The 57,671-nt window shown below is 71.4% G+C and carries 45 protein-coding genes (1 of these 45 running past the window's edge); 18 read left to right on the top strand and 27 right to left on the bottom strand.

Going from position 1 to position 57,671, the window contains the following annotated elements:
* The 5 genes in view from AB0H12_RS32550 to AB0H12_RS32530 are tightly spaced (at most 23 nt apart) and all read right to left on the bottom strand, a layout consistent with a single transcriptional unit that may run on beyond the window.
* Positions 1–530, bottom strand: the 5' portion of a protein-coding gene (locus AB0H12_RS32550; RefSeq protein WP_499628222.1) for a homocysteine S-methyltransferase family protein. 445 nt of this gene lie to the left of the window's left edge; the window shows 530 of its 975 coding nt (coding positions 1–530); it begins with the start codon at positions 528–530; the stop codon falls past the left edge of the window.
* A complete protein-coding gene (locus AB0H12_RS32545; RefSeq protein ID WP_499628221.1) occupies positions 527–1,681 on the bottom strand; it encodes a trans-sulfuration enzyme family protein in 1,155 nt (384 codons plus the stop codon). The genes AB0H12_RS32550 and AB0H12_RS32545 overlap by 4 nt, the downstream gene beginning before the upstream one ends.
* A gap of 8 nt (positions 1,682–1,689) precedes the next feature.
* Positions 1,690–2,553: a class I SAM-dependent methyltransferase gene (locus tag AB0H12_RS32540; RefSeq protein ID WP_499628220.1), complete on the bottom strand. Its 864-nt coding sequence runs from the start codon at positions 2,551–2,553 to the stop codon at positions 1,690–1,692.
* A 23-nt stretch (positions 2,554–2,576) separates the two neighbouring features.
* Positions 2,577–3,839 (bottom strand): aminotransferase class V-fold PLP-dependent enzyme, encoded by a 1,263-nt coding sequence (locus AB0H12_RS32535; RefSeq protein ID WP_499628219.1) that lies wholly within the window; start codon positions 3,837–3,839, stop codon positions 2,577–2,579.
* Positions 3,836–4,552: a crotonobetainyl-CoA--carnitine CoA-transferase gene (locus AB0H12_RS32530; RefSeq protein WP_499628218.1), complete on the bottom strand. Its 717-nt coding sequence runs from the start codon at positions 4,550–4,552 to the stop codon at positions 3,836–3,838. Before AB0H12_RS32530 ends, AB0H12_RS32535 begins: the two co-directional genes overlap by 4 nt.
* A 177-nt stretch (positions 4,553–4,729) precedes the next feature.
* Here AB0H12_RS32530 and AB0H12_RS32525 point away from each other — a divergent pair, with 177 nt between their 5' ends.
* Genes AB0H12_RS32525 through AB0H12_RS32505 form a run of 5 tightly spaced genes read left to right on the top strand, consistent with a single transcriptional unit; the run spans position 4,730 to position 10,508 of the window.
* Positions 4,730–6,082, top strand: coding sequence for a DUF885 domain-containing protein (locus AB0H12_RS32525; protein WP_499628217.1), 1,353 nt, complete (start codon positions 4,730–4,732; stop codon positions 6,080–6,082).
* Positions 6,079–6,795, top strand: coding sequence for a DUF899 family protein (locus AB0H12_RS32520; RefSeq protein ID WP_499628216.1), 717 nt, complete (start codon positions 6,079–6,081; stop codon positions 6,793–6,795). Before AB0H12_RS32525 ends, AB0H12_RS32520 begins: the two co-directional genes overlap by 4 nt.
* Before the next feature lie 53 nt (positions 6,796–6,848).
* Entirely contained in the window at positions 6,849–8,141 is a 1,293-nt protein-coding gene (locus AB0H12_RS32515; protein ID WP_499628215.1) for an aminotransferase class V-fold PLP-dependent enzyme, read from the top strand.
* Between the two features lie 16 nt (positions 8,142–8,157).
* Positions 8,158–9,870, top strand: coding sequence for an ABC transporter substrate-binding protein (locus AB0H12_RS32510; protein ID WP_499628214.1), 1,713 nt, complete (start codon positions 8,158–8,160; stop codon positions 9,868–9,870).
* On the top strand, positions 9,867–10,508 hold the full coding sequence (locus AB0H12_RS32505) for an NHL repeat-containing protein (protein ID WP_499628213.1): 642 nt from the start codon (positions 9,867–9,869) through the stop codon (positions 10,506–10,508). Before AB0H12_RS32510 ends, AB0H12_RS32505 begins: the two co-directional genes overlap by 4 nt.
* Here the strand turns inward: AB0H12_RS32505 and AB0H12_RS32500 are convergent.
* From AB0H12_RS32500 to AB0H12_RS32435, 14 genes are all read right to left on the bottom strand, one after another.
* Positions 10,483–11,202, bottom strand: coding sequence for a winged helix-turn-helix transcriptional regulator (locus AB0H12_RS32500; protein ID WP_499628212.1), 720 nt, complete (start codon positions 11,200–11,202; stop codon positions 10,483–10,485). The genes AB0H12_RS32505 and AB0H12_RS32500 overlap by 26 nt on opposite strands.
* A 55-nt stretch (positions 11,203–11,257) precedes the next feature.
* A complete protein-coding gene (locus AB0H12_RS32495; protein WP_499628211.1) occupies positions 11,258–12,568 on the bottom strand; it encodes an ABC1 kinase family protein in 1,311 nt (436 codons plus the stop codon).
* Positions 12,552–13,190, bottom strand: coding sequence for an NHL repeat-containing protein (locus AB0H12_RS32490; RefSeq protein ID WP_499628253.1), 639 nt, complete (start codon positions 13,188–13,190; stop codon positions 12,552–12,554). Before AB0H12_RS32490 ends, AB0H12_RS32495 begins: the two co-directional genes overlap by 17 nt.
* A complete protein-coding gene (locus AB0H12_RS32485; protein WP_499628210.1) occupies positions 13,190–14,089 on the bottom strand; it encodes a class I SAM-dependent methyltransferase in 900 nt (299 codons plus the stop codon). Before AB0H12_RS32485 ends, AB0H12_RS32490 begins: the two co-directional genes overlap by 1 nt.
* An 80-nt stretch (positions 14,090–14,169) precedes the next feature.
* A complete protein-coding gene (locus AB0H12_RS32480) occupies positions 14,170–15,372 on the bottom strand; it encodes a DUF6004 family protein (protein WP_499628209.1) in 1,203 nt (400 codons plus the stop codon).
* Positions 15,373–15,782: 410 nt separating this feature from the next.
* Positions 15,783–16,202, bottom strand: a complete 420-nt coding sequence (locus tag AB0H12_RS32475) for an acyl-CoA thioesterase (RefSeq protein ID WP_499628208.1) — start codon at positions 16,200–16,202, stop codon at positions 15,783–15,785.
* Entirely contained in the window at positions 16,195–21,552 is a 5,358-nt protein-coding gene (locus tag AB0H12_RS32470; protein ID WP_499628207.1) for an SDR family NAD(P)-dependent oxidoreductase, read from the bottom strand. The genes AB0H12_RS32475 and AB0H12_RS32470 overlap by 8 nt, the downstream gene beginning before the upstream one ends.
* Positions 21,549–22,496, bottom strand: a complete 948-nt coding sequence (locus tag AB0H12_RS32465; RefSeq protein WP_499628206.1) for an enediyne biosynthesis protein UnbU — start codon at positions 22,494–22,496, stop codon at positions 21,549–21,551. Before AB0H12_RS32465 ends, AB0H12_RS32470 begins: the two co-directional genes overlap by 4 nt.
* Positions 22,493–24,391, bottom strand: coding sequence for a CRTAC1 family protein (locus tag AB0H12_RS32460; RefSeq protein ID WP_499628205.1), 1,899 nt, complete (start codon positions 24,389–24,391; stop codon positions 22,493–22,495). The genes AB0H12_RS32465 and AB0H12_RS32460 overlap by 4 nt, the downstream gene beginning before the upstream one ends.
* A 33-nt stretch (positions 24,392–24,424) precedes the next feature.
* The gene (locus AB0H12_RS32455) at positions 24,425–25,336 is read right to left on the bottom strand and encodes a DUF1702 family protein (protein WP_499628204.1); all 912 of its coding nucleotides are present in this window, start codon (positions 25,334–25,336) and stop codon (positions 24,425–24,427) included.
* A 170-nt stretch (positions 25,337–25,506) separates the two neighbouring features.
* Positions 25,507–27,261 carry an ABC transporter substrate-binding protein gene (locus tag AB0H12_RS32450; protein ID WP_499628203.1) on the bottom strand — a complete coding sequence of 585 codons (1,755 nt, stop codon included), beginning with the start codon at positions 27,259–27,261 and terminating at the stop codon, positions 25,507–25,509.
* A gap of 39 nt (positions 27,262–27,300) precedes the next feature.
* Positions 27,301–27,786, bottom strand: coding sequence for an SRPBCC family protein (locus tag AB0H12_RS32445; RefSeq protein WP_499628202.1), 486 nt, complete (start codon positions 27,784–27,786; stop codon positions 27,301–27,303).
* A gap of 103 nt (positions 27,787–27,889) precedes the next feature.
* Positions 27,890–29,278, bottom strand: a complete 1,389-nt coding sequence (locus AB0H12_RS32440) for a cytochrome P450 (protein ID WP_499628201.1) — start codon at positions 29,276–29,278, stop codon at positions 27,890–27,892.
* Positions 29,279–29,351: 73 nt separating this feature from the next.
* Positions 29,352–29,636: a DUF6188 family protein gene (locus AB0H12_RS32435; RefSeq protein WP_499628200.1), complete on the bottom strand. Its 285-nt coding sequence runs from the start codon at positions 29,634–29,636 to the stop codon at positions 29,352–29,354.
* A 151-nt stretch (positions 29,637–29,787) separates the two neighbouring features.
* Here AB0H12_RS32435 and AB0H12_RS32430 point away from each other — a divergent pair, with 151 nt between their 5' ends.
* The 3 genes from AB0H12_RS32430 (at position 29,788) to AB0H12_RS32420 (ending at position 33,677) form a co-directional block, all read left to right on the top strand.
* A complete protein-coding gene (locus AB0H12_RS32430; RefSeq protein ID WP_499628199.1) occupies positions 29,788–32,067 on the top strand; it encodes an RCC1 domain-containing protein in 2,280 nt (759 codons plus the stop codon).
* A gap of 450 nt (positions 32,068–32,517) precedes the next feature.
* Complete coding sequence (locus AB0H12_RS32425; protein WP_499628198.1) at positions 32,518–33,114, top strand: 8-oxoguanine DNA glycosylase OGG fold protein; 597 nt, start codon at positions 32,518–32,520, stop codon at positions 33,112–33,114.
* The gene (locus AB0H12_RS32420) at positions 33,111–33,677 is read left to right on the top strand and encodes a hypothetical protein (RefSeq protein ID WP_499628197.1); all 567 of its coding nucleotides are present in this window, start codon (positions 33,111–33,113) and stop codon (positions 33,675–33,677) included. Before AB0H12_RS32425 ends, AB0H12_RS32420 begins: the two co-directional genes overlap by 4 nt.
* A 98-nt stretch (positions 33,678–33,775) precedes the next feature.
* Here AB0H12_RS32420 and AB0H12_RS32415 read toward each other — a convergent pair whose 3' ends face one another.
* On the bottom strand, positions 33,776–34,009 hold the full coding sequence (locus AB0H12_RS32415) for a hypothetical protein (protein ID WP_499628196.1): 234 nt from the start codon (positions 34,007–34,009) through the stop codon (positions 33,776–33,778).
* A gap of 220 nt (positions 34,010–34,229) precedes the next feature.
* Between AB0H12_RS32415 and AB0H12_RS32410 the strand changes: the two genes are divergently transcribed.
* The 5 genes from AB0H12_RS32410 (at position 34,230) to AB0H12_RS32390 (ending at position 41,851) form a co-directional block, all read left to right on the top strand.
* A complete protein-coding gene (locus AB0H12_RS32410) occupies positions 34,230–35,048 on the top strand; it encodes a lipase family protein (RefSeq protein WP_499628195.1) in 819 nt (272 codons plus the stop codon).
* 713 nt (positions 35,049–35,761) lie between these two features.
* Positions 35,762–36,610 carry a hypothetical protein gene (locus tag AB0H12_RS32405; RefSeq protein WP_499628194.1) on the top strand — a complete coding sequence of 283 codons (849 nt, stop codon included), beginning with the start codon at positions 35,762–35,764 and terminating at the stop codon, positions 36,608–36,610.
* Positions 36,600–38,276, top strand: a complete 1,677-nt coding sequence (locus AB0H12_RS32400) for a polyprenyl synthetase family protein (protein ID WP_499628193.1) — start codon at positions 36,600–36,602, stop codon at positions 38,274–38,276. Before AB0H12_RS32405 ends, AB0H12_RS32400 begins: the two co-directional genes overlap by 11 nt.
* Positions 38,273–40,987 (top strand): hypothetical protein, encoded by a 2,715-nt coding sequence (locus tag AB0H12_RS32395; RefSeq protein WP_499628192.1) that lies wholly within the window; start codon positions 38,273–38,275, stop codon positions 40,985–40,987. The genes AB0H12_RS32400 and AB0H12_RS32395 overlap by 4 nt, the downstream gene beginning before the upstream one ends.
* A 291-nt stretch (positions 40,988–41,278) precedes the next feature.
* Positions 41,279–41,851, top strand: a complete 573-nt coding sequence (locus AB0H12_RS32390; RefSeq protein ID WP_499628191.1) for a hypothetical protein — start codon at positions 41,279–41,281, stop codon at positions 41,849–41,851.
* A gap of 88 nt (positions 41,852–41,939) precedes the next feature.
* On the opposite strand, the gene AB0H12_RS32385 is transcribed toward AB0H12_RS32390, so the two are convergent.
* Entirely contained in the window at positions 41,940–43,136 is a 1,197-nt protein-coding gene (locus AB0H12_RS32385) for an ABC1 kinase family protein (RefSeq protein ID WP_499628190.1), read from the bottom strand.
* Between the two features lie 1,983 nt (positions 43,137–45,119).
* Here AB0H12_RS32385 and AB0H12_RS32380 point away from each other — a divergent pair.
* Complete coding sequence (locus AB0H12_RS32380; RefSeq protein ID WP_499628189.1) at positions 45,120–45,530, top strand: MvdC/MvdD family ATP grasp protein; 411 nt, start codon at positions 45,120–45,122, stop codon at positions 45,528–45,530.
* Here AB0H12_RS32380 and AB0H12_RS32375 read toward each other — a convergent pair.
* Positions 45,484–46,218 (bottom strand): SDR family NAD(P)-dependent oxidoreductase, encoded by a 735-nt coding sequence (locus AB0H12_RS32375; protein ID WP_499628188.1) that lies wholly within the window; start codon positions 46,216–46,218, stop codon positions 45,484–45,486. The genes AB0H12_RS32380 and AB0H12_RS32375 overlap by 47 nt on opposite strands.
* A 514-nt stretch (positions 46,219–46,732) precedes the next feature.
* Here AB0H12_RS32375 and AB0H12_RS32370 point away from each other — a divergent pair.
* The gene (locus AB0H12_RS32370; protein ID WP_499628187.1) at positions 46,733–47,845 is read left to right on the top strand and encodes a DUF3103 family protein; all 1,113 of its coding nucleotides are present in this window, start codon (positions 46,733–46,735) and stop codon (positions 47,843–47,845) included.
* Positions 47,846–48,181: 336 nt separating this feature from the next.
* Positions 48,182–49,039, top strand: a complete 858-nt coding sequence (locus AB0H12_RS32365) for an alpha/beta fold hydrolase (RefSeq protein ID WP_499628186.1) — start codon at positions 48,182–48,184, stop codon at positions 49,037–49,039.
* Between the two features lie 521 nt (positions 49,040–49,560).
* On the opposite strand, the gene AB0H12_RS32360 is transcribed toward AB0H12_RS32365, so the two are convergent.
* The 3 genes from AB0H12_RS32360 to AB0H12_RS32350 form a co-directional block, all read right to left on the bottom strand.
* The gene (locus AB0H12_RS32360) at positions 49,561–50,748 is read right to left on the bottom strand and encodes an NAD(P)/FAD-dependent oxidoreductase (RefSeq protein ID WP_499628185.1); all 1,188 of its coding nucleotides are present in this window, start codon (positions 50,746–50,748) and stop codon (positions 49,561–49,563) included.
* A gap of 86 nt (positions 50,749–50,834) precedes the next feature.
* On the bottom strand, positions 50,835–51,779 hold the full coding sequence (sigJ, locus tag AB0H12_RS32355) for an RNA polymerase sigma factor SigJ (protein ID WP_499628184.1): 945 nt from the start codon (positions 51,777–51,779) through the stop codon (positions 50,835–50,837).
* Between the two features lie 9 nt (positions 51,780–51,788).
* Positions 51,789–52,232, bottom strand: coding sequence for a hypothetical protein (locus AB0H12_RS32350; RefSeq protein WP_499628183.1), 444 nt, complete (start codon positions 52,230–52,232; stop codon positions 51,789–51,791).
* Positions 52,233–52,449: 217 nt separating this feature from the next.
* Here AB0H12_RS32350 and AB0H12_RS32345 point away from each other — a divergent pair, with 217 nt between their 5' ends.
* Complete coding sequence (locus tag AB0H12_RS32345) at positions 52,450–52,905, top strand: nuclear transport factor 2 family protein (protein WP_499628182.1); 456 nt, start codon at positions 52,450–52,452, stop codon at positions 52,903–52,905.
* Between the two features lie 398 nt (positions 52,906–53,303).
* Here AB0H12_RS32345 and AB0H12_RS32340 read toward each other — a convergent pair whose 3' ends face one another.
* On the bottom strand, positions 53,304–55,160 hold the full coding sequence (locus AB0H12_RS32340) for a serine hydrolase domain-containing protein (RefSeq protein ID WP_499628181.1): 1,857 nt from the start codon (positions 55,158–55,160) through the stop codon (positions 53,304–53,306).
* Between the two features lie 93 nt (positions 55,161–55,253).
* Between AB0H12_RS32340 and AB0H12_RS32335 the strand changes: the two genes are divergently transcribed.
* Entirely contained in the window at positions 55,254–56,918 is a 1,665-nt protein-coding gene (locus AB0H12_RS32335; protein WP_499628180.1) for a sensor histidine kinase, read from the top strand.
* Here AB0H12_RS32335 and AB0H12_RS32330 read toward each other — a convergent pair.
* Positions 56,859–57,467 carry a response regulator transcription factor gene (locus tag AB0H12_RS32330; RefSeq protein WP_499628252.1) on the bottom strand — a complete coding sequence of 203 codons (609 nt, stop codon included), beginning with the start codon at positions 57,465–57,467 and terminating at the stop codon, positions 56,859–56,861. The two genes, AB0H12_RS32335 and AB0H12_RS32330, sit on opposite strands and share 60 nt — an antisense overlap.
* Positions 57,468–57,671 lie beyond the last annotated feature (204 nt).

Below are 57,671 nucleotides of genomic sequence, written 5' to 3'. Positions count from 1 at the left end.
TCCGCGCACACGAAGCTCACCCAGGCACGGGCGCCCACCGACCGCACCGCTTCCAGGGCGATCCGCGCCTCGCGCAGGGTGTTCATCGTTTCGACGAGCACGAGGTCCACCCGGGCCCGCGCCAGCTCCGTGGCCAACCAGAGGTGCTCGCGGCGCAGGTCGTCGTCCGGTGGCACCAGGTCGGGGCGGTAGCAGTCCTCGACCGGCGCCATCGACGCCCCGATCAGCGCGTCCGGCGCCTCCGCCGAGCGGCGTGCGGCCTGCGCCACGCCGACCGCGGCGTGCACCATCCACCCCAGGCCCGCCGCGTGCAACCCGTTGGCGCGCAACGCCCGCTCGTTGCAGCGCATCGTCGCCGCGGTGATCACCTGGGCGCCGGCCCGCAGGTACTGCTCGTGCACTTCGCGCAGCACCGTCCGGTTGGCGTCGGTCAGCAACGCCCTGGTCGTCCACCACGGGTGGCGCACCGGCAACCCGGCGCGTTCCAGCTCCGTCGCCAGCCCGCCGTCCAGCAGTACCGTCGCGGTCATCGCGTCGCGCTCCTCTCCGCGTACTCGGCCGCCGCCATCGCGGCGCACAGGTCCTCCACCAGGTCGGCCGGGTCCTCGATGCCGAACGACAGCCGCACCAGGTTGTCCGCGATCCCGGCCCGCGCCCGGACCTCGCGCGGGACCGGCCGGTGGCTCATCGAGGCGGGGCACTCGATGAGCGACCGCACCCCGCCCAGGCTCACCGCCGCCGCGAACAGCTCCGTGCGGCGCAGCAGTTCGTCCACGTCGCCGAGGTACTCGAAGCTGACCATCGAGCCGGGCGCCGACATCTGCCGCGCGGCCAGCTCGAACTGCGGGTGGTGGGGCAGCCCGGGGTAGTGCACGGCGGCGACCAGCGGCGACGCGGTCAACACCTCGACCGCCGCCCGCGCGTTGGCCACCTGCCGCGCGACGCGCAGCGACAGCGTTTTCAGGCCCCGGTGCACCAGGTAGCAGTCGAACGCACCGGGCACGCCGCCGACGACCGTGCGGTGTTCGAGCAGCCGTCCGTGCAGCGTCGGGTCGTCGAGCACCAGCGCGCCACCGAGCACGTCGGAGTGGCCGGCGATGAACTTCGTGGTGCTGTGCAGGCTCACGTCCGCACCCGCGGCGAGCGGCTGTTGCAGCGCCGGACTGGCGAAGGTGTTGTCGACCACGACGATCGCGCCGGCACGGTGGGCCGCCGCGCTGATCGCGCCGATGTCCGCGACCTTCATCAGCGGGTTGGTCGGGGTCTCCACCCAGACCAGGTCCACGCCACCGGACAGCGCCGCAGCCGCTTCGTCCACATCGGACAGCTCGACCTGCCGGACGTCCACCCCGCGGCGGCGGCACAGCTCGAACAACCCGTAGGTTCCCCCGTAGACGTCGTCCGACGCGATCACCCGGGCGCCCGGCTCCAGCAGGGACAGCACGGCCGCCCCGGCCGCCTGGCCGGAGGAGAAGGCCAGTGCGAACCGCACGTCCTCCAACGCCGCCAGGCACGTCTCCAGGTCTTCCCGGGTCGGGCTCTCCCCCCGCGCGTAGTAGTACCGCGCCGGGTCTTGGGCGGACGGGTCGAAGGTCACCGCGACGTGGATGGGCGGGATCACGTCGCCGTAGCCGGACCGCGTCCGCTGGCCCTCGTGGACCAGCTTCGTGTCGAATCGCATCGGGCCGCTCATCCGAGCGAAGCCGTCGCACGCAGGCACAGAGCGGTGCTGGGCAACGAGATCGAGCCGTCCGGACGGCGGTGCTCGGCGACCGAGGCGGCGACGTCGGCCCACAGCGCGGACGTGTCGGCGCCCAGCAAGCCGCGAGCCGCCTCGCGGAGCTCCAGGGGTGTGACGGCCTCGGTGAACCGGGCGTAGGACTCGGCCGAGTCCAGGTCGAACGGGACCTCCACCGCGGTCACCGACACATCGGTGAAGCCCGCCGCGCTCAGGTGCCGCGACACCACCTCGGGGTCCGACATGCTGAACGGACCGGGCCCGGGCCGCGGCGCGGGCAGGTCCAACCACCTCGCGAGCACGCGGAAGCCGAGCGAGAGCATCGGGGCGGTCTCGGGCGGGCCCCAGGTCGACGCGGCGAGCACCCCGCCGGGCTTGAGCACCTCGGCCAGCGAGCGGAACGCCCGCACCGGGTCGGGTGGGAACATCAGGCTCCACCGGCCGAGCACCACGTCGAAACCGCCGCGGGGCAGGTCCAGCGACTCGACGTCCCCGACCAGGAACTCCACGTTGCCCAGCCCGTCGCCCCGGCGCCGGGCCAGGTCGATCATGGCGGGTGAGAGGTCGACGCCGACCACTCGGCCACTCGGGCCGACAGCGGCGGCGGCGGTGAGCGCGGGCTCTCCCACACCCGTTCCGACGTCGAGGACGGAACTTCCCGGCCCCACCCCGCCCAGCTCCAGCAGGCGTGCGGTCACCACCCGGGCGCCGCGCTCGAACGTGTCGGCCACGGACAGCCACCCGACGCTGATGGCATCCCAGTGGAGGCGCTGGCCCTCCTTGAAACGGACGTGGTCGAGCTCTGTGGCGCTCATGGAACCCCCTGGGGTCGGTGCGGTCAGAGGAAGCGCTCGGTGGGGTGGTCGGCGGTCCACGGTCCGGGCCGTGCGGTCTTCAGCACCGACCACAGGTACTCGACTTCCGCGAGCGTGTTGTATACCGCGAAGGACAGCCTCACGGTCCCCACCAGGCCGAGGCTGTCGAGGAACGTGCTGGCGCAGTGCACCCCGCAGCGCACGGCGATGCCGTGGGCGTCCAGGTGGCTGCCGACGTCGTAGGGGTGGATCCCCCGCACGGACAGCGACACGATGCCGCACGGCATGGCGCCCGGGTCGCCCACGACCACGACGTCGTCGAGGTCCGCGACGGCGCCCAGCACGGCCTCGACCAGGCTCTCGTCGTGCTCGCGGACCGCGGGCACGCCGAGACCGAGCAGGTAGTCCAGCCCGGCCGCCAAGCCGACCGCGCCCGCCACGTTCGGCGTGCCCGCCTCGAACCGCGCCGGGGTGGGGACGTAGCGCACCGGCTCGGTGTGGCTGACGCCCTTGACCGTGCCACCGCCGACCCGGTACGGCGGCAGGTCCGCGAGCAGGTCCCGCTTGCCGTACAGCACGCCGATGCCCATCGGTCCGTACACCTTGTGCCCGGAGAAGCAGTAGAAGTCCACGTCCAGGTCCCACACGTCCACCGGCAGGTGCGCCACCGCCTGCGCGCCGTCCACGACCACGAGCGCGCCGTGGTCGTGCGCCGCCGCAGTCATCTCCCGCACCGGGTTGACCGTGCCCAGCACGTTGGACACGTGCGCCACGGCGACGATGCGCACCCTCGGTCCCAGCACCGCGGTGAAGGCCGACAGGTCGACCCGCCCGTCCGCGCCGGTGGGCGCCACCACCAGCTCCGCGCCGACCTGCTCGCACAGCCGCCGCCACGGCAGCAGGTTGCTGTTGTGCTCCATCCCGCTGACCACCACCTGGTCGCCGCGGCCGACGACGCGCCTGCCGACGACGTCCGCGACGAGGTTGGTGGAGTCGGTGGTGTTGGCCGTGAAGACCACCTCGTCCGCGCGCCGCGCGCCGAGGAAGCGGGCGACCGACGTCCGCGCGCCCTCGTAGCGGTCGGTCGCCCTCATCGCGAGCCGGTGGTAGCCGCGGCCGACGTTGCTGTTCGCGGTGCGGTAGTAGTCCACGACGGCGTCGATCACCGCCTGGGGTTTCTGGGTCGTGGCGGCGTTGTCGAGGTAGACCGGCGCGTCCACGTCGCACAGCAGCGGGAAGTCGTCCCGCACGGTCGTGGGCAGCGCTCCCGGGTGGACCTGGCTCATCGCGACTCCTCGGTGGCGAACAGCGCGTCGAACCGGTCCAGGTAGCACCGGTCGAACGCGAACACCTTCTGCTCGGGGTACGGCCGGTCCCGGGCGGGCACGTAACCCCGGTCGCCGGGTGAGGGGAGCACACCGCCGGCATCCCTGAGGTGCGGTCCGAAGAAGAACCAGCAGACCTGTCCGATCTGCTCCGTGAACAGCGCCGCTCGCGCGGACACCGGGTACATCCGCGAGTGCAGGTAGGTGGCCGTGAACTCACCGCGCGGGCCGAAGCCCTGGTCGAACGCCACGTGCCCGAAGACGTCGTGCACCACCCGGAACACGTCGTTGTGGCACAACCGCACGCCGTCGACCTCGACACCCGCGGGCTCCCGCATCGGGTGGTCCTCCGGGCCGGGAACGGAGCCGTGCGCGTCCTCGGTCAGGTGGAGCTTGAGCACCCGCGTCTCGCGGACCGACCCGCGCAGTTCGGCGGACTCGCGGTACGGGAGCCCGGCTCCGCGCCAGGGCTCGACGCGGATGCCGTGCTCCAGGACTAACGCGAACTGCCACGCGCTCACCCGCTGGAGCACCCGGTAGCTGTGGGCGAGGTCCGAGTCCAGCGCCCACGTCGGCGCACGGTCGTAGACATCGGCGACCTCACGGCAGAAACCCTCGTCCAGTCGGACGTTCAGCACCTCGGGGCGCATCCGGTCCACTAGCGACTCGAACAACAGGCCAACCTCCCCGACGGACTGGTCGCCGATCCGCTTCGACTGTAACAGCGGCTATATGTTCCTAAAGCCACCTGATCGAGTGGACGAGGCGGCGGCGAGCCCAGGCCGCTTCCGCGTGCCGCCCCCTCGATCTCCCGTTACGTTGACGGGCGGGTGCCGAACCGGGAGGCCGCGATGTACGAACCGGAGGTGCGCGAGTACCTGCGAATCGGCCTGCTCCTCGGCCGGCTGGTCGAGGGCTTCGTCGACTGCTGGTTCGGCGATCCCGCGCTGTCGCGGCAGGTGCGCGACGAACCGCTGCCGACGCCGGGGGAACTCGCCCGGCAGGCCGCCGACGTCGTGGTCCGCGTGGCGGACAGCTCCCTGTCCCCCCGGCGCAAGCGTTTCCTGGACGCGCACCTCGCCGCGATGAGGTGCTCCGCCCTGCGGCTGTCCGGCCGTCCGGTGCCGTTCCTCGACGAGGTCCGCACCTGCTTCCGGGTCGAGGTCGAGGTGGGCGAGCAGGACCGCTACGCCGAGGCGCACGACGAGATCCGCGCCCTGCTCCCCGGCGACGGTGACCTGCGGACCCGGCTGGAGCGGTTCCACGAGGCCAACACCGTCGGCCCCGACCACCTCCGACTCGCGGTGCAGTCGGTGTCCGACGCGTTGCGCCCGCTCGTGCGGGAACGGCACGGCCTGCCGGATGGCGAGCACGTCCGCTACGAGGTGGTGCACGACAAGCCGTGGCGCGCCTTCAACCGCTACCTCGGCGACTACCGCTCGCTGGTCATGCTCGACTCCCGGGCGGGCCGCGACCTCGCCGCGCTGCCCCTGCTGGCCACGCACGAGTCCTACCCGGGCCACCACACCGAGCACTGCCTCAAGGAGGCCGGGCTGGTGCGGCGGCGCGGCGAGGGCGAGCACACCCTCGTCGTGGTCAACACGCCGCGGTGCCTCGTGGCGGAGGGCATGGCCGAGCTGGCGCTCGCGGCGTCCGTCGGTGACGGCTGGGGCGCTTGGACCTCGGAGATCCTGGCCGGGCACGGCGTGCGGGTCGACGGCGAGCGGGTGGAGGCGGTGATGCGCTCCTGGTGGAAGTTGATGGGCGTTCGCCAGGACGCCGCGATCCTGCTGCACGACCGCGGCGCGTCCACCGAGGACGTCGTGGCCTACTTGACGCGGTGGCTGCTGCTCCCCGAGCAGCGGGCGAGGCACATGGTGGACTTCCTGACCGATCCCCTCTGGCGGGCTTACACCGTGACCTACGTCGAGGGCAGGCGCCTGGTCTCGACGTGGCTCGACGCGCACGACGGCACGATGACCGCGGCGGAGCGGTTCCACCACCTGCTGCGCGCCACCGTGCTGCCCGACGACCTGCGGGACCCGATGACGTCGAATCACCCCATCGGGCAAGGCTCGGTGGTTGTGCCGCGCACCGCCGATGGGCAACCCTTTGTGCACGGCGCCCGGCAGCCCGTGCTCGGGACCGACCTCGCGCAGTCCACTGTGGATGGACCGGTCGCGGACACGGAAGGGGCACGATGAGCGGCACCAACGGTCAACCCGTCCTGCCGATCTGGCCGGAGGGCGCGAGCCCCGAGCACCAGGCCGCCCGCGCTCAGCTCGCCAGGGCGGAACGAGCGCTGCGGGACCACGTGGAGGCGGTCGCCGCGGCACGTCGGGCCCTGCCGCCCGGCCCGGTGCTCCGCGACTACGAGCTGGCCGAGGACGGGCTCGACGGTCCGGTCCGGACGCCGCTGCGCGAGCTGTTCGGCGAGCACGACACCCTGTTCGTCTACCACCTGATGTTCCACCCGGACCACGACGAGGCGTGCCCGATGTGCTCGATGTGGGTGGACGCCCTGCGCGGTGTCGCCGTGCACCTGGCCCGGCACACGGCGTTCGTCGTGATCGCCAAGGCTCCACTGGACAAGCTCCGGGCCTGGGCCGACCGGCGGGGCTGGGACGGGCTGCGCATCCTGTCCAGCCACGGCACCACCTTCAACGCCGACCTGAACGCCGAGCGCCGCGACGGGAGCCAGCGGCCGATGGCGAGCGTGCTGCGCGCCGAGGGCGATGCCGTGCGGCACCTCTACTCGCAGCCCGCCAACCACTTCGACGGCGCCGAGCGCGGCCTCGACCTGCTGAACCCGGTGTGGAACGTGCTCGACCTGCTCCCGGGCGGGCGCGGCGACTGGTACGCGGACAACGACTACGTCCCCGAGGGCGGGGGCGCCCGGGCGACCACACCCGCCTGACGTTCCGAGGGTTCCCACCGGCATCCGGGCGGTCGTACGAAGGGGGACGAACCGTGGCCGCGACCATCGACTTCGACACCACCAGCCTCGCCACCGCGTCGTGGGAGACGATCCGCGACCTCTTCGCGCTCGATCCCACGACCACGCACCTGAACACCGGCACGGTCGGCGCGATGCCGCACGACGTCGTCGAGACCTACGTCCGGGTCACCAGGGAGTGGGCGGGCAGCCTGGCCAACATCTACCCGCCCAGCCTCTACCCCGAGCACCGGGCGCAGATCGCCCGGGACTTCGGCGTGGACCAGGACGAGCTGGTCATCTGCCACAACGCCACCGAGGGCATCTCGCGGATCGTCGCCGGCCTCGACCTCGGCCCGGACGACGCGGTGCTGACCACGTCCCACGAGTGCTTCTCCGTGCTGTCGAACTTCAACCTCGCGCACAACCGCTTCGGGGTGCGGGTCGACCTGGTCACCCTGCCGTCCGGCCCGGACGTCACCACCGAGCAGGTCATCGACGCGTTCGAGGCGGCACTCACCCCGCGCACGAAGGTGATGGCCTTCGCGGCGACCACGCTGTACACCGGCACCCGGATGCCGATCCGCGCGCTGTGCGACCTCGCCCAGCGGCACGGCGTCATCACCATCGCCGACGCGGCGCTGCTCCCGGGCATGGTGGAGGCGAACCTGCGCGAGCTCGGCCTGGACTTCATGGCCGGCTCGGGCTCGAAGTTCCAGTGCGGTCCGCTCGGGACCGGCCTGCTCTACGTGCGGAACAAGGTCTTCCCCGAGCACAACCCGCTGCCGCTGCCCCGGTTCTGGCCGGTGATCTCCACGTGGTACCCGCTCGTGGGCGACATGCCCAAGCGCACCACGACGTCGGTCGAGACCTGCAACATGGGCGACTACCTCCAGAGCGCGGGCAGCGCGAGCATCGGCCGCGCCGCCGCGCTGGCCAAGGCGTGCGAGCTGTGGAACCGGATCGGCAGGCGGCGCATCGAGGAGCGTGCCCTGGAGCTGGGGTGGCACGCCAAGCGGCGGGTCGTGGAGCTGTTCGGCGAGTCCGCCCTGTACTCCCCGCTGCACGACACCCGGCTGCACTCGCCCGTAGTCGCCTTCAAGCCGTTCCGGGCCCCCGAGGACGCCTGGAACATCAACAAGGTCATGGCGTTCGTCGACCGGCTGGAAGCCGAGCACCGGATCTGGATCAGGTGGGTCGAGTTCGAGGTGCCCGGCTCGCCGCACATGCACTACGCGGCCCGGGTCTGCACGCACCTGTTCAACGACCACGACGAGATCGATCGGGCGCTCAAGGTGATGGCCCGACTCGCGGACGAGATGTCCTGACCCGGAGGTCACCAGCATGAGCGACAGCGAACCGCGACGCGGGGGAACACTCCGGCTCTACGGCCCCGGGAGCATGGACCACCTGGACCCGGCGTCGGCCTACTACGCGCTCGGCCACCAGATCACCCGGCTGTTCGCCCGGCAGCTGTTCACCTACCCCGCCGTCAAGGACCTGAGGGACTGGCGCGCGATCACCCCGGTGCCGGACGTCGCGGTCGAGGTGCCGACGACGTACAACGCCGGGCTGAGCGTGAACCACCTGACGTACACCGTCCGCCTGCGCCGCGGCGTGCTGTGGGACACCGCGCCGCCGCGCGAGGTCACGGCGCACGACTTCGTCCGCGGCTTCAAGCGGATGTGCAACCCGGTGTGCGGCGCGGGCGCGATCCGCTACTTCACCAGCACCATCCGCGGCCTGGCCGAGTTCGCCGCGGCGTACGGGGAGGCCGTGCCGCACGCCGACGCGACCGCCGCCGAGCTCGCGGCCTTCCAGAACAGCCACGAGATCAGCGGCATCCGGGTGCTCGACGACTGGACGCTGGTCTTCGAGCTGATCCGCCCGGCCGCCGACTTCGTCCACATCCTGGCGGTGCCGTTCGCCTCCGCCGCACCGGTGGAGTACGACGCGCTCGTCCCCGACAGCGACCGGTTCCGGCGCGGCGTCCGCTCCGACGGCCCCTACCGGGTCGTCCACTACGACCACGGCAGGAGCCTGCGGCTGGAGCGCAACCCCGTGTGGGACAAGGCCACCGACGACGTGCGCAACCAGCACGTCGACGCCGTCGAGGTGGTCATGGAGCACGCCGATCCGGTGCGGGTGGGCCGGGTGATCACCTCGGGTGCGGCGGACCTGTCGTGGGCCTCGCCCGTCACCGAGCCGTACGAGGCCAACCCCACCGACCCCGGCAACGACCTCGGCTACGCGCTCAACCCCTACCTGGTGTTCAACACGGTGAGCCCGAACAACGGCGGGGCGCTGGCCAGGCCGGAGGTGCGCCGGGCGCTCTCGTGGGCCTTCGACAAGGTGGCCGTGCTCGACATCTACGACCAGCTGGCGGCGGGCACGGTGATGCGGCCCGCCCGCTCGGCGATCCCGCCGGGCAACGTCGGGTACGAGCCGTTCGACCTGTACCCGACGCCGGGCGACCGGGGCGATCCCGAGCGGTGCCGTGCCCTGCTGACCCAGGCCGGGTACCCGGACGGGTTGACCCTGACGTTCCTGCACCGCGACGTGGACGCCAACCCGGAGGTGGCCAAGTCCTGCGCGGCAGACCTGGAACGGGCGGGGATCACCGTCGAGCTGCTGCCGATGGGGCACGCCGACTACTACGCCTACCTCCAGGACCCGGCCAACGCCGAGGCCGGGACGTGGGACCTGACGTCCCCGTCGTGGACGCCCGACTGGTTCGGCAACAACGGCCGGGCGTTCCTCCAACCGATGTTCCAGACCAACCGGGCCAGGGGCACCAGCAACTACGGGTGCTACAGCAACCCCGAGGTGGACGAGCTGATCGAGGAGGCGCTCGCCACCGTCGACGAGGACCGGGCGCACGGGATCTGGCACCGGGTGGACGAGCTGGTCATGGGGGACGCGGCCATCGTGCCGATCCTGGAGCACGCGCCGACCATCCCCCACCTCAAGGGCAGCCGGGTCCGCAACGCCGTCCCGATGCCGACGATCGACCGGTGGTTCGACCTGTCCAACCTGTGGCTGGAGCCGACGCCGTGACCGCGCCGACGACCATCCCGGTGGTGCGCTCGCTGCCGACGCCCGGGAGCTACCTGTGCGGGCTCACCTGGTTCGACGGCCTGCTGTGGCACTCGGACCAGGACGCCGGGAGGATCTGGGCCATCCACCCCGGCTTCGGCGAGGTCGTGCGGGACCTGGAGTGCGATCGCGTCCGTGCCGACCTCACCCACCACGACGGCGTGCTGTGGCAGGTCGGCGGGCGACCCAAGCGGATCGTGCTGGTCGACCCGCGGACGGGTGAGGTCCTCGGCACGAAGCCCGTCGACCCGCCCAGCGGCAGGCTGTGCGGCACGGAGGCGTCCGCGGAAGGCGTGTGGATGTGCCTGCGCGAACCGGCGGTGGTGCAGTTGCGGGACTTCGAGACCATGACCGTGCGGCGGGAGATCCCGGTCGAGGGCTCGCCGTCCGGTCTGACCGCGGTCAACCGCACGGTGGTGTACGGGGACTTCGAAGCCGGCCTGGTGCGGGCCGTGGACACCCGGACCGGACTGATCACGGGCACGGCCAGGGTCGAGGGCGCGCCGACGGGGATGGCGTGGGACGGCTACAGCCTGTGGTACTGCGACTTCCGGGCCGGCCGGCTCAAGGCGATCAGGCTCGACGACGTGCTGCGCTGACCGATCCTCGACGGCCATCAGAGGCCGGCGCGGACGGCGCCCCGGCTTCCAGCCCCAGCAGGTCGCAGCACCGCAGCACGGCGTCGGGCTCGCCGACCAGGGACAGCCGCCCGGTCACCATCGCGGCCAGCGGGGTCAGCCGGCCGGAACCGATCTGCACGAACGTCGCCGCGTCCGTCGTCGCCACCATCGCGGGCTCGACCGCCGGGCCCTTCACCGCGCGTGGCACGCGGTCGCGCACCTCGACGTGGTAGACGTGGTCGTCCACCCGGAACTCGTAGCACTCGTCGATCCCGGTGGCCCTCTCCGGCCGCAGCATGGCCTCCACGGCGAGGAACCCCCAGTGCGGGCGCACGGTGTCCGATTCGGACTTCTCCCCCACGAAACCCATCCCCCACCGGGCCAGCCCGGCCACCAGCGGCCGCAACTGCTGCCCCACCGGGGTCAACCGGTACGCCAGCCGTGATCCGGTGCCGTGCAGGTCTACCTGCTCCACGACGCCCCGCTCCACCAGGAACCTCAACCGCTCGGCGAGGAGGTTGGTGCCCAGGGCGGGCAGGTCGGCCAGCAGGTCGACGTAGCGCCGCGGACCCATCAACAGCTCGCGCACGATCAGCAGCGTCCACCGCTCCCCGACGACGTCGAGCGCCGACGCCAGCCCGCAGTACTGGTTGTACGTCCGCTTGCCTGCCATCTCACTACTGTAAACCGCAGCGATGCCACGGAAGGGACGGCCTCGGCCACCGGTGTCAGCGCGAGCTGAACCGACCTTTCATCAGCACGGGACGGGCGAGTTCCTGGAAGTCGACCTCCGGGTCGAGGTCGCGGATCGTCCCCTCGATGACCAGCAACGAGAGCAACGGGAAGATCAGCTCCGGGGCCGCGTGGATGCCGTGCCCGCGCTGGAGGTCGAACATCTCCGTGGCGAACGCCATGAGGCTGAACTCGCGGGCCGGCAGCTTGTGGCTGCGCCGGACCAGGTCGGCCATCCGGTCGAGGAAACCGGTCAGGTCCGCGTCCGCGCGCACCTCGGCGGCGCTCTCCACGACGATCGCCGCGCACTTGTCGCCGTCACCGACGGCCATGTTGAGGAAGAAGTCGGCGAACAGCAGGCGCAGCCGCTCGGTCAGCTGCACGCTGAACCCCGCGTCGAGCACCACCACCTGCGCGGACTCGGTGAAGTACAGGTTGCCGGGGTGCAGGTCGCAGTGGACGTACCCGTTCACGAACAACATCTCGTAGATGGCGGTGAGCCCGGACTCGGCGAACTTCCGGCGGGCCGCGGGCGAGCACCTCGACGCCGCGTCGACGTCCAGGTCGGGGATGAACTCCATCGCGATGCACCGCGGTCGGCACGCCTCCGGCACCACCCGAGGCACCCAGACCCGTGGCACCACGGCCAGTTCCACGCGCAGGCGGGCCAGGCCGGCCGCCTCGCGTTCGAAGTCCAACTGGCCGAGCACCGCGGCGCACATGGCGTCGACGACCTCCACCACCGGGACACCGCGCAACGGCGGCAGCCGGGCCACCAGCACGGCGCCCCGGCGCATCAGGCCCAGGTCCAGCCTCATCACCCGGTCGACGCCGGGCCGGCGCAGCTTCAAGGCCACCTCGGGACCGGACGCCAGCCGCGCGCGGTGGACGCCCGCGATGCTGCCGCTCGCGACCGACGAGTAGTCCACCTCGGCGAAGAGGGTCTCGAGCTCGTCCCCGTAGACCTCGGCCAACGCCTCCCGGGCCTGCCGCGCGGACATCGGCGCGACCGCGTCCTGCAACGTCGCCAACTCGTCGCACATCCCGGGTGGGAGCACGTCGCGCCGGGTGCCCAGCACCTGCCCGGCCTTGACGAACGCGGGGCCCAGCCTCATCAGCAGGGTGGTCAGCCTCGACCACACGTGCCGCCGGGCCGCCCGACTTCCTTGCGCCAGCGCCACGAGCGGAACCGTGACGAGGAGCGGGGCCAGCGTCGCCGCGACGACGAGGAGGACCTCGCCCAACCGCGACGCGAGCGCGAGCGCCCCTGGAGGCGCGTCCCCGTCGTGCTCAGCCCTTGTCGACACCCGGCACCTCGATGGCGCGCAGCTGCAGGGTCGTGTAGTCGCAGTACCAGATCCGGGTGCCGTCCCAGGTGATCCCGGTCGGGTTGCCCGCGACCGAGAACGAGGCCACCTCGCGACGTTCGTCGATGTCCACCATCGTGATGGTCGACGCGGCGTGGTCGGCGTAGGCCAGGTAGTTGTCCGACACGGTGACGCCGGCCGGCCTCCCGGAGACGGCGAAGCTGTCCACCAGCTCCATGTCCTCGTAGCCGCGCAGGTCGATGCGGCGCAGGTCCTCGTACCCCAGCCAGATGCCGTGACGAGTGGCCTCCAGCCCGCACAGCACGTTGCCCGGCCTCGGGTTGGAGATCTCACCGAGCTCGTCGCCCGACTCGGGGTCCATCACGCGCAGCGCCCGCCGGTCGCCCACGACCTGCACGAGGTTGCCGCCGACGGTGGTCAGGTCGGTGCGCACCTCGGGGCACGGGATGTCGCGCTCCACCTCGCCGCTGTACGGGTCCAGCGCCATGATGCGGTTGGACACCGCTTCGGAGAACATCAGGAACTCGCCGGTCCACGTCAAGCCGCACAGCTTCAAGCCGCGGATTGGGATGTCGCGGACGGTGCCCGCCGCGAACGGCATCACCGCCTCACCGCCCGGGCGATGCGGCAGTCCAGGCGCCAGGCCGTGGCGTCGCGCGCCCGCCCCCGCCCGCTCGGCGGCACCACGCCCACGTGGAGCTCGTCGCCCGCCCGCACCTGCGTGTGCCGCAGCGGCCACACCCAGACCGCCCAGTTGCAACCGGGGTAGGAAGGGTAGTTCGACAACGACTCGCCGTCGGCCAGCTCGGCGGTGAAGTACCCCATGACGGCCTGGAGACAGCCTTCCCGGTGCACCGGCAGGCGGACCTCCCGCCGGGGTCGGCCCGTCGAGCCCTGCCCGATCACGTCGTCGCAGAGCCCGACGGGCGCGCTGAGGAACCGCGGCTCGCGCTGGAAGAAGTGCAGCTGCGCGTGCGGTTCGACGAACTCCTGCACCGCGTCGAAGCGGTAGCCGGGCACGACGTCGCCCCAGGTGCCCCAGCCTTCGCCGTCGAACTCGATGGCGACCAGCTCGGTCCTGAGGCGACGCGGCACGACGGCGCCGCCCGGACGCAGGTTGCGCCTGGCCACCGCGTCCAGGATCTCGACCATCTGCTCCTCGGGGCCGAGGTTGCCCATCATCTCGGAGACGATCACGTCGGCGCGGCGCGGCAGCCTGGCCACCCGTGCGTCCCCCTGGACCAGGGTCACCCGGTCGTGGAGGTCGTTGTCCGCGATGATCCGCTCGGCCACCGCGGCCATCGCCGGGTCGGCCTCCACGGCGTAGACGTGACCGGCCCCGTGGCGCAGGGCCAGCATCGACAGCACCAGCGTGCCCGCGCCGACGTCGGCGACCACGTCACCTGCCGTGATCACCGACGCCAGTGCCCGGTCGTAGGCGCTCAGCCGTGGACGGTCCGCGAGCATCACCTGGTGCATGACTAGGAGCCGTTGGTCCATGGGCGCCTTCCTCCGAGAGGCGTTCTCCGGACGACCGTCCGGAGAAAGACGAGTATGTCCGGAAAACCGCCGGCGCGCTGTCAGACGTTGACCGCCGCGTGCTCCCCGACGAACGCGTCGCGCATGACCAGCCGCACGCCGGTCAGCCGAGCCTTGACCTCGTCGTCGGTGGTCACGAGCGGGGCGTCCACGCCGCTCATCGACAGCTCCGTGCCGGTCGCGCCCATGTCGGTGAGGTTTCCGCTGACGTGCACCGAGTTCGCCGCGTAGAGCGTGGCTTGCGGCGTCATGAGCTCGAACTCGGCGTCGAGGTGCAGCTCGCCCGGGAACCTGACGCGGCTGAGGCTCTCCTCGGAACCCTCGCCCAGCGTGCCGCCGGACACCCGCGGCCAGCTCGCCCGCAGCATGACCCGACCGCCCAGCTCCGGGCAGTGGCCCACGACGGCCAGCCGCGCCATCTGCGCCAGGACGCCCGTGCCCTCGGCGTGCTTCTCCGGACCGAACAGCAGGATCTCCGTGCCGGCGGCCTTGCGGTGGTCGCCAGCCAGGTCGACGTGCACGGTCTTGCCGCCGACCTCGACCTCGATCCGGCCCTCCAGCGACACCTGCATGATCATCGACGGGTCGACCAGCATCGACATGCAGGGGCCCGCGCTCGGGGCGAAGAACACCGTCGGCGTGATGCCGATCGGCTGGTTCTCGTCGTCGGCCGGGTACCACGCCTCGGGCAACGTCGTGCCGCGGGCCACGTTGGGCGCCTGGACGACCTCGAACGGGCCGTCGCCGCGCGGCTTGCCCAGGTACGGGCCGGTGAGCGGCTTCTTGAAGGGCGGCACGTGGTCGACCACGCCGTGGATGTCGATCACGTTGCGGTGCGCCAGGCGCAGCGTGCTGGTCTCCAGGATGCCGAAGCGGCGGATGTAGAACTCCGCCGGGAAGTTCTTGCCCGGCACGATCTGCCGGACGTGGCCCGTGTTGGGCAGGAACGGGTTGGACAGGACCTGGATGCGGTCGTCGAGCTCGTAGCTGAAGCCCTTGATGCCGACCTCGGGCGCGCTGATGAGCTCGGTCTCGAACTCCGCGTACCCCTTCTCGTCGACCCGGTGCTCGAACCCCGGCATGGGCCACTTGTTCAGCTGGACGAAGCCGGACAGGTTGATGGTCTCGCGCCGGCCCGCGTAGTAGTCCTCGCCGAACACGACGGTCGCGGCGGCGAGGATGTGCGGTCGGATGGGTTTCGGTTCGAGGTTCAGCGACTCGTAGGTCTCCCGGGGATTGCTCACTGCTCTACCTCCAGCGTCTGTCTCGCACGAGGAAGTGGCGAGACCGTCCACAAGTGACACAAGCTATGTGTTCCGATAGCCATGGTCCAGGCCGATGGAGGTGTCGGCCTCCGACTTCACAACACAGGCGTGTGTCGGTTAATCCCTTGGTGTTACCCGGATACACAACGTCGACCCACCCCCGGACAGCCCTCGGGCGAAGTCGACCCGTTCGTGGCAGCACGCCGCACCGACCCACTGGAGTAGCGTCGAGCACGGTTCAGTTTCCGATAGCCACTTCGGCTTGGGGCTCGGAGGACGAGATGGTGCCGCGCCACGACGAAACCTCTTACCTGACCGCGCTGGCCGCCGTCGGGTCATCGCTCGACCAAGCCGGGGAGGAGCGCCGGGCGGCGCGGGACGACGGTCCCTCACCGCGCGAGCTCGTACGGCGCCAGCGCGGTGACCAGCTCGTCCGGGACGTCGACGGGCTCGACCCCTGACCCGACGCGGCGCAGGCAGGCGACGCTCTGCTCGCCGCGCGCCACCAGCCGGTCGTCGCGCCGGAAGTCGAAGGCCATCCGCAGCCCGCTGCGCCACCGCTCGCGCAGGGTCATCGCGATGTCGACCTCGTCGAAGGCGAAGCACTCCCCGAAGTACTCCATCGAGCAGGACGTGGTGGCCAGCACGAGACCACCGCCGCTCAGCTCCTTGAGCACCCCGGGCGCGTGCCGGGCCAGGAACATCTCGCGGCAATGACCCTGCCAGTGCAGGAACTGCGCGAAGTAGACGTTGCCGACGAGGTTGGTCTCGTCGAACGTCACCACGTGCCGCCAGTGGTACTCACGCACCGGCTCCACCCCTCCGGGGCAGGGCGACCGCGACGGACCGCGGGCCGACGAACGTGACGACCTCCGCCACCGGGGTGCCACCGACCAGCAGCCCGTCGTCGGTGGCCCGGTCGACGACCACCTCGTCGCCACCGGGCAACCCCAGGTCCAGCAGCGCCCTCGCGGCCGCCGTCCGGCTGTCGTGGGCCCACCCGACACCCACGGGCGAGTCCCCGCCGGCCACCACGCCGTCGTCGGTGCTCACCAGTTCCAAGCGGTCGGCGATGCCCAGTTCGGCCAGCCGCCTGCTCAGCAGCGGACCGACCAGGGGCGTGGGCACGGGGCCGGGCCAGGGCCGGTCGCCGAACGCGCGCAGCCACAGCCCTTCCCACCGCGCGACCCGCGCACCGTCCTCATCGGACAGCCACAGGTCGTAGGCGTAGTCGTCGCCCTCCCGCGACCGCTCCTCGGCGGTGACCAGCACCATGCCGGTGGGGCGTCGCCACACCACCACCCGTTCGGCCGCGACGGGCAGCGCCCGGCGGTGGGGCAGGCACGCCAGCAGCACGTGGATGCCGGCGTCGTGCGCGCCCGGGTCGCCCAGCAGCAACCGCGGGGCGTGGTGCTCGGAGAACCAGCGCTCCTCGCCGGACCGGACCCACGCCCGGACCCGGAAGGCGGACAGGTGCTCGTAGTCGACCAGTCCGCGCATGCGTCCGGAGTGGAACAGCAGCGGGCCGTAGAACGGGTGCGGCCCGTCGCGTCGTGGCGGTGCGGTCGTCGGGGCCAGGCCGTGCGGCGCGGGCGGGGCGGGCCGGATCACGGCGCGGAAGCGGTCGGTGGCGAAGCCGTCGGAACCGTCCCGCAACACCACGTCCACCGAGGGCTCGACCTCGTCCCGGGCGAGCGCCGCCACGCGCAGCGGACGCGGCTCGTGCGGGTTCACCATCACCGGGGCGGACAGCTCGACGTCGGTGAACTCCCAGGCCTCCCGTTCGCCGACCACGGCCACCGCGGCCTGGGCCATCGCCTCCAAACCGACGACGGCCGGGAGGACCGGGACGCCGTCCACGCGGTGGTCGTCCAGGTACGGGTCGCTGCCGGCGGAGATCACGGGTGCGAGGACCGCCTCCACCCCCGGCACGCGGACGAGGGGGTCGGCGGAGAACCGGAGCGGTTCGGCCGGTGGTCCGGACACCGAGAGCGTCGGGCCGTCCGGGAACCGCCCGGCGACCAGCTGCGTCACCGGCGCGTCCTCGTCGGCCAGCACGGCCAGCAACGCCGCCACTCCCGCGGCGGGCTCGACCGGCGTGATGCCCCGGTCGCGCAGCGAGTCCAGCACGCCCATGCGGGACCCCATGCCGACGTCGCTCCAGACCGACCACTCCAGCGCCCTGGTGCGGGCGGCCGGGTTCGCGGCGGCCCACCGTTCCAGGTGCGCGCGCTGCCAGTCGTTGGCGACGCAGTACTCGGCCTGCCCGGGCAGACCGCGCCGGCCGATGATGGACCCGAACCCGACCAGCAGCGCGGGCGGCTCCCCCAGCGCGGTCAGCAGGTTGTCCAGCCCGGTCACCTTGGGCGCGACGGTCGCGGCGAGGGTCTTCCCGGTGACCGCGCCCAGCGCGCGAGGCACGTTGAGGCCGGCGCCGTGCAGGACGGCGCGCACCGGCCCGTGCGCCCGGGCCGCCACGACCGCCGTGCACACCTGATCCGGATCGGTGACGTCGCACTCGACGTAGTGGGCGGTGACCCGCCGGTCGAGGGCGGCCAGCCCGGCTCGCACCCGTGCCGCCTCCCGCGGCGATCGACCGAGGAAGACGAGCGTGCACCCGGTGCTCAGGGCCAGGGCTTCCGCGCAGCGCGCCGTGATGCCGTCGACACCCCCGGAGGCCAGGCAGACCTCGCCCGGGCCCAGCGGCAGCGGCCCGCCGGGCGTCGCCGGGCGCACCCCCGTGACCGAACGCCGCACGTCGCCCGTCGCGTCCACCCGCAGCCGCCCGCCGATCCCGGCCAGGCGGAGGTCGACGTCGCGGGCGCCGTCCGTCAGCTCGATCGAGGTCGCGGTGCACGACGCGATCTCGACCGCGGCGCTGCTCGCCACGGCGGCAGCGGCCGGGTGGCCGCGGTGCAGCACGGCGAGCACGTCGGGCCGGTGCGCGGCGATGGTCCGCAGCAGGTCCGCCACCACCGCGATCCCCGCGTCGTCGGCCAGCCACACGGCCAGGCCGTCCTGGGCCGCGTCGTCCACTTCCGAGCTCCTCGCGGCGTCGTGGAGCCACCGGGGCGCGGCGGCCGGCACGGTCCAGCGCACCGCGCCACCGGGCGCGGGCCCGGTCCACGGCTCCCAGCGGTGCTCGAACGACCGCACCCACGGGCGCACACCGTCGACCGCGTCGGGGGTCTGGTCGACCGGCGGCCGGCTCGCGACCAGCTCGGCCACCTCGCCGACGGTCATCGTGTCCAGCGACGGCGGCAGGGCCGGCACGCGCCTGCCCAGCAGGTCCGCGGCCTCGGCGACGAGCTGGACGACCTGCAACGAGTTCAGGTGCAGGTCGGCGAGCAGCCTGCGGTCCGGCCGGATCCCGGCCAGCGGCAGTTCCAGCGTGCGGCTCAGGTGGGTCCGCAGCACCCGCAGCGGGTCCGCACCGGTGGTCGGCTCGGGCTCCGGGGTCCGCTTGGCGGGCACCACCTCGGTCTCGGTCGGGTTCGCCAGCAGCGTGATGGGCGTGTCCAGGTCGAGGTGGCGGTGGGCCCGGTCGCCGAACCACCGGTCCAGGTCGCACGCGGACACCGCGGCCAGCGCGGCGAGCGCGATCGCGTGCTCCCGCCCGGCGCCGCCCGGGTCCAGCGAGACCGCCGGGAACCCGGTCGCCAGCGAGGTGAGCGTGGTGCCCGGTCCGGCCTCGACCAGCAGGTCGCACGTCGCGGTCAGCGCGGCGAGGGCGTCGGCGAACCGGACCGGCGCGGTGAGCTGGTCCACCAGCAGCGAGGCAAGGTCGGTGTCCGGGTCCAGCCGGTGACCGGTGACGGTGGAGAACACCGTGCGGCGCGGTGGCCGCAGCCGCACCCGCCGGAGCTCCTCGGCGAAGGGCGCCGCGGCCGGGCGCATCGCCTCGGTGTGGAACGCGTGCGACACCGCGAGCACCTTCGCGCGGGCCCGAGCCCGCAACGCGCGTTCCGCCACCCGGCGCACGTCCGCCGTCCGGCCCGCGATCGTGACCTGGTCGGGGCCGTTGAGCCCGGCCACCACGACCGGGGTGCTCCCGGCCAGTTCCTCGACCGCGTCCAGGGGCAGGCCGATGCTCGCCATGGCGGTGCCCGCACGTCCGTGCTCCCCCATCACCCGCCCCCGGGCGGTGGCGAGCCTCAGCCCTTCCTCGGCGGACAGGGCTCCCGCCCACACGAGCGCGGTGATCTCGCCGAGGCTGTGCCCGACCGCGGCCACCGCGTCGCACCCCAGCTCGGCGAGCAGGGCCAGGGCCGCGAGGGACTGCCGGACGATGGCGGGCTGCGCGATGGCGGTCGCCGTCGCGCCGTCGTGCAGCCGCACGTCCTCGGCGATCCCGGGCACGGTCAAGTCGCGCGCCCAGTCGTCGAGGCGGGCGCGCACCGGCGCCGCCTGGCCGGGGAACAGCAGCCCGACCCGACCCCTGGCCCCGCGCGCGAGCACGAAGCCTTCCTCGCGGTCGACCAGCAGGGTCGACGCCCAGCCCGGCACCCGGCGCGCCGCGCGGTCCGCGGTTCTGACCAGCCGCTCGGGGGAATCGCTCACGAGCACGCAGCGGAACGCCGGATCGGGCGTCGCCGACCGGTGCCGCGTGGCCGCGAGGTCGTGCAGCTCGGCCGCGCTCAACGAGCCCGCCTTGGCCGCCAGGTCCGCCAGCCGGGCGGCCAGGTCGTCGCGGTCCTCGGCGGTCAGCAGCACGATCTCGTGGGCCGGCAACGACCTGCTCCACCGCAGCATCGGCTCCGGGACGACGCCGGGGCCGTCACCACCGCACCCGGAGAGCACGACGTGCGCGTTGATGCCGCCGAACCCCAGCGCGGACACGCCGGCGACCCGCGTCCGGTCCAGCCACGGCTCGGGCCCGTCGAGCACGCGCAGGGTGCTGTCGGCGCCCGACACCAGTGGGTGCGGGTCCTCGCACCCGGTGGTCGGCGGCAGCACGCGGTGGTGCGCGGCGAGCACCGCCTTGATCAACCCGGCGACACCCGCCGCCGCCTTGGTGTGGCCCACGTTGGCCTTGACGGAGCCGAGCGCGGCGCGCGTGGCCGCACCGGCCCGCACGCGGTTGAGCGCCACCAGCTCGACCCGGTCGCCGACGGCGGTGCCGGTGCCGTGCCCCTCCACGAGCCCCACCGCCGAGGGGTCGACGCCCGCCGTCGCGTACGCCCGGTCCAGCGCGCGCACCAGGCCCGACGCCTCCGGCCGCGTCAAGCCCCCCGCCCCGTCGCACGACATGCCCCACCCGGACACCAGGGCGTACACCCGCAGCCCTTTCCGGCGGGCGTCGTCGGCGCGCATCAACGCGACCACGCCGCAGCCCTCACCCGGCAGGAAGCCCGTCGGGTCCGCGTCGTACACCCTCATCCGCCGGCCCTCGGCCAACGCGCCGAGCCGCGCGAACCCGACCAGCTCGAACGGGTCCAGGCTCAGGTCCACCCCGCCGGCGAGGGCGAAGTCCAGTTCGCCGCACGCCAGGGCGCGGCAGGCGGTGATCACCGCCAGCAGGCTCGACGAGCACGCGCCGTCGACGGTGTAGCCGGTGCCGTGCAGGTCGAAGTGGTTGCAGACGCGGCCGGCGATCGTGTTGGACAGGGCTCCGGCCAGCGTCTCGTCGCCCGGCTCCGGGAACGGTTCCCGGACCAGGTCCTGGAGCAGCTCCAAGGCGTGCTCGGCCTGGCTGTCGGGCACGCCCGCGCCCGACAGCGCGGCGACGGCCGCCCGCCGGACGAACGGCCAGCGCAGCCGCAACTGGGCGGCGCGGGAGAACTCCCCGGTGAGCGAGTTGCCCAGGACGACGCCCGCGCGGTCGCGGTCGAGCCCGTCGGCATCCCCGAACCCGGCGTCCGACAGCGCTTCCGCACAGGTCTGCAAGGCGAGCCAGTGCGTCTGGTCGACAGCGCGGAACAGCGGGCCGGGCACCTCGAACCGGTGCCGGTCGAACTCCCACCCGCGCAGCAGGGCCGCGTGGGTCAGGTAGGTCTGGTCGGGCTCGGCGCCCCGGTACCCGGCGCCAAGCCGCCGATCGGGCAGCACGCGGAACGCGCGGCGGCGGCCGACCACCGTCTCCCACAGCTCGGCGGGACCATCGGCGTCCGGGTAGCGGCACGCGATGCCGACCACCGCGATCGGCTGCGCGCTGCTCACGGGGTGGTTCCCGGCGCGCCGCGACGGCCGGTGCGGTGGAGTTGGCCGAGGCAGCGCAGCACGCAGGTGATCACCAGGGCGAAGAACAGGCCGAAGGAGACCCCCGACACCACCAGGACGCCGTAGACCGCCGCCGCGGTGACGCCGAAGACGACCTGGTCGCGCGTGCCGGTCGGGCTCGTGGCGGGATCGGTGATCATGTAGTTGGTGAACAGGACGAACGCCAGCCCGGTCATGGGCGCCAGCGCCGCGAGCAGGTGGTGGTCGAGCAGCGACCAGCGCAGCACCGCCTGGGCCACGAACCCGCCGACCCAGCCGGCGATCAGCGGCATCCTGCCGGTCAGCTTGGCGTTGATCACGGTGCCCGCCGCGAGGACGGCCAGCGGCACCAGCCAGTCGATCGCGCCCGAGGTGTTGCTGGTGAAGTGGTAGGGCGGCGCGATGCTCACCCACGGGAACAGCAGCAGCACCACCGTGATGCCCGTGTTGGACGGGTTGAGCACGTGCCTCAGCCTGCCCCGGACGCGCAGCCGCACCAGGTACTTCGACCCGTTGCCCACCAGGATCGCGAAGATGTAGGGCCACAAGGAGGCGTTGCCCCACAACAGCATCCCGGTCGCCAGACCGGTGATGTGGGCCGGCAGCAGGAAGACCACGAACGCCCGCCGGCCCTTGGCGAACTCGGCCCGCCTGCCGAACGCCCAGGCGTCGAGCGCTTCGAAGCACAACGCGGAGGCATAGCTGACGAGGACCGCGACGATCGGGGTGATGGGCGCCTGCTCGAACCCGAGGAACAGGTGCCCGAGGACGTTGAACAGGGTGATCGAGACGGCGAACCGGGTCAGCGCCTTGACCCGGCGCTGATCGGGGGTCAACCCGGGTTTACCCGGTGCGACGAGCGCCCGCTCGTCCAGTGAGGCGCCGTCCAGGCGTGTCGCCGTCATCGCGCCACCGCCGTCGCTGCGGGGCCGAGCTCGACCGTGCGGTGCCCGGGCGTGACCAGGACTTCGGCGCGGTGCGTGCCGGAGGTGTCCCGCCAGGTGATCGTGGCCCGCACCGGACCTCCTCCGGGCAGCGCGAAGTGCAGTCGCGCGGCGGACACGCCGCTGTGCCCGTTCGCCGGGTAGAGCTGCGCCTTCTGCGGCCGGTCGGGGTGGTGCAGCTCCACCTGCGCGCCGATCGCGTCGACGAACCCGCCGACGGCGCCGGGGCGCACCAGGCGCAGGTCCGCCGCCGGGCCGCCCTTCCCGCCGAGCAGAAGCACGGAGTCCTCCCACTGGTTGGCCACCAGGACGTCGAGGCGGTTGTCGCCGTCGACGTCGCCGACGGCGAGTCCCCTGGTGTTGTCGGGGAAGGACGCGCCCACCCGGTCCGCCAGGTCGGAGTACCGGCCGCTCGCGTCGCGGACCCAGAACCGGTTCGGCTCGTGGCCCGACAAGTCGTCGCCGGGGCCGAAGCGCGGCCACACCGCCGGGTGGCGCAGCAGCTCGTCGTTGGCGATCGCCAACTCCTGGAGGACGGGCCAGCGGTTCACCTCCCCCTTGAGGAAACCGTTGGCCTGGAAGAGCTCGTCGACGCCGTCGTTGTCGAAGTCGCCCGCCTTGACGTCCCAGCACCAGCCGGCGCGGGCCAGGCCCAGCGCCTCGCTGCGCTCGGTGAACGGCGCCTCGCCCGCCAGCAGGTCCTGCGGTGTGCCGTCCGGGACGAACGCGAAGTTGCTCTCGTGCAGGCCATAGGGGACGGTGATGTTGCTGACGACCACCATCGGCAGGCCGGCGCCACCGGGGTAGGTGAACGCGACGCCCATGCCCTTGAACGAGTCTCGGCCCAGCACCTCGGACTTCGGCGTCACCAGGTCGCGGGTGCCGATGACCTCCTGCAGCCGCACCGCGCCGGGCACCGAGCGGTTGACCATCAGCTGGTCCGGCCCGAAGTCGTTGGCCTGGTAGACCTCCGGGAGGCCGTCGCCGGTCAGGTCCTGCAACCCGGTGGCCAGGGTCCACGACTGGGCGGCGTCGCCGGTCAGGGCCACGCTGGCGTCCACGACGGCCGGCTTGCGGTCCGCGGCACCCGTCGGCCGCGTCAGCAGGATCCGGTTCACGCCGCCGTTGCGGGCCGAGGACATGGAGTCCTGCATCCGGATGCGGGTCTCGTCGGCAGCGGTCGGGTCCAGGACGCGCGCGCCGTCGGGGAAGTAGTTGCCCACCAGGATGTCGAGGTGGCCGTCACCGTCGATGTCGCCCACGTTGAGCGTGCCGGAGTTCCACAGGGCCATCGGCTCGATCAGCTCGTCGGCCCGGAACCGGGTGGGCACGCCGTTCCCGCCGGTGTTGACGAAGAGGACCGGCGAGCGGCCCCAGTAGTGCACGATGAAGTCCACGTCGCCGTCTTCGTCGAGGTCGGCCGGGACGCAGCCCATGGGCGCCATCGTCGAGTCGTAGCGCAGGCCGTCCGGCCGCAGCGCGAACGGGGCGTAGGGCACACCGCCGCCGCCGATCGGCACGGGGCGCAACGTCACGGAATCGTCGCGCGGGTCGACGAGGCAGACGTCGGCCTCCCGCCCGGTCCCGCGGACGTCCGCCAGCGCGACGGCCGCGCCGACCGAGGAGATCCAGCCGCGGATGCCGTGCAGTTCCGGCGCGACGGCGCGCTCGGTCCGCGCGCCGACCGGCTTCTCGTTGAGCTTCACCGCGGTGAAGCCGAACCGGGCGGCGGTGGCGGCGGAGGTCTCTTCGCCGAGGCCCGGCCGCACCACCATCAGGCCGGCGGCGGCGCAGGTGGCCACCACGACGATCACGGACAAGGTCTTGCGCGCGGCAGCGTTCACCGTCACACGCATCGGTCCTCCCTGGCGAGCGGTCGGCTCGGATCTCTAGGGCAATCGGTCGCGCAGCCGCGCCTTCCACTCCAGGTACGCCTGCACATCGGTGGCGTCGAGCAGGTCCGCGCAGGCCTCGTCGGCCCAGCGCGCGGCCACTTCCGCGGTCGTGCCGAGCACCTGCGCGCACGTCTCGCGCGTGTGCCGCGGCACGATCCCCGAGCGGACCCGGGCGCCCGCCGCGAAGACGACGCCTTGCGCGAAGTGCGCCCGGTGCCGCCCCGCCAGGTCGAGCAGCTCGGTGCGGTCCGCCGCGTCCGCCGCACCCGCGTACGCGGCGGCGAGCCCGACACCGCTCCACAGGTGCGGTCGCGCGACCGACGGCGCGCGGTCGATCACGTCGGCGATCCCCGCCGGGCAGGCGGACTCGGCGAACCACAGCGCCCGCCCGCAGCCGGCCACGCGGACCTGCCACACCGGTCCCGGTGTGCGCGAAGCCCGGCGCAGCAACGCCCGCGTGCCACCGAAGTACACCTCGCCGAAACCCGAGCCGTCGACGGCGAGCCACCGCAGCAGCGGTGTGCGGGGCAGGCGAGGCAGCACCGGCACGCGCGCCGCCGTCAACAACCACCCGGCGCCGACGTGCACCAGGTGCGCGTACGCGTTCCCCGGTCCGGCGAGCAGGCGGTCGAGGGCGCCGGCCCGGCCGGCGGTGGCCAGGTCGAGCAGCCCGGCGAACATGGCGGCGCCTTCGTAGGCGAACCCGCGCTCCTCGGCGTCGACCCGGCTCAGCGGCTCGTGCGGTCGTCGCCACGACCGCACCGCGAGGTTGAACCCGCCGAGGAAGTTCCGCGCGTGCAGTTCCAGGACGGCGCGCTGCGCCGGGCGGTCTACCCGGAAGCCCCGGCGCGAGAAGTCGGCCAGCCGCGGCGGCAATCCCAGTCGCGTGGCGACCGCGGCGACCACGCCGTCGGTAAAAGCAAGCCCGGGAGCTGCATCACCCCTCCAACGGCCGGAATCCGTTACCGGACAGGGTTCGACCAGTGATCCCTGCCTACCAGAGCACCGGGGTGACCCCAAGGTCGTCTGGTCATCTTCACGCGAAGGTGTCGCCGGTATCCCCAGGTCAGCGCGCATCACTCCGACACGTTCCCGTCCGCCAGCCAGAGGTTGGTGAGGTCGCCGTTGAGCACCGGGTAGGGCAGCCAGTTCCGCACCCTCGTGGAGTGGAACCAGTACTGGTGGGCGAACAGGACGGGGACGATCGCCCCGTCCCGCAGCACCTGCGCCTCCACCTCCCGGAACAGCTCACCGGCGCGCTCCTCGTCAGCCGACGTGAGGGCCGCCGTGAGCAGTCGGTCGACCCGCTCGCTGCGGTAGCGGCCGAAGTTCGAGCCCCAGTCGCCGTTCTCCGGCACGTCGCGGCTGTCGAACAGCGGCTGGAGGTAGGTGCGGGCGTTGTTGCCGTACCAGTCCGGTTCCCAGCCGGTGAGCGCGAGCTCCCAGTCCCGCGGCCGTGCGGACGCCGACGAGGACAGGAACTCCGAGAACAGCTCGTTGATCGACGCCGGGACGAGCCGCACGCGGATGCCCGCCCTGGCCAGGCCCGCCCGCACCGCCTCGGCGGTGGCCGGGTGGATGTCGCGGTCGCGGTAGACCAGTCGCAGGGTGAGCCCGTCCGGGTAGCCGGCCTCCGCGAGCAACCGCCGTGCCCGCTCGGGGTCGCCCCGGCCTCCGTCCGTGCCGTGCGGGCGGGTTTCCCGGTGCGCCAGGCACAGCGGCGGCAGGACCTGGTCCGCGATGTCGTTGAGCCGCGGTCCGCCCCACACCAGTGACACCGCCGCCTTGTCCACCGCGTACTGGAGGGCGGTGCGGACGGCCTGCTTGCCGGTGGCGCCGTCCTCGGCCTCGCTGGCGAAGTTCACCACGATGTACGGGCTGAGCAGGCCGGCGGGGCACACCTCCAGGCGGGGGTCGTCGGTCGCGAGCAGCGCCGGGAGTTCCTCGGTGAGCGGCTGGACGTCCCAGAGCATGTCGGCCGCGCCGCGGGCGACGAGGTCGTGCGACTCCTGCTCGTCCAGGCCCTGCCTGATCTCGATGCCGTCGACGTGGGCGGCTCGGAGGTCGTCGGTCCCGGGGTCCCAGGCGGGGTTGCGGCGCAGCTCGATCCGCTCGCCGGGGCGGTAGGCGGTGATCCGGTAGGGGCCGTTGGAGATGACGGCCTGGTCCAGTTCGGGGCTACCGGGGGCGAAGAGCAGGTACTCCTCGGGCGCTGGCGTCGCGAACGGCAGGGCGAGCATGTTGAGGAAGTCCGACATCGGGTAGCGCGTGGTGAAGCGGACCTCGGTGTCGTCGAGTGCGACGACACCGCTGATCCCGGTGTGCTCCAACCGGTCCGCGACCGCCTCGACCGTGCGGGGCGCGTCGGCGAGCACGTCGCGGAACTCCGCCATGCCGTCGATGGCGTTGAGGTAGTAGGCGAGCCCTGGGCTGTTGGCCATCGGGTGCGCCAGGCGTTTGATGCCGCGCACCACGTCCCACGCCGTGACCGGGCGGTCTCCGCTCGGGGCGTGCCACCGGACCCCGTCGCGGAGGGTGAACGCGTAGCCGGTGCCGTCCCCCGTGAGCCGCCCGTTCGCCGCGGTCGGCACCTCGGTGGCCAGGTCGGCGACGAGCGTCCCCGCCTCGACCCGGTCCCGACTGGCCACGTACCCCACGAGTTGCCGGGTGTACGCGCGCAGGATGCCCCTCGTCACGGTGTGGTAGGCCAGCGCCGGGTCGAGGTGGTCTACGTCCCCCGCGCCGACCATCGTCAACGTCCCGCCGCGGCGGGACGCGGCGCCGACCGCCGTGCCGGGGGACCTGCGCTGTGACTGGAGCACGGTGGACACCGCCCCTCCGCTGGATGACCGGGCCTTGGGACGACGCGCTCAGCCGCCGCCGATGCCGTCGGGGTGCCGGTCGGCGACGAGGGTCAGCACGATGCCGTGCTCGAGGAGCGCCTTCGCCGCGGCCAGCACCTCGGTGAACCCGCCCATCGAGTTCAGGGCCCAGGTGACGAGCTCGTCGGGTTCGGCGCCGCCGAAACCCGTCTCGGTGAGGTCGACCCGGGTCACGTCGTCCGAGTGCGGCGAGAACCGCAGCTCGAACGTCGTCGGCCGCGGGCCGTTCTGCCACTCGATGGCGAACCTGCGGTCCTGCTCGAACTCCTTGACCCGTGCCGTGACCGTCAAGTCGTACATGTCCCACGTCCACCGCAGTTCCGCTCCGGGCTCCACCGGGCCGCTGCTCCTGGTGAACCAGAACCTGCTCGTGATCGAGGGATCGGTGAAAGCTCGGAAGACCTCCGCCGGTGGTTTGCGGATCAGCATCGTCGTCGCGACCACTGGAGACAGTTCGAGGTGGGAATCGCCCACGGCTTCTCCTCTTGGAGATGACCCACAGCCTGCGTCGAAGGACGCTACCGCGCCAGGACGCCGCGAATCGCCGCCGCCGCCCGGTTGGCCCCGATCGAGTGCATCAGCCCTGATCTCCTCCCGGCCCCGCGAAGCCGCCTGCCCGAGGCCGGACGCCGCGGCTGCGCGCGATCATGGGCAACGCGTTCACCGGCATCGTGACGGCGGGCTTCGGCCGCACGCGGTGGCCGGGCGCCGGCACCAGTCGCCAGCGCGCCGCGATCGTGGCGAGGGAGAGGATCAGTTCCGCCCAGGAAAGGCCTTCGCCGACGCACCCGTGGAGCCCGATCCCGAACGGCAGGAACGCGGCGCGCGCCGGCGGATCGACGCGCCCGGGCAGCCACCTGTCGGGGTCGAAGCGATCGGGGTCGGCGTGGATGCGGGGGTTGTGGTTGAGCGCGTGCGCGCTGTAGAGCACGACCGTCCTGGCGGGGATGTGGTAGTCGCCCAGTCGAGTGTCCACTGTGGTGGAACGGCTTTGGAACAGGCCCTGCGTCCGGTGGCGGAGCGTTTCCGTGATCAACCGTCGGGTGTAAACCAATCGGTCGATGTCCTCGTAGGTGGCCGTCCTGCCCGCCAACACCCGGTCGACCTCGTCGTGCAGGCGGCGTTCGACGTCCGCGTCCGCCCCGATCTCGTGGAAGGCCCAGGACAGGGTGTTGCTGACGGTGTTGCTGCCCGCGATCAGGAAGGTCATGACCTCGTCGTGCAACTGCTCCTCGTCCATGGCCGGTTCGCCGTCGTCACCGGCGAGGACCATCTTCGACAGCAGGTCGCCCCGGTCGGTCCTCGTCGCCAGGTACTCGTCGACCACCGCCTTGATCGTCCGCCGGAGGAACTCCTCCGCTTGGCGATAACGGCGATTGCCCGGCGTCGGCAGCCTGGTGAGGACCCCCGGACCGGTCATCCGGCGGAACAGCCCACCCAGCACCACCGACGTCGCGGCCATGAACCGCGCCCGGTCCAGGGACGCACCGTCGGCGACGATGACCCGGACGATGTTCGCCAGCGCGAGTTCGTCCATCTCCTCGTGCACCGCGACCCGCTGGCCGTCCTGCCAGGAGGCGGCCTTGGCCTCCGCGTGCGCGCTCATGACCGCGGCGTAGTCGGCGATCCGCCCGTGGTGGAACGCGGGCAGGACCAACCTGCGCTGCCGTCGGTGGAACGGCCCGTCGGAGATGCCCAACCCGTTGCCGAACATCTGCCGGAACCGCTCGGCGATCGGGCCGCCCCTGGCGAACACGTCGGGTCGACGCATGACGTCGCGCACCAGTTCCGGGTCGTTGACGACGTACATCGGCTCGCGGCCCAGCAGGATCCGGGTGATCGGGTCGCCCGACTGGAGTTCGAGCAGGAACGAGCCAGGACTTCGCTTCATCCGCAGTGCGTGCCCCAGGAAGGGCAGCGCGCCGGGGTACGTCCCGGGTGGACGGACGGTGGCGGTGGTCGACATCAGCGGTCCTCACGCCGAGTGCTGTTGATTTTCAAGCAACGTAGCCGTGCGACGAAGACCCGGCGAGCCCGTGCTACCACACGATCGCGTGAGTCGCCGACGCGTGCCACAGCGCCGACGCGCCGCCCGGAGTGGACACGACCGGCAGTTCGGCCGGGCCGGAGAGCATCCACGGCTCGTACTCCCGCGAGCTGTCGACCACGAGCCTGCTGCCGTCGGCGAGGGGCGCCGACCTCGACGCCTCGATCGCCGTCGCCTGCTCACCGCACGAGGCAGGCGCGACGGCGATGAAGGTGTCCGCCTGCCGCGAGGGATGGGCGGTCCACGCCACCCCCTGACCCGGTAGCGGCTCGTCCACAAAGGAATTCGCGCATTCCGGCGGAACAGTTGTCGGGCAACCGGCCGATCAATATCCTGGTACGCGGGTCGGGGGATCCTGCTTACCGGGGGGAACTGCTGTGCGTCGTGTACTGCCCGTTGCTCTGAGTGCGTTGCTGGTCGGAGGGCTGATGCTCGCCGGCCAGCCCGCGTCGGCGGCACCTCCGCCGGCCGCCGTCCAGGCCGGCGAGACCGGTTCGTCCTTCACCGCCCTGTCCACGGTCCGCGTGCTGGACACGAGGAACACCGGCAACCCGCTCGGCGCCGGCGGAACCGTCACCGTCGACCTCGCCGCCCGTGTTCCGGCCGCCACCACCGCCGTGGTCCTCAACGTCACCGGGGTGACCCCGACCACGCCCACCTTCGTGACGGTGTTCCCCAGCGGCGGCGCCCGACCCGTCGCGTCGAGCCTGAACCTGACGCCCGGGGACGTCCGCCCCAACCAGGTCACCGTCACGCTCAGCGCCGACCGGAAGGTCGACCTCTACAACAACAGCGGCAACGTCCACCTCGTCGCCGACCTCGCCGGCTACTACAGCACCGGCGCCGGAGCCAAGTTCACCGCGCTGGCCGCCAACCGCGTGCTGGACACCCGGCAGGACACGCCGGTAGGCCCCGGCGGCGCCCGTGCGGTCGACCTGTCCGCCTGGATCCCCGCGTCGGCCACGGCGGTCACCTTCAACCTGACCGCCACCAGCGCGACCGCCGACACGTACGTCACCGCGTGGCCCGCCGGAACGCCTCGACCCACCGCGTCGAACCTGAACGTGCCCCCCGGCGACACCCGCCCCAACCTCGTCACCGTCGCCGTGGGCGCGAACCGCACGGTGAGCCTCTACAACAACGCGGGCACCATCGACCTGATCGCCGACCTGACCGGCTTCCACACCCCCGACTACGGCGCCCTGTTCCTCCCGATGAGCCCGACGCGGGTGCTCGACACCAGGGACGGCACCGGCGGCAGGACCGGTGCCGTGGGCGCCCGGCAGATCGTCGACCTGGGACTCACGACCAGGGCGTCGATCACGGCAACGGCCGTGGTGCTCAACATCACCGGCGTCGACGCGACGGCCGCGACGTACGTGTCCGCGTACGGGAGGGGTCAGCAGACGAACGCCTCGAACCTCAACCTGTCCCCCGGGCAGACCGTGCCGAACGCCGCCGTGGTCGGGCTCGGCAGCACACGTGACATCCAGCTGTACAACAACGATGGGAGCGTTCACCTCGTCGCCGACATGGCCGGCGCGTTCGCGGTGCTCGACGCCCCCGTCTGCACGACCGACTGCATCTACGCGTGGGGCAGGAACGGCGCCGAGCGCGCGCTGGGCACCGCAGAGGCGGTGGGGTGGACGTCCGTGCCGACGCGGGCGCGGCTGACCGACGTGCGCGCGATCGCCGGCAGCATGTGGGGCACCCAGTACGCGTTGCGTGCCGACGGCACGGTGGTCGCGTGGGGGAAGAACGACTCGGGGCAGCTCGGCAACGGGTGGAAGGCCGGTAACGGCGGCGGGTCCGTGGCGCCGGTTCGCGTGCTCGGGTTGACCGGGGTCACCGCCATCGCCGCCGGTCAGCTCACCGGCTACGCGCTGCGCGAGGACGGCACGGTGTGGGCCTGGGGCTGGAACGGCACGGGCCAGCTCGGCAACGGCGGTACTGCCAACTCCTCGGTGGCGGCGCCGATCCCCGGTCTGACCGACGTCGTCGCGATCGGCAGTTCCTGGGGCACCGGCTACGCGGTCCGCGCCGACGGCACCGTCTGGGCGTGGGGTTTCAACAGCCACGGCGAGCTCGGCAACGGGTCGATCGGACAGCCCTCGTCGGTGCCCGTCCAGGTGTCCGGGCTGACCGGCGTCACCGAGGTGTCGGGCGACAGCGGCAGCGAGGGTGTCTACGCGCTGCGCGGTGACGGCACGGTCTGGGCCTGGGGTTCCAACTACTTCGCCCAGCTCGGCAACGGTCAGGCGTGCGGCCCGTCCGGTGTTGGGCTCTGCTCTTCCCCGGTCCCGGTGCAGGTTTCCGGGCTGACCGGGGTGACGGGGATCGACGCGGGCCGCTACACCGGTTATGCGCTGCGCGGCGACGGCACCGTGTGGGCCTGGGGCTCCAGCTACCAAGGTCTCCTCGGCAACGGGGTCGAGTGCGAGGACTACTCGCAGGCGTGCGCGTCCGCGGTCCCGGTCCAGGTGTCGGACCTCTCGGACGTGACGCAGATCGCCAGCTTCAGCGGGGGCGCCCTCGCGCTCCGCGCCGGCGGAACCGTCGCGGGCTGGGGCCACGACATCTACGAAACGCTCGCCAACGACGGGACTTACACGCACTCGGCCGTGCCGGTTCCGGTGCAGGGTCTGTCCGGGGCAACCGCCATCGCCGCCGACTACCACACCGCGTGGGCGTTGGTACCGAACCCGTGAGCAGGGGGTGTGTCCGGCGGGCCGCGTGGTCCGCCGGACACACCGGCAAGTCCTCAGCGCCTGTTCGCACTCAGGCGAACCCTGGCCGTGCTGCCCGACTGGCCCATCTGTGCGCGACCAGCGCCTTCCGGCCGCCCGTGATCGCCACGAGGACGTGAAAGTCCTGGCGCTGCGCCATCAGATCACCGTCCTGGAACGTCAACCGGACGACTCCCGCCCACTGTCCGCCGTCGCCGAGCCGGGTCGACGAACACCGACTCCCCGCCCGGCACGCGTGGCCGAAGTGCTTGAGCGCCGGGTCGAAGACCCGCCGCGGTGAATCACCTCTGACGTCCCGAGCGGCTCCACCGGTAACGACGGGCAGCGGACAGCGATGCACGCGGTATGTCGATGACCGATCTGACGACAGCGGTGTTGCCACGCTGGGCGGCGCCCTCCCGTCCTCGCCAGGTGAGCGTCAACGACCACGCGATCCACGTCCGGGAGCAGTGGTGGCGCGATGCGATCGGCGCCCGCGGGTTACCCGGCACACCGCCGGTCGGGCCGACGCTCACCCGCGCCGAGGTGTGGGCACAGGCCGACGACGTGTTCACCTTGCTGTGGCGGGCGCCGGCTTGGGGGTCGGGCAGCCACCTGCGGCAGAACGCACGCAGGTTGGACAGCATCGCCGCTGACGTGCCACGCGCCGAGAAGCTCCTGGCCGAGGCCGCGGAGAAGTCACGACACGATGCCGCCGGCGCGTACGCGCTGCTCTGGCCGGACAACCGCAGCGCGATCCGGGCACTGGGCCCGTCGTTCTTCACCAAGTTCCTCTACTTCGCGGGAGGCGGCGACCCGGAGCACCCGTGTCTCGTCCTGGACCGGGTCGTGGCAACCGCACTGCGCGACCACTGCGGCTGGGCCTCCCTGGACCCCGCCGGCTCGTGGCCGGCACACACCTACCAGCGCTACTGCGACCTGCTGGCCCGGTGGGCCCGGGAGCGCCACCGCGCACCCGACGAAATCGAACGCACCCTCTTCGCCGGCGCCCCGGCGGACCAACCGTGATCATCACCTGTCCGAAGTGCTTCACCGCGGACGACGTGCGGCCTCCCCGCAGGCTCCCCGACGGCCTGCTCCAGTACCTCTGCACCAACCAACAAGCACACGACGACCACGAGTGGTTCACCACGCGCGAGGCGGTCCAACCTCCGGGCGACGTGTGGGAAGGCGTCACCGACGACCTGCTCGACCCGCTCGACCACTGCGTCGACCCCGACGACCCCTTCCTCGAGTACGGGATCGTCGAGCACCGCCTGCGCACCCGCTTCCCCGACCTGTTCGCCGCACACGTCGCCGAGCAGGGGCACTCCATGTTCGGCTCCCGCGCCTACACCGCCTCCAGCGTCCGCTTCGGCGTCGCCCTCGGCCGACTGGAACGCATGGGCAGCCTCGTCAGCCAGTACGGACCCGCGACCGGCGCCTGGCACCACAACGGCCAGGTCACCTACTGGACCAGGGCAGCGTCGTCGACCCGGCGCCGCAAGACCTGGGCCGAGCACTGCGCGGAGATCGGCCGCTCACCCGACTGGACCGATGACGACCGAGACGGCCTGGTCACCCCCGAGTGATCTTCCATCGCGAAGGCACAGGTCAAAGCAGATCGACCACGAGACGACGCCCGTAGAGCGCTCGTGTCTCCGTCGTACGAGATCACCCAGTGAACTGATCACCCGCACCGGCTCATTCTTCCGATCGAACTCGCGGCGGTCCCACTTCTGGTTGGGTCGGCTCGCCTGGGGTGGTGGTAGTGGTCGTTGGTCACGCGGGGCAGCGTGGGCCGGGACAGCCGCAGCCGGTCGGCGAGCTCGCTGCGCGACTTGGTGCCGTGCACGAGCAGCTCCAGCAGCACGCCACGCCCCACCTCGGACAGGCGCGGCCAGGACGGTGCGGTGCGGGACACGACTCCCCCGGGACACCCATCGAAGATTCACGTCCGTCATCGCTCCGCCGACGTCGATCACGAGAAGCCAGGACGCCGCCCCGGGGCAGGGTGATCAGGCTGCTCGGCGGGGTGAACCGTGGCGCGGCCAGTGGCGCGGTGGGCTGCGGCGGAGGTAGGCACAGGCGTGTGGCAGGAAACGTGACCACCGCTGACCTGTTCTCTACGTGAGGAATGGACGATGTCTGCACCGACGCTGAACCACCTGGCCTCCGGGTACGACGCCCGCCAGGCGTACTGCCTGGCGAAGGCCGCTGAACTGGCCTACGGGGACCGGGACGAGATCGAGGCCACCGCAGGTGAGTGGGGGTTCGACCGCGTGTGTCACCACTACTCGACGTTCAAGCCGCCGTTCGCGCTCAGCCACACCCAGGCGTACACGATGGCGAGCCCGACGATGATCGTGACCGCGTTCCGCGGCACCGAGCCACTGCAGTTGCGGGACTGGTTCTCCGACGTGACCGTTCCGCCGTGGCCCGGACCAGCGAAGACCGGTCTGGTCCACTATGGATTCGCCGAGGCGTTGCGGGCGGTGATCCCGTCCGTGGTCGCCGCCGTTCAGGACCTGCGCAACGGCGAGCAGACGGTGTGGTTCACCGGGCACAGCCTCGGCGGCGCACTGGCGATGCTGGCCGCGGCGTGGCTGCACTTCGAGGAGCCACGGCTGTCGGCGGACGGCGTCTACACGTTCGGGCAGCCCCGCACGTGCAACAACGCCTTGGTGAAGGCCTACGACCGGGCACTGGCCGGACGCACGTTCCGGGTGGTCAACAACAACGACATCGTCGCGCAGATCCCGCCCGGACCGCTGTTCCGCCACGTCGCCGCACTGCGCTACATCGACTCCTCCGGCAAGGTCCGCGACTCCATGCCCCGGGTGTCCAAACTGCTGGACCGCGCCAAGGGAATGACCGCCGACCTGTTCGCCCCGGCCGGCGACGGGATGCGCGACCACCTCATGAAGGCGTACGTGGCCGCCCTGGAGAAGAACCTCCCCTGAGAACGGGACCTCGGCTGCGCCAATGCGGTGTCGCGCTTGAACTCCGGAGCGGAATCCCGTCCTCCACCACGCGGATCGTCGAAGCCGGGAATTTCACCCGCAGGGTCAATCGCTGAACGTGCCCCGACAACCGCCACGTCGGATACCGTGAAACACAATCGGTGGCGCACAGAAACAGGTGTCGCCGCCGGATACGCACAGCCAGTGACGCCCGATCGCCCCGCGATTGCCGCCCATTCCCCCTTCAGGTCAACGCGAAGACGTCGACGCGGCGCAAGTCCCCTGGTCGGGACGCGACCAAAGTGACCGCCACGGTCAAGCGGGCGGTCCGCATTGCCTCCCTTTCAGGGGCATGACACACGATGGGTGGTAGTTGCTCGCGCGGACTCGACCCGGTGCGGTATCTCTTGCTCGCAGGATGCGTGGACGTCACCGTGGACCGATTCACCGCCTGGTCATCATTCGCTCGTTCCGGTGTTCGCGGGAGCGATGTCGAGACGAATCGGCTGCTGCGGCAGCATTGTCTGGAGGGCTGGATGCTGGGCGTGCGAGGCCCTTTTCCCGAGTCGGAGTTGTGCCATCCGCTCGATCGCCAGTGGTTGCATTACGCGTTCCTGTCGTCGACCGGTTCGCACGCGGTGATCTCGAATCTGTCAGTGCTCGGCCCGGAACCACCGGCGGACGGGTCGGCCACCCGCTCGGAGCCTCAGCGGATGGCCATCCTCCTGGTGCACAACCCCGTCCACGGGTGGTCGTCGACCCAGTTCAACGCGAATGCGCCCGATCCGGCGTGGTCGGCGTTCCGGCTGCCCCACCCGCACGCGTCGCCCACCGCGTTCGAGGTCGCGGCCGTGGCGGGACGGCCGGCGGTCGACCTGCGGCTGTCCCGGACCAGCAGGCCGTGCACGGCTCAGAGCGCGCCTTTCGGGGACGACCAGTTCCTGCGGTGGCAGTCCGAACCCGGCGTGCGCGGCTCGGGGACGCTGCGGTCACCGGGCGGTGACGCGCACTGCGAGTTGGTGGGCTACCACGAACGGGTCCGCGGCCGGTGGAGCTGGCCGGTGCTGGGCGGGTGGGTCTTCGGCTTCGCCAACGCGCCGTCCGACGACCCGGTGGCCCCGCCGCCGTGGTCGGTGGTGTTCACCCTCATCCAGCCGGAGTACCCGCGGGACGCCGCCAACGGCTCGGTGATGTTGTGGCGGGACGGTCGGATGGTGCGGCACTTCCCCCGGCGCCGGCTGGAGGTCGCGGTGCACGGCGAGCTCGACCGCGACCGGGTGGTGCTGGTGCCGCCGCTGGCGGCCACGCTGGCCACCGCGCCCGCGCCCGTGGTGCCCGGCCGGTTGCTGATCACCGCGCGGCTGGGCGAGGACCGGCTCGTCCTGGACTTCAGGCCCACCACGGCCGCCCGGATCGCCAACCCGTCGGAGACCAGTCTGAAGCCGTTCAGCGTGCACGAACTGCTCGGCGGTTGCGTGATCGAGGGCGTGATCTCGGGCCGGAGGTTCGTCTTCGAGACGCACGGCATCGTCGAGTTCGCCGGAGACGCCCGTGACGACTGAGACGCCGGTGACGACGATCGCGCCGCACACCGGTGCGCGGCTGCTGATGGAGACCGTGGCCGCGTTGTCGGAACGCGCGCCCGCCATCGTGGCCGCGGCCGCCGAGGAGCTGCGGGAGATCCGTCTGGGGCTGCACTTCCACGACGGCAGCAAGGCCACCATGACCGCCCGCTACAGCCGCCTGCTGGTCGAACCGGACCTCGTCGGCGAGCCGGACGTCGAGGTGGCGTTCGACGACCGGGCGATGAACCTGGTCTTCGACGCCCAACGTCCCCCGGTCGAGCAGGTGCTGCCGCAGAGCCTGGACGTCCGCGGGTCTCGCGACCAGGTCCTGGCGGTGTGGCGAGCGTTCGTGCTGCTGTCCCAACGCGCTTCGGGCCTGCGGTTCGTGCAGCAGCTGTGGCGCGACTACCGCGAGCAGGCGCCACGCCTGTGGGGCACGACCGCCGGCGGCCCGGCGCCGCGCCATTCCCCGCACGGCGACGAGCCGACCGGCTGGCACGCCGTCGACTTCCTCGCCAACCGCCAACCGCTCGAACCGGGCACCCAGGCGACCATCGGCGGCACCGCGAACGCCGCGCCCAGGCTGCTCTGGGACGGCCGCCGCAGCACCGGCTGGTGGGAGGTGCGGCCGGTCAACGACGCCGACCTGGTGCAGACCATGACGGCCTGTCGCGACCGCGCCAACCAGGAGATCGACCGGCTGCTGCCCGACCGCGAGCCGAGAGTCGACCTGTACGACCTGATGCGCTCCTACCCGACGCGCCAGGGCAAGGGCCTGCGCCCCACGTTGGTCTTCGCCGCGTGCGCCGCGTTCGGGGAGAAGCCCGAGAACGCGGTGCGGGCCGCCGCCGCGCTGGAGCTGTACCACAACGGCTTCCTCGTGCACGACGACATCGCCGACGAATCCACCCACCGCCGCGGCCTGCCCACGATGAACACCGAGTTCGGCAACGGGCTGGCGGTCAACACCGGCGACGGGCTCAACCTGCTCGCGGTGGACGCCGTGCTGGCGAACCTCGAGACGCTCGGGCTGGCCCGGACGCTGGGGCTCATCCAGGAAGTCATGCACATGTGCCGGGAGTCCATCGAGGGCCAGGCCATGGAACTGGGGTGGATCCACCGCCGCGTGGTGCCGTCCCGGGACGAGGACTACTTCACCATGAGCACCAAGAAGACCGGCTGGTACACGTGCATCACGCCGTGCCGGATGGGCGCGGTCTGCGCCGGGGTCACGGACCCGGCGGTGCTGGGCCGCTTCGACGAGGCGTTCCGGCTGATCGGGATCGCCTTCCAGATCCAGGACGACATCCTCAACCTCGTCGGCGACGAGGCCCTCTACGGCAAGGAAGCGCTGGGCGACCTGCTGGAGGGCAAGCGCACGGTGATGCTGATCCACCTGTTCCGCCACGCGGGCGACCGCGAGCGGCAGAGGCTCGGCGAACTCCTGCACCGACCGCGGTCCGACAAGTCACAGGACAACGCCGACGAGCTGCTCGCCGCCATGCGGCGGCACGGCTCCATCGAGTACGCCACCGAACTCGCCGACCGGCTCGCCGCCGAAGGCATCGACCGGTTCGAGCGCGACCTCGCCATCATCCCTGAGAACGAAGGAAAAGCAGTGCTACGACAGATCGCCCACTACGTCACCACCCGACCGCTGTGACGGGCCGCTCCGACGACTCGGCCCTGCGCGACGGCGACCGGACCGCGCTGGGTTTCGCCGACGGGATCAACGCTCGGCTGCGCGAGGTGCTGTGCACCCTGGCCCGCCGCGGCGCCGCGATCCGGCAGGACGACCCGCAGCGGGCCCGGCAGATCCTCGACGCCCTGGCGCCCTGGCCGTTCTACAAGGGCGGCCAGTTCCTGTTCGACCTGCTCGAGTGGGAGGACTTCATGATCGACGGCGAGCCGCCGCCGATCCTGACCCGCGCCACCTTCGGCAAGCTGCTGGACCTGCCGGTGAGCTTGGTGGACGCCACCTTCGCCGCGATCGACACCCACGCGCCCCGCCCGATCCGGCAGATCACCGCCACCCCGCAGGTCCGGTGGTTGACCGCCACCGCGCAGTCGACCCTGCACGGAGTGGTGCGCGGCCTGACCGGACTGGTCGTCCCGCCGGGCACACCCGACACCGACGGTGGCCCCGACGACGACGCGCTGCCACCCCTGCAAAGCGGCTTCCACCTCTACTCGGACGTCGTGCTCGGCCTGTTCGACCTCATCGGCGCACGACTGCCCCACTTGGGCGAACCCGAGGACCCGGCCCCGGAGGAACCCGGCCAGGAACACGAGGCCCCCACCGACGAAAGCCCGACCACCGCGGACGAGCCGACCGCGCGAACGGAAGAGGCGCCCTCGATCGCGGTCTTCCCGATCGAGGAGACGTTCCGGGTCGCCCGGGTCGAAGACCTGGAGCACGACTGGACGTTGCGTGGTGACGCCACCCTCCCGGGTGACGACGGTCTGCAACTGACCCCTGCCGCGCACAACAAGGCGGGAACGGCGTTGCTGAACGTCCCGTTCCCCTCCACGGCCGGTGTCGCCGTCGACTTCGACTTCTCCTGCTCGGGCGGGAACGGCGACGGCTTCGCCGTCTACCTCATCGACGGCGAAGCCGACACCGACGTCGGCGGCTACGGCGCCGGTCTCGGCTACAGCCGCGGACCCGACGGCAAGGGCGACGGCGTCACCAAGGGCTGGCTCGGCCTGGGCTTCGACAAGTACGGGAACTTCTCCGGGAGCTTGGCCGGACCGTGCACCGAGGACGTCCCCAAGCCGAACCACATCGTGCTGCGCGGCTCCGGTGACCGCGCCACCGGGTTCGACCACATCACCGGGGTCGCCGCCCCCGGTGGCCTGGAGGCGACCTGGACGGACCGGGCGCACGTCCAGGTGCTGATCACCGACGCCGTGGTGACGGTGCACCTCACCCGTGGCGACACGACCACGACCGTGTTCGACGGTGTCGACCTCAAGCTCGCCCAAGGCCAGGCCCCTGTGCCGGAGACGTTCAAGCTCGGCCTGTCCGCGAGCACCGGCGGCCAGATCTCCCGGCACTGCCTGCGCAACCTCGTCATCGCCCTGCCCACCGCGATGCCGCTGACCGTCGACGGTGCCGCCGAGGCCGCAGCAGGCACCAGGATCAGCTTCACCATCACCGTCCGCAACGACGGCCCGAACAACGTCCCCGATGCGGTGGTGACCGGCGCAATCGACCCGGCTCTGTCCGACGTGGACATCGCGGTCTCCCGGACCACCGGCGGCGCGTCGGCCACGAGTGCGGGCAGCGCCGGCGACGGCACGTTCCGGCAACCGCTCGACCTGCCGGTCGGCGGCACCACGGCGATCACCGTCACCGGTACCGTCGACCGCGCGGCCACCGGCAAGGTCACCTGCTCGGCGAAGGTCGAGTCGAAGAAGTGCAGCAACACCTCGCCGGACGAATCCGACTCGCACGACACCCGGCTGACCGGGTACACCCCGAAGGGCAACCTGAAGGTCTGCCAGCACGCGGCGGTCTCGCTCACGCCGGGCGCCGAGGGGCACATCGCCGTCAGCGTCGAGAACCCGGACGACAACCCGGTCGACCTGGCGAACGCCGAGCTGGTCTTCGAGGCGCCGACCGGGTTCGAGTGGACCGGCACGATGATGTTCACCTACTACAACGTCGACGGCCAGAGCCAGGGAAGCGGGGAGACGACGCTGACGCCCTCCGTGGAGGGCGGCGGCCGGCGCCTGCGGCTGACCGGGCTGCAGCAGTTCCGGGCCGGTGAGGGCTACGTGCTCACCTACACCGCGGGCATCAGGGCGAAGGCGGACGCCCAGACCGGCCGGCACACCGACGGTACGGCCGTCCTCGCCGACTCACGACCACTGCGCCTGACGGCCACCGTGCAGGACACCGCGCAACCGCAGACGTTCACCAACAACGACAGCGCGCTACCCGTCATCCAACCCGCCCTGCTGGAGGTCAAGCAGGGCGAAACCGGGTTCCTGGCCGTCACCGTCGGCTTCGAGCAGGACACCGGACAAGCCCTGGACAGCCTCACCCAGCAGTTCAACGCTCCGTCCGGCTTCCGCTGGAGCGGCTTCGTCTCGTACTCCTACTACACCGGCGGACGAACAACCCAAGGCAGCCAAGGCGACATCGAACACAAGATCAACAAGAACGCCACCATCCTGAGGATCACCGGTGTGCCGTCGCTCAAGGCGTCCAAGGGGTTGTACCTGACCTACGTCCTCGGCCTCACCGCGGACGAGAACGCCGCGACGGGACTGCACAGCGATGGCAAGGCCAAGATCGGCAACGCCCGCGTGCTCGCCCTGCACGCCAAGGTGATGGGCAAGGACGAACCGTCCCGCTGCAACCGCTGAGCCGGCGTTCCTGTGCGGATCCGATCCGGCTCCGCACAGGAGCGCACTCGCGCACGACCGGTGGGAACGATCGCGCCGCTCGACACAGATGACCTCGACGTTGAGGCATGCCCACGAGACCACCCGCCCGGACGGGTGCGGAACGTCCGGGCGAACGACGCTTCCGCCGCCGATGCCACTGCCCGTCACGTCGACTGACACGATGTAGTCGACCTCGTCGCGGACCCCGGCCGGCACCGTCGACCTGACTTAGATTCAGCTCGTCGTGGTGACGAGATCGTGGAGGACCTGATGTTGAACCTGTTGCCCAAGATCGGTGTCGAGATCCCGTGCAGTTGCCTGGCCCTCAACACCCCGATGACCATCGGCACCAGCCTGTTCACCCTTGACTTCAAGGGCGGCATCAAGATCCGGGTCGAGGTCAACCCCCAGGAACCGCTCAACTCGGTACGACTGCGCGTGGTCGGCCACAAGATCAGTGCCGAACTGCCTGTGAACGGCACCGAAGATGCCACCACGGTCACGATCGAGCAGAACGACATCGACATCGACGCGAAGAGCGTGCTGCGACTGGTCTCGAAGTTCCCGCCCAAGTTCGAGCAACTCATGGTGCTGAGCTTCACCATGACCATCGACAACCCCGGAGCGGTGCTGCGGAGCGCGGGGATCGAGGCGACCGTTCCCTCCGAGCCGCTGGTGCTGTCCACGAAGAATCCGGTGCAGTTGGTCAGCAAGCTCGCGAAGTTCCCCCCGAGGGGTGACCTCTACAAGCTGCGGGACCCGATGGAGCTGGTGCTGCCGGACAACCCGGACACCACGATCGTGAAGATCGACAGTTTCCCGGTGAAGGTCGGCGGACTCTGAGCAGCGACGGGGTTGCGGTGTCCGATGGCAGGCAACCGGCACCGCGCCTGCCGATGTCGACCGGGCCCCGGGTCCACCCACGACAACCTCACCGCGATGCTCCACCGCGCGTCATCGCCCGCTCGAACAACGCGGCGACCAGCAGGGGCTTGGCCTCCCGCTGGAAGTCGACCTCCGGGTAGAACTCGCGCACGGTGCCCTCCAGCACCAGCAACGACAGGATCGGGAACACGAACTGCGGGTCGGCGTAGAAGCCGTGCCGACGCTGAACGTCGAACAGCGTGGTGGCGAACGAGATGAGGTCGAACTCCTCCGCGCGTCGGCCGGCACTCGCCTCCACCAAGGCCACCAGTTCGGCGCGGAAGCCGTCCGGGTCCGCGCCCGGCACCGTCGTGGCCGTCGACGCCACGATGTCCGCGCACGCCGGTCCGTCGCCGCGTCCCATGCAGTAGAAGAACGCCGCGAACTTCTCCCGGGCCGAATCCGACAGCCGCACGGTGAACCCGGCATCCAGGATCACGATCGAGCCGTCCTGCCGGAAGTACAGGTTCCCAGGGTGCAGATCGCAGTGGACCACACCGTCGAGGAACAACATCCGGTACACCGCACGCAGCGCGGTCACCACAGCACGCCGCCGGTCCGCCACCGAGAGCTCGTCAGGCCGGTAGCGAACCAGGTCACCGACGAAGTCCATCACCACCATGTCCTCAGTGGACAGATCGCGGTCAACCGCAGGCACGGTCACCCCGGGGACGTCGGCCATGGTCCTCCGGAAACCGTCGAGCACCTCGGCCTCGCGGACGAGGTCGAGCTGCCCCCGGATGCCTTCAGCGAGCTGCCGGGCGATGTCGACCACCGGTGCACCGCGCAGAAGGGGCAACCGGGCCAACACCCCGGCGACACGCTCCAGCACGGCCAGGTCCAGCGGCAACGACCGCAGCACGTCCGGTCGACGCACCTTGACGGCGACGTCCCGGCCACCGGCGACCCGAACCCGGTAGACGCAGGCGATGCTGCCCGACCCGACGAGCGTCGCCCGCGAACCGGCCAACCCCCGCAGTGCCGCGAACGAGGAAGCCGGTTCCGGACGCACCTGGTCGTGCAGCCGGGCCAGCGCACGGCAGACCTCCGGCGGCAGCAGATCCGCCCGCGTGCTCAGCAACTGCGCCGCCTTCACGAACGCGGCGCCGAGCTCGACCACCGTGCCCGCCAGCCACGACTCCAGCACGGGCCCGGCCCGGTGCCCGCGCAGCCGGCCGGTCGCCGCCGACCGAGCCAACAGCACCGAGCGCCTACCAAGAACCACCAGAACCCGTGCGAACCGAAGGATCACCGCACCCAGGCTGACCTTCCCGGCGGCCATCCACACGAGCGCCTCCGAACCACGCGGGCAGACATCGCATCGAGACGCTATCAGCGGCCGGCCACACCGGCCCACACGCAATCGGACACGCGAAACACCCGCATGAGCGAATACCCGTCCACCACCACGGTGGCGAATCTCATCCATGCGGACCCAGCGTCAACCACAAACGCCGAGATATCGACAACCGATCAGCCCTGAACGCTCAGACGGCATCAACCGCCGGACCGACGGTCTCGCCGACTACGGTGCGCACACACCACTTTCGAGCAAACCTGGATCCGCGCCACTCAAGATCGAACCGCCGGCTGCCCCAAGCTGTGGGGATGCCCCGAGAAGAGTCGTCGCGCAGGCAGAGCGCTGCCGAGGCCCACTTGGGAGCAAGCCTCGCCCACCGTCGATCACCGAGGACTCGGCGACCAACCTGCTTCCGATCCGGGAGACGCCACCACGCGTGTACGTCGCTCCGGCGGCGTTCTCCGGCTATCGGTCCGCCCACCAAACCCTGCGCTCACGGGGGAGAGCGGCGTGCGGCGTGGATCCTGCGCGACGGACCGGTCATGTCCTTCCTCGACATCCAGCGCCGGTTCATGGACCTGCTCAGCCGGGCGATGCGGGACGCGTAGGGAACCCGTGGCCGGACCGTCTTCGGTGCCTACGAACTCGCCGCCGAGGCGGCTTCCCCGATCCAAGGCACCGGCCGGCCGACGCACTGCGCGCTCCCGAGGTCCGGGGACTGGCCGAGGACACGGTTCCACCGAGACCGGGAAGGGTGACGACGATGCGCGCTGAGGTGCTGGAGGAACCCGAGCTGGAGTTCCAGCGCGCCGCCGAGGCCCCGCCTGCACGCCCTCGCCCAGGACCCGGCCGCACGGATCCGGCAGGCGTCGCGGGTGCGGGTGCGCCTGGTGCTCAGCGCTGCGGCGCCGACAGCCCTGGTCGGGGCGCGGGCGTTCCTGGCCGCCCGTAGCCGGGTGCTGCACCACCCGCACCTGGCGGTGGTCGAGTACGGCGCGTTGACGGTGACGCTTGCGCTCAACGTGTGGCCGTACCTGCCGTGGGTGTCGGTGCCGTGGATGCGGTTCGAGTCGCCGGCGGGAGCACCACCGGCTGGGAAAGGGCTGACCAGCGGTTTCGCGCCGGCAGCGCGCAGGCGGGCACCTCATGTGACGAACTTGCCGTGCGATTGGCCGAACTCCCCGCCGATCGGGAGGTCGTCGCCTACTGCCGCGGCGCGTACTGCGTGTTCTCCCACGACGCGGTCCGCCTGCTCACCGCCCACGGACGCGCCGCACGGCGGCTGGCCGGCGGCGTGCTCGAACGGCGACCGGCCGACCTGCCGGTGACCGTCCGAGTTCAGTCGCGGCGTACGGCCGTGCCGAGGACGCGGGAAGAAGCCGGCGTGCGGGCCTCGGAGAACCGGAACCGGTCGAGCCGATCGCCCGCTGACCTCAGCAGTCCCCGCATCAGACCGGAGCGACGGCCCATCGCCACCGCACCGGGCCCTCACCACCGCGCTGAAGATCCCATGAACACGTGATGTGGCGGCACGGCCGACGCTGGACGCTGCCCGTTTCACGTCGGTCCCGGAGGTGGGGGGAAAGAGCACGCCGAGCGCGTCCGCGCTGCGCTCAGCCATGCTGAGAACGTCCGTGACCGGGCCGAGGACTGACCGTCACCCGACTCAACATCCACCGACGGCAACGACTGGGCGGCATCCTCAACGAGTACCGCCACGCCGCCTGACCTGCACGGACGACATTCTCGGCAAGCACAAGGTCGTGGTCCAGACGACCCGCAGGCCCACGTGGTGCCGGCGGGCACTTCCAGCGGCGGAACCGACGGTCCGGCCGGTGACGAGGGGATGGACTTCCACCAGCCCGATGACGAGCCGCTGCGACGGTATTGATCATCAGCGGCGAGGCCGACCCCACAGTCAACCGCGTCGTGCTCGAACTGCGGGAACGCGCGGTGCCGGTCTTCCGATGCGACGTCGGCTGGTTCCCCACCGCCCTGTCACTGGACGGGGTACTCGACCAGGGTCGATGGCGCGGTTCGCTGACCACCCCGCACCGCAGCGTCGATCTCGACGCCATCACGTCGGTGCTGTTCCGCAGCCCCACGGGCTTCACCTTCGATGCCGGGATGTCCTCGACCGAGCGGCGGCACGTGCGGTTGGAGGCCCGGTGGGGCTCGGTGGCGTCCCTGCCCGTGCCGTGGTGCAACCACCCGACACCCACCAGCCGAGGTTCTCGAGGCTGGGCGAGCGCTAGACGATGGTGTACCCGCCGTCGGCCAGCAGGAGCGCGCCCGTGACGTAGCTGGACCGCGGCGAGGCGAGGAAGAGGATCACCTCGGCGATCTCCCTCGGCTCGCTCATGCGCCGCAGTGCCGTGGTGGTGGCGGCGTTGTCGTGGACCGCGTCCCCGAACAGGTTCATCACGGTCTCGGTCGTCACCCCACCCGGCGCGACGGAGTTGACCCGCACGCCGCTCATACCGAACTCGACGGCCCAGTTGCGGGTCAGGGACTCCAGGGCGGCTTTGGTCGCGCCGTAGGCGGCGGCGTTGTGGACCGGTGACACGGCGGCCACCGTCGAGACGTTGACGATCGCGCCCGCGCCCTTGGCGACCATGGCGGGCGCCAACGCCGCGGTGAGGTGGAACGGAGCGAGGACGTTGACCGCGAGTAACTCCTCGAAGCCCTCGCGGGTCTGGTCGGCGGTCGACGCGAACGGGTAGATGCCCGCGTTGTTCACCAGCACGTCCACCTCGCCCGCCGCCGAGGCGAGCTCCCGAACGCCCTCCGAGGTGGACAGGTCGGCCCGGACGAAACGCGCGGTCCCGCCGTCCGCCTCGATCTCGGCGACGACGTCCGCGCCGCGCGCGGCGTCCCGGCCGTGGACGATCACGCTCGCGCCCTCGCGGGCGAACAACTTCGCGGTCTCGTGGCCGATCCCGGCGGTGGCGCCGGTGACGAGCGCGACCTGGTTGCGCAGTTCCACGGGTGTGCTCCCTCGCAGTTCGACAAAAGGCGAAGAAACGTATGCCGCGCCGAACCCCGTTCGCAAGCCCCGGCGACGGATCAGTGCGGCGTCCGCACTGACCTCCCCCGTTCGCCGGCACAGTCCGGGACGGCTCGCCCCGGACGGGAAACCGTCGTTCATCGACGGCGGGGCCGACGTCGACTCCCCGAACACCGGTGGTCCGTGCCGCGGTGACTGTTGCGGTCCGACGGCCTGACGGGCCCATCGGCGCAGGCGTTACAGCGGCGGTCACGCCGAGAAGCACCAGCGGGAGGGCGAGCAGCAGCCCGAGGCGGCCCTCTTTACTGCTACCCGCACTGGCCCGACTGCCCGGCACCGTCATCAACGCACTCTTCCGAGGCGCGCACTGCCTACGTGCGGGCGGTGCGGCATCGGGTTTCCCATTGACAACCGACGACGAGGGTACGTGTAATTCTTTCAGATGTAACTCTGCCCACCCATCCCTGCACGCAGAGTAAAGGCAGGTACGACCGTGTCGTTGTCGCACCCCACCCGATTACTGGCCTCGACGGTCGGCGCCCTCGCGGTCACCGCCGGCCTGGTGATCGTCCCGGCGCACGCCGCGCCGACCACGACCACCGCCACCGCCCCGGCGGGCTCCGTCGCCGCGGTCACCGACCGGATCGCCGCACGGCTGGCGGGCGAGTTCGCCGACGAGGTCCGGCGGTCCGGTTTGCTCTCGGCCACCTCGACCGATCCCGTGCTCCTGGCTCGTGCCACCGAAGGTACCGAGCTCGGCCGGGCCGTGCGTGACGCCGACCGGGATGTCCTCGCGGCCAAGGGGCTGCCGCAGGACGGCACGTCCCTGCTCACCGTCCGCCTCGCGCACGCCGACATGATCGCCGCGCTGCGCCGCGGCACATCGCCACTGGTCGCGTCCTCCCCAGCCGACGACACGCCGACGACCGTGACGGCCTACGACCGCACGGGCCGGCGGATCGCGCTGGCCGCCGACCGCGTGCCGCCTCGCCCGGTGTACCTGGTCGAGGTCGACACCGCGACCGCGCTGGCCAAGGGCACGGAGGTGCTGCGCTCGACCATGGCGCAGCGCGGCCTGTCCCCCGCCGCCGCACGCGCCGCCGTCACCCCCGCCTCGGGCTACTGGGCCACGCAGCTCACGTCGATCCACCTGAACGACGACCACGAGCCGTGGCACAAGGGCGACGCGGAGATCTTCACGATCACCGCCGGGTTCGGCCTGGACGGCAAGGTCGAGGTCGACACCACCCAGCTCCCCTACCTCGACGACGACGGCAAGACCTACTACCCCAACCAGCTCCTGGTCCACTTCTCCGACTACAAGTACAACCTCGCCGACATCGTCATGATGGAGGAGGACGGCGGCACCAACTACCGCGACCTCGCCCTCGCACTGACCCAGGCGTTGCTCACCATCATCGACGGCGGCGCGTACATCCCGCTGGTCACCGCGATCATCAACGCCCTGCCGGACGACTGGTGGACCGACGACCCTGACTACGTCGAATCCTGGTACACCCTGTCGACCGCCACCAGCGGCACCCTGCACGGCGCGGCGGGCAACGGCACGATGACCGTCACCCCGTACTGGGTCGCCCCGCTGTAGCGCGCCTGTCCGGAGAACCGCGGTTGACCCGGCCGCGCACGTCCTGCCCTGGTCTCACGGCGGTTCCCCGCGAAAGCTCCCGCACGAGCGCTCCACGTCGGGGAGGGGCGGAACGACGTGCCGGCCCGTTGATCGGGCCGTGTCGCCGACCGCCCCTTCCCGCGTGATGACGTCGAACCGCTCCCCGCCCTCGACGAACCCGACCTGGACCGTTCCAAGTGGACGAAACGCTCATCGCCGACGTAAATGCCGGAGACTTTCGCACGTGCCGCGAGTAGGATCGCCCAAGAGGTCCGGTGCCGCAGTCGCACCCATCCTGAACGGCGGAAACACCCCATGCAAGACCACGCGCCCGGTGCCGCTGGACGCATCGTCCCGGCCAACGGCGTCGACCTCTGCGTCGAGACCTCCGGCGACCCCCGGCACCCCGCGCTGCTGCTGATCATGGGCCTGGGGTTCCAGCTCGTGCACTGGCCGGACGAGTTCTGCCGCCGGCTCGCCGCGCACGGCTTCTTCGTCATCCGGTTCGACAACCGCGACGCCGGCCGCTCGACGCACCTGCCGGGGGCCGACTACTCGTTGGTCGACATGGCCGCCGACGCCGTCGGGCTCCTCGACGCGCTCGGCGTCGGACGCGCCCACGTGGTCGGGGCGTCGATGGGCGGGATGATCGCCCAGCTCGTGGCCGCGCACCACCCGTCACGGGTGCTGAGCCTGGCGTCGCTCATGTCCACCACCGGCCGGCGCGGCAAGGGCCGCACCTCTCCGAGGCTGGTCCGCCACCTGTTCTCCCGGGGCGCGCGCACCGAACAGGAGGCCGTCGAACGCCGTGTGCGGCTGTTCGGCACGATCGGCTCCTCGGGCTTCGAGCAGGACGTCGACGAGATCCGGCGCGCCACCGCGCTGGCGTTCCGCCGCGACCCCGACCACCGCGGCGGACGGCGGCGGCAGTACCGGGCGGTGCGCGCGGCAGGCGATCGGACCGACCAGCTCGCGCGGATCACGGCACAGACGGTCGTCATCCACGGAACGGCGGACCGCATGTGCCACCATTCCGGCGGCGAAGCGACCGCGGCCGCGATCAGCGGCGCACGGCTCCAGCTCATCCCGGGCCTGGGGCACGACCTTCCGCCCGGTGCCTGGCCGACGATCATCGACGCGATCGTCGAGAACACCCGCCGCGCCCAGCCCTGACCGACCGGCGATGAGCCGCGGCCGGCGGTGCGCCACGGACGACCGGCCAGGTCAGGCGACTGCACGAAATCCTGTGGGGTGTCGGGACTCTGCACTCGCATGCTGAGCTGCGACGATCGCGCGTACTGGACCTCCAGGGCATGATCGTGAGGTGTGGCGTTGCGACCGCGCTACCTGACCTTCGTCCCGAGTTGTCTCATCTGTGTGCAGGTGTCGACGACTCCCGGATCTCAGCGATCCGGCCGTCGATGAAGCGGAAGCACGTTCGGATCAACGATCTCGTCGATCGTCTTCGAGATGACCTCCGCGTCGCCGGTGTTCGCAGCATCGTGCGAGCGGTCCGACGTCGCCTCATCGCTGACTGCCTGGGCTACTGACGTGTGGTAATCCTTGGAGCGACACGAATCGGTCGCGGCGGTCGGCGCCCGGAGGGGTCGTACTTGCCGAAGGCCATCGGTGCTGGTCCTGTTGTCCCGCCACCGCACGGGGCCGTATCGGGTACGCCCATGCGATGGTGGGTGTCACGCGGTGATCGCGAGGGGTTCTTCGGCCGGGATGGTGTGGCGACGCCGGGTGGGGACCATCGCTGTCGGGTGGGAGATGCTCCAGGCCGCGCTCCTGCAAATGATCTCCTTGAGGCGTGCGGCCGGCTTGCCGGTGGTCGCGGACGGTTTGGGCTGGTCGTCGGGGGTGACCCACTGCACGAGGGCGTCGCGGCGGCCGAGGCTGATGCACTGGCCGAGGTAGCCGATCTTGTTCTGGGGGAGGCGGCGTCCGGTGAGGCGGGCGGCGATGGCGTCGGCCGCCAGGTGGGCGGCGGGGACTCCCGAGGCGCAGGACATCCGCAGTGGTGTGCCGCTCGCGCCTGGTGCGAGCGCGGCGTCACCGACGGCGTAGACGTCGGGGTGGGAGACCGACCGCATCGTGTCGTCGACGACGATCTGACCGGTCGGGGAAACCTGCAGGGTTGTGGCCGCGGCGATGGGATGGACGGCGAAGCCGGCCGTCCAGACGGTCACCTGGGCCGGGATCGCGTGGCCGTCGGCGGTGACCGCGCCGGTCGACTCGACGCTCGCGATTTCGGTGTGCTCGTGCAGGGTGATGCCGAGCCGGTCGAATGCCCTGCGCAGGTGGTGCTGGGCCTTCTCGCTCAGCCAGTCGCCGAGGCCGCCGCGGGCAGCGAGTGCGACATCGAGGTCCGGCCGTGCTTCGGCGATCTCGGTGACGGCTTCGATGCCGGTGAGGCCGCCACCGATGACGAGCACGGTGCCGCCTGCGGCGAGGTCGGCCATACGCGCACGCAACCGCAACGCGGACTGCTTGCCGGCGATGTCGTGGGCGTGCTCGACGACGCCCGGAACACCGCAGTCGGCGGCGGCGCTGCCCAGGGCGTAGACCAGCGTGTCGTAGGCGATCTCGCCGGGGCCGTCGGCATCGACGATGTCGACGGTCTTGTGTTCGGTGTCAACGGCGGTGACCCGCGCAAGCCGCACCCGCACGCCCGTGCCCGCGAAGACATCGGTCAGCGCGCGAGGCTTCAAGTCTTGGCCAGCCGCGAGCTGGTGCATGCGGACCCGCTCGACGAACTCGGGATCGGCGTTGACGAGGGTGATCTCGGTGTCGGCGGGGTGCAGTCGCTTGGCCAGGCGCCCGGCGGCGTTGGCTCCGGCGTAGCCGGCCCCGAGAACGACGATCTGGTGCTTGTTCATGGTCACTCACTCCCTGTCCGGGTGGTGTTTGCCTCCTTGAACCGGACAGCGACACGAAACCTGACAGCAGTGGAATGTGACTTGGGTCACCAGTTATCGACGAGCGCGTCCCCGTGTTCGCATGCGGCCCACTGGCGTGTCGCTCGTTCGAGCTTGCCGGGGTTTGCCTGGGTGTGGACGGCCGCGATGCCGTCGGTGGTCACGTCCAGGGAGACGACGGTGGCGACCCGGTCGCCGACCATGAGCACCAGCGCGGGCAAGCCGTTGGCGACCGCGGCGAACAGGACGGGCCGACCACCGATCATCTCCCACTTGGCCGTGCTGGGCTCGACCAGTCCACGCAGGAACCTCGCCACCCGCAGCGCACCGGTGATCGGCAACGGCAGCGAGAAGACCACGCCGCCACCGTCACCCACGTGGATCGCGTCGTCGGTCAGCATCCGCACCAGTGAGTCGGTCCTGCCGCTGAGTGCCGCGGCGAGGAACTCCTCGACGATCTTGCGGGCCGCGGCCGCATCGACCTCCACCCGGCGGCGGCCGGCGGCCAGGTGCTGCTTGGCCCGCCGGTAGAGCTGTTGACAGTTCGACTCAGTGAGGTCGAGTACCTCGGCGATCTCGCCGTGCGAGTAACCGAACGCCTCGCGCAGCACGTACACGACGCGTTCATTGGCCGAGAGCCGCTCCATCAGCGTGAGCATCGCGATCGATACCGACTCACGCTGCTCGACGGTTTCGGACGGGCCGAGCATCCGGTCCCCGGCGAAGACCGGCTCGGGTAGCCACTGACCCACATAGGTCTCCCGCCTGGCCCGCGCCGACGTGAGCCGGTTGAGGCAGATGTTGGTGAGCACCTTCGTCAACCATGCCTCGGGCGTCTCGATGAGCTCCCGGTCAGCGGACTGCCAGCGCAGGAACGTGTCCTGCACCACGTCCTCGGCATCATTGGCCGACCCCAGCAAGCGGTACGCGATCGCCTCCAACCGCGCCCTGAACCCCTCGAACACCTCGATCTCGCGGGTACCAACCACCATGGATCGAAGTTAACCATCCGCGCCGGTCACCGTGATCCTTCTTCGGTCCGGCATCCAACTCATCCGGTTGTGCATCGCCTGGACGGCGAAGACCCGGGCACGGTCGAGGGCAAGATCGGTATCGGGAGCTGATTCGGTCATCGGCGGGTGGGGTTGCCTTTGCGCCGGGGGAAGCCCGTGGAGCGGCGTGCCCGGTGAGGTCGAGCGTGTCGAGTGATTCAACGTGGTGCAGTGCGACCCCGGCCGCGTGTGCGCAGCGCCGTGGCGATGCGGGTCTCGCTGATAACGGTGGAACAGCTCCGTGACCATCCCCGCTTCAGGTTCGGCGGGGATGAGCTTCGAGCCGAACCAGCAGTAGCCGCGCGCAGGTCGATGCAGGGAATCATCGCGGCCAGATGCCTGCGCAGACAGCTTGCCCACTCGTCGGACGTCGGCCACCAGCGGTGCCGGCACCTAGGCAGTGTCCTGTAGAAGCCAGCGGCGCTGCCGTCAAGCGCCGTAACGGCGTGCGGTCCGCAACGGTACCGACCTTCCGGTTGCGAACGGCGAGGTGCCAGACGCCGCAGTGGTCACGGCCCGCCTACTCCCCCTCGTGTGCTTCCCCCTTCGGGTAGCCGCTTGGCAGACCCCGGGGCTCTAGCCTGCTCCTCCGGATGCATGTGGAACAGTGGTGGCGCACCACGCACTTCTGGGGGAGGACCGCATGTCGACGCGTGCCGTCGTGGAGGAGTTGTTGCGCCGGATCGGTGAAGGGGATGCCGACCGCATCGCCGAGATGTACGCCGACGGGGCGGACTGGAAGCTGGACTGGCCGGAACGGGAACACGGCCGTGCCGCCACGCCGTGGATCCGCCACCGGTCCACTCGCGCCGACGCCGCCGCCCACTTCCGCGAGATTGCCGAGCACCACGTCGCGGACCGGGTGGCGACGGTGATCGAGCGCATCCTGATAGACGGTGAGCACGCGGTCGTCCTGGGCGAGATCCGCCAGACGGCCCGGCCCACCGGTCGTGACTATCGGGCGCGGTTCGCCCTGCACCTGACCGTCGAGAAAGGACTCGTGACGCGGCACCACGTCTACGAGGACAGCCTCGCGGTTGCGCAAGCCTTCCAGGTGGACCGCTAGTTTCCAGAGTCAAGATTGACCGACATTGATCATGCACTTGATCGGCGAGTGCGGTCGGAACCGACCGACATCTGCAGTCAGAACTGACCTTCAGCGGCGACTTTGATGCCGAGTACGAGTTAGTGGCGGGGCTTTCCCGTGACGGGCGTAGCACCAGGAGCCGGATGGAGCGGGCGGTTCGTGGACGGCCGTGGTGCACGGTGCGGGATTGGGCTGCGTGGCGGCGGGAGAGAAGATCCCGGCGCCGACGCAGGACCGTCTTCGGACGCTCCAGTAGTACCAATGGTGATCCGGGGGTGGCGCCAGGGTTTCTACGTTCTTGTCCTGGCCCCTCACGGGCAGCAGGCGCAGCAACGTGAAGGGCGCGCGACGAGAGCAGTCCCGGCTCGGGCGCAGGGTCAGAACAGGAGCAGGCGGTAGGTGAGGGCGATGGTGAAGAAGGGCACCGCGCTGAGGGTGAGCAGGGTGTATGCGGTCCGTCCGGGCAGTGTCCACCATCCGTGTCGCCAGGCCGCGGCGGTCGCTGGGATCATCGGCACGGCGAACGCCAGCGCCGCTGTGGCGAGCACCGGAAGGATCGCCAGGCGCGGGGAGTCCAGCGAGACGGCTTCCATGAGTGCGTTCGGGTCGGCGGACAGCAGGGCGAAGCCGGTCAGGAAGCCGGCGGCCAGGGTGGCGGAGGTCCAAGCGGTGAGCGTGGCGAGCCGGGCGGGCAGGGAGGAGCGGCGTTTCCGGGCGCGGCGGACGGCGCCGGCCAGGGGAAGTCCGAGGGCGGCGAGGACGAGTGCGAGCGCGCCGGCGCCGAACAGCGGCAGGTGCAGGGTGGGCGTGTCGTACCAGGGAAGTTTCTCGTGGACCTCGGACGGCAGCGCGGATGAGACGAGCGTGCCGTCGCCGGTGAACGAGATTCGGGCCTGGCCGTCACGTTCCTGGAACAGGCCGGGCGTGATCGGGATCCAGTGCTGGGTGTCGCGGTCGGGGTCGGGAGACAGGCCGGTCGTGGTGAGGGCGCCGTCGGGGCCGGCCGTGACCGCCGCCGCGGCGAGCAGGGTGGCGACCTTGGTCAGGCTGGTGTGGCTGATGCGGGTGGATCGGTAGACGCCGGTGTAGCGGGAGACGTCGCCGGAGACCGGGGCGGCTACGGGGGTGGCTTCGGCGGCGGGGAAACGCGTGTCGACGATCAGGTTGGTGATCTCCTGGGCGGCCCAGGGTGCCGCGGTGTCGATGCCGTCACCGTTGAACACGACGAAGACACCGAACCGCTCGGCCGGCATCAGCGCCATGACGTTGTGGAAGCCGGGGACGTCACCGTCCTTGTAGAGCAGCGCACGGCCGTTGCGGGGGCGTTCCTCGAGGACGTAGCCCATGCCGGGCATGCGCGGGTCCTGGGTGAAGCGCCGCTGCCGCATGGTGTTGGCGATCGGGTCGTCACCGAGCTGGTCGATCATGTAGTGGCCCATGTCGTCGGGGGTGACGGCGGGTCCGGTCCCGGACGGCGTCCAGGGGGCGTACTGACCTTTCCCCTCGACGTAACCGTCACCATCGGGCCGGTAGCCGTGGGCCAGCCGTGCCTCGATCGCGGCGGGGTGCGGCAGGGCGGCGGTGGAGCCGGTCATGCCGTGGGCGGCGAACACGTGCTCGGCGACGTACTGCGCGTACGGCTCGCCGGAGGCGATCTCGACGAGGTAGCCGGCCAGCGCGAGGGCGTAGTTGTCGTAGGCGATGCGGGTGCCGGGTGGACGTACCCGCGGGGGCTGGCGGGTCTTGACGCTCTCGGCGAGTGATTCGAAATCGGCAGGGTCCTGTCCGGCGAGGCCGATGATGTTGTCGTCGAAGCCCGCGGTGTACGTCAGCAGATGGTGCAGGGTGATCGGCCGGCCCGGATGGGTGTCCTTGATCTTGAACGCGGTGAGGTAGTGGTTGACGTCGGCGTTCAGGTCGAGCTTGCCCTGTGCGACGAGTCGGAGCACGGCCTCGGTGGTGAAGACCTTGGCGAGCGATCCGGTGAGGAACGGTGTGGCCGGGTCCACCGGGCGGCGGGTCCGGACGTCGGCGACGCCGTAGCCTCGGCTGACTACCGTCCGGCCGTTTTCGACGACGACCACGGCGGCGCCGGGGATCCGGTGCTGCGCCATCAGCGCACCGACCGTGCGGTCGACCACCGCGTCCAGGTCGGGAACGTCGGCGTGGGCCGGGGCGGGGCGGAGGGTCACGGCGGCGAGGGCCGCGATGCCTGCGATGATCACCTTGTTCATGTGACTCAGCTTGTCGAGACGACCGGCCCGGCATCAGTGCCTGCCACCTCGAATGCGCATGCGGAATGCACGATCCGGACCTAAGGTGCCCAGGTGTTGATCGTGCTGCTGGTCCTGGTGGGCGTGGCGTTCGACCCGCTGCACCCGATCCCGGGCCTGCCGCTGGCGGTGGTCCTGGCGGTGCAGGCGCTGCACTGCCTGACCCCGTGGCGCAACCGTTGGACGCTCGCCGTCCAGGTGGTTCTGCTGCCGTGGGCGGGGCCGGCGGCGGCGGGTCCGGTGGCCGCGTCGTCGCTGCTGCTGTTGCGGGGGTGGCCGCGCTGGTGCCTGTTCGCCGGGGTGGTCGCCGCCGCGGCGTTGCTGGTGCCGGCCACGCCGTTCGACATCGGGCTGGCGTTGCTCAACGCGCTGTGCCAGGGGTTGGTCCTGTTCGGGGTGACCCGGCTCCGCGACACGAGAGCGGCGGTCGACTCGGTCCGGGCCGAGTTGGTCGCCCGCGCGGTCAGCGACGAGCGCTCGCGCGCCGAACGCGACCTGGACGACGCGATCGGGGTTGGCCTGTCGCAGATCATCGCGCACGCGACCAGACGCAACCTCGCCGAGATCGTCAGGATCTCCCGGGAGACCGCAGCGCTGGCCCGCGCCATCCCCGAGCGGGCGACCCCGGCCGCAGCGCAGGAAGATCTCATGCCGCGGCTCGCGCTGCCCATCCTCGCCGTGGTGCACGGCGGCTATCTGGTGCTCTCGCTCATCTACGTCGGCGGCCGGCCGGCGCCCTCGCTGATCGCGACCGGCATCCTCGGGCTGCAGTTCTACCACTCGCTGCCGCGCCCGCCCGGCGAGCTTCCCCGGCGCGCCCCCTGGACGACCGCCGCGCTGGTCGCTCTCACCGTCGCCACGCTGTTCTACCCGGGGCAGCCGTACCCGCAGCTGGCCGGGTTCCTGGCCGGCACGTTCCTGCTGTTCGGCCGGGCGTGGTGGCCGGCCGCCGCGGCGGCGGTCGGCCTGCTCTGCGCGATCCTCGCCGCCCGCGGCTATCCGATCGGGGAGAATCTCTACTGGGGTTTCAACGCGGTCGCCATCGCGGTCATGGTCTACGGCCTCGCCACGCAGACCCGGTTGGTCTTCGAGGCGCACCAGACCAGGCTCGCGCTGGCCGGCATCGCCGTCGCCCGCGAGCGCCGACGCATCTCGCACGACGTGCACGACCTGCTAGGACAAGGGCTTTCGGCCATCACCGTACGGGCAGAGCTGGCGTGCCGCTTGAGCGCACCGGACGCCGTGGACGAGCAGATCGCCGAGATCACCTCGATCGCGGGGCACCAGCTACGGGCCCTGCGCGCCATCACGCTCGACGAGGAGTCCGACCTGTCGCTGGACGCCGAGATCACCTCGGCCAGGTCGATCCTGGAGGCGGCCGGCATCGAGGTGACCGTGCGGCGGGCGCCGGTGAACGAGGGCCGCCGGGACCGGCTACTCGCGATCGTGCTGCGCGAGGCCGTCACCAACGTGCTGCGGCACAGCGCTGCCACGTGCTGCCTGATCGAGATCACCGGGGACGGGTTGCAGGTCCGCAACGACGGTGCCGGCGGCCTACGGGGGAAGGGTCGGGGCACCGCGAACCTCGTGGCACGGGTCGCCGCGACGGGCGGAGAGCTGACCACCGCCGGCCACGGCGGCACGTACGAGCTGCGGGTGCTATATCCAGCCGTGCTCGATGGCGATCCGGACGGCGTCGAGCCGGTTCCGCGCGCCTAGCTTCGTGACGATCGTGCCGAGGTAGTTGCGTACCGTTCCCTTGCTCAGGAACAGCGCTGCGGCGATCTCCGCGAGGTCGGCGCCGTCACCGGCCATCCGCAGCACCTCGGCCTCCCGCGCGGCGAGCGGGTTCACCGGCCCCGCGATCGCGGCGGCGGCCAACCCCGCGTCGACGACGGTCTCGCCCGCGGCGACCCGGCGGATGGCGTCGGTGAGCCGGTCCGGCGACGCGTCCTTGAGGAGGAAACCGCGGGCTCCCGCTTGCAGGGACCTGCGCAACAGGTCGGGCCGGCCGATCGAGGTCAGCATGAGCACCGCGCTCTGCGGCGCCCCGGCCCGCAGTTCCTCGGCCGCGGCGAGACCATCGAGCCGACCGGGCATCTGAATGTCCAGGACCACTACGTCGGGGCCCGACGCCAGGGCCTGCGCCACGGCTTCCTCGCCGGTCGCGACCTCACCCACGACCCGTATGTCCGGCTCCAGATCGAGCAGCGCGACCAACGCACCACGGATGAGATGCATGTCCTCGGCCAACAAGACCCTAATCACGATCAACAGTATTACCCGGCGACCATGGTCGCCGGGCCCGTCTGCCAGCCACGCCGTGCCTGCTCGATGATCGCTGCCTGCTTGGTGCACCAGGGCCATGGTCCTGGTGTACCGCGCCTCGACGTTCTGATCAACAACGCCGGCACGCACGATCTGCGCCCCGAGGTGAGCGCCGACGGGTTCGACAGGATGATCGCCACCAAC

The organism is Actinosynnema sp. NPDC023794, from assembly GCF_040639675.1.
GTDB classification, from domain to species: Bacteria; Actinomycetota; Actinomycetes; order Mycobacteriales; family Pseudonocardiaceae; genus Actinosynnema; species Actinosynnema luteola.
The sequence above is the reverse complement of the archived record's forward strand: the minus strand, read 5'-3'. Positions and strand labels throughout refer to the sequence as shown.

Bases quoted from the DNA above. Each gene is read 5' to 3' on its own strand.
- AB0H12_RS32545 (WP_499628221.1), bottom strand. From the start codon at position 1,681: ATGCGATTCGACACGAAGCTGGTCCACGAGGGCCAGCGGACGCGGTCC.
- AB0H12_RS32540 (WP_499628220.1), bottom strand. From the start codon at position 2,553: ATGAGCGCCACAGAGCTCGACCACGTCCGTTTCAAGGAGGGCCAGCGC.
- AB0H12_RS32535 (WP_499628219.1), bottom strand. From the start codon at position 3,839: ATGAGCCAGGTCCACCCGGGAGCGCTGCCCACGACCGTGCGGGACGAC.
- AB0H12_RS32525 (WP_499628217.1), top strand. From the start codon at position 4,730: ATGTACGAACCGGAGGTGCGCGAGTACCTGCGAATCGGCCTGCTCCTC.
- AB0H12_RS32520 (WP_499628216.1), top strand. From the start codon at position 6,079: ATGAGCGGCACCAACGGTCAACCCGTCCTGCCGATCTGGCCGGAGGGC.
- AB0H12_RS32510 (WP_499628214.1), top strand. From the start codon at position 8,158: ATGAGCGACAGCGAACCGCGACGCGGGGGAACACTCCGGCTCTACGGC.
- AB0H12_RS32500 (WP_499628212.1), bottom strand. From the start codon at position 11,202: ATGGCAGGCAAGCGGACGTACAACCAGTACTGCGGGCTGGCGTCGGCG.
- AB0H12_RS32490 (WP_499628253.1), bottom strand. From the start codon at position 13,190: ATGCCGTTCGCGGCGGGCACCGTCCGCGACATCCCAATCCGCGGCTTG.
- AB0H12_RS32485 (WP_499628210.1), bottom strand. From the start codon at position 14,089: ATGGACCAACGGCTCCTAGTCATGCACCAGGTGATGCTCGCGGACCGT.
- AB0H12_RS32465 (WP_499628206.1), bottom strand. From the start codon at position 22,496: ATGACGGCGACACGCCTGGACGGCGCCTCACTGGACGAGCGGGCGCTC.
- AB0H12_RS32460 (WP_499628205.1), bottom strand. From the start codon at position 24,391: ATGCGTGTGACGGTGAACGCTGCCGCGCGCAAGACCTTGTCCGTGATC.
- AB0H12_RS32440 (WP_499628201.1), bottom strand. From the start codon at position 29,278: ATGTCGACCACCGCCACCGTCCGTCCACCCGGGACGTACCCCGGCGCG.
- AB0H12_RS32430 (WP_499628199.1), top strand. From the start codon at position 29,788: ATGCTCGCCGGCCAGCCCGCGTCGGCGGCACCTCCGCCGGCCGCCGTC.
- AB0H12_RS32410 (WP_499628195.1), top strand. From the start codon at position 34,230: ATGTCTGCACCGACGCTGAACCACCTGGCCTCCGGGTACGACGCCCGC.
- AB0H12_RS32405 (WP_499628194.1), top strand. From the start codon at position 35,762: ATGGCCATCCTCCTGGTGCACAACCCCGTCCACGGGTGGTCGTCGACC.
- AB0H12_RS32390 (WP_499628191.1), top strand. From the start codon at position 41,279: ATGTTGAACCTGTTGCCCAAGATCGGTGTCGAGATCCCGTGCAGTTGC.
- AB0H12_RS32365 (WP_499628186.1), top strand. From the start codon at position 48,182: ATGCAAGACCACGCGCCCGGTGCCGCTGGACGCATCGTCCCGGCCAAC.
- AB0H12_RS32360 (WP_499628185.1), bottom strand. From the start codon at position 50,748: ATGAACAAGCACCAGATCGTCGTTCTCGGGGCCGGCTACGCCGGAGCC.
- sigJ (WP_499628184.1), bottom strand. From the start codon at position 51,779: ATGGTGGTTGGTACCCGCGAGATCGAGGTGTTCGAGGGGTTCAGGGCG.
- AB0H12_RS32340 (WP_499628181.1), bottom strand. From the start codon at position 55,160: ATGAACAAGGTGATCATCGCAGGCATCGCGGCCCTCGCCGCCGTGACC.